The organism is Streptomyces luteireticuli, assembly GCF_041519305.1.
Classification (GTDB): Bacteria; Actinomycetota; Actinomycetes; order Streptomycetales; family Streptomycetaceae; genus Streptomyces; species Streptomyces luteireticuli.
This window is the reverse complement of sequence record NZ_CP167928.1, coordinates 564,468-608,989: the sequence shown is the minus strand read 5'-3', so window position 1 is coordinate 608,989 and position 44,522 is coordinate 564,468. Positions and strand designations below refer to the sequence as shown.

Sequence of the window (44,522 nt, the reverse complement as noted above, 5' to 3'; positions counted from 1 at the left end):
TCCCGCGGCGCGGGTCCCACAGCGCTGCGCGCTGTGCAAGCGAACACCCACGCTGCGCGTGGGTGTTGCGCTCCCGCTCCGCGGGAGCGCGTGCGAGGGGCTGCGCCCCTCGCACAACCTGCTTGCTGCGCAAGCAGGTTGATGGCCTGTTCGCTGCGCTTCCAGGCCTGCGGGGTTCTGCCCCGCTACCGGGTCTCCGCTTCGCTTCGACCCGGGCCGGCGAGTCCGCTGCGCTCCCTCGCCGCAATAGTCCTTCCGGCTGCGCCTCCAGGACTTGGGCCCGCTGACGCGGGCCTGGCTGGCTAGGAGGGGTGGGGGTGCTCGTTCGTGTCGGGTTCTAGTGTAGCGGGCGTATCAGGGTGATGCACCATGTACCGTTGGCGAAAACACGAGACACCCTCCAAGCGCACCGGAGATTTTTCAGAATCCTGAGAGGAACGGCCGCAGATGACCGGTCACCACGAATCTACCGGACCAGATCCCGCGCTCAGCAGCGATTCTGTGCGCCGGGTGACGCAGTACCAGACGGCGGACGTGAACGCCCGGTTGAAGCCGTTCGCGCTCCTGGAGGCGCAGGGCGTGCCCGCGAGCGAGGCGGACGACCTGGTGGCCGCGCTGGAGGCCGGAGCAGTCGCTGGGGCGCAGTGCGAGGTCGTGGAGCGCAATGTGTACACAGGCGCCAAGGGCGAAGAGTTCAGAGAGGGCTGGTATGCGGGGTGACGGCCGTGAGCGAGGCCCTGGAGGGCATCGCGGACCGGGGCTGGACGCGGCGCGGCGGATGGTCGGCCGAGGATGCTGAGCTGGCCGTACATGTCGCGGACGTGCGGAGGCCTGAACAGGCGGACCTGGTGCGGCTGGAGACGTTCGTCCGCAAGGCCGTGCTGCCGCGCACGCACCCGAACACCACGCAGCGGCGCCGGGTCCTGGAGGCGCTGCTGCACCCGCGAGGCCGGGCCCTGCGACCCTCACAACGAGCCGTCCTTCAAGGACGGAAAGCCCGGCGGCTGCCATCTGGCGGGCGGCTCGGCCCGGAGCGACGCCGGGTGCGGCCTGCACGCCGCACCCGGCCACCTGAGGATCCACGAGAATTAGGTGTAGGGAGGTACGGAAATGTCTTTGGTTCCGCTCAGGGAACACCAGGTCGACCAGAAATCGGCGTTCCGTAAATGGGTAGGATTCCCTGCAAGATCGTCTGTGCCCCCTCAGGGGGCGCGTGCCACGGGGGTGTCCGCGACCGGGTCCGGAAAGACCATCACGGCCGCCGCGTCCGCGCTGGAGTGCTTCCCGGGCAGCCGGATCCTCGTCATGGTGCCCACCCTGGACCTGATCGTGCAGAGCGCCCAGGCGTGGCGCCGAGTCGGGCACCGCGCGCCCATGGTCGCCGTCTGCTCAGTGGACAAGGACGAGGTCCTGGAGCAGCTCGGGGTGCGCACCACCACCAACCCGATCCGGCTCGCCCTGTGGGCCGGTAAGGGGCCCGTGGTCATGTTCGCCACGTATGCCTCCCTCGTGGACCGCGAGGACCCGGAGGACCCGTCGGGCCAGCGGAAGGTACGCGGACCGCTAGAGGCCGCCCTGGCGGGCGGGAAAGGTCTGTACGGGCAGCAGATGGACGGATTCGACCTCGCCATCCTGGACGAGGGGCACATGACCGCCGGCGACATCGGCCGGCCCTGGGCCGCGATCCACGACAACGCCCGCATCCCCATCGACTTCCGCCTCTACCTCACCGCCACCCCGCGGATCCTCGCCTCGCCCCGGCCGCAGCGGGGCCGAGACGGGCAAGAGCTGGTGGTCGCTTCGATGGAGGCCGACTCCAGCACCTACGGCACCAGGATTTTCGACCTCGGGCTGGCAGAGGCGGTGGAGCGCACGATCCTCGCGGGGTTCGAGATCGACGTGCTGGAGATCCGCGACCCCGACCCGATCCTGGGCCTGTCCGAGGACGCGCTGCGCGGCCGGCGGCTCGCACTCCTCCAGGCCGCGCTGCTGGAACACGCGGCGCAGATGAACCTGCACACCGTCATGACCTTCCACCAGCGGGTCGAGGAAGCCGAGGCGTTCGCCGAGCAGTTGCCGGCGACCGCCGCCGAGCTGTATGCCACCGAGGCGTCCGAGGCCGCTCTCGCCGACGCAGAGGAGCTGCCGGCCTCCTCCATCGACGCCGAGCTGTACGAACTGGAGGACAGCCGTCACGTACCCCCGGACCGGGTCTGGGCCAACTGGCTGTGCGGCGACCACCCCATCGCCCACCGGCGCGAGGTCATCCACCAGTTCGCCAACGGCATCAACGCCGACAACCGGCGAGTGCACCGGGCGTTCCTCGCGTCCGTGCGAGCACTCGGGGTCGGGGTCGACATCACCGGGCTGCGCGGGGTGGAAGCAGTGTGCATCGTCGGCTCCCGCAGCTCCCAGGTCGACATCGTCCAGAACATCGGACGCGCCCTGCGGCCCAACCCCGACGGCAGCGTGAAAACCGCCCGGATCATCATCCCCGTCTTCCTCGCCCCCGGCGAGGACCCCAAGGACATGCTCGCCTCCGCCAGCTACCAACCCCTCGTCGACATCCTCCAAGCCCTCCGCTCCCACTCCGAACGCCTCGTCGAACAGCTCGCCTCCCGCGCCCTGACCCGCAGGAAGGAACACCGGCGTCTCCATGTCCGCCCCGACCGCGGCGGTGCAGGGACAGGCGGCGGCGAAGGCGGGGAGCCCGATGGCCAGGCGCAGCGGGAGACAGACCGTGTCACCTCGGTCGTGGTCAACTTCGCCGCCCCCCGCAGCGCCGCCGACATCGCGGCACTGACCCGCTGCCGCGTCATCCGGCCCGAGTCCCTGGTGTGGCTGGAGGGCTACCAGGCCCTCATCCGCTGGCGAGCCGACAACGGCATCACCGGCCTACATGCCGTCCCCTACGACACCGAGACCGAAGTCGGCGTCACCAAGGACTTCCCCCTGGGACGGTGGGTGCACCAACAGCGCAAGGCACTGCGCGCCCGCGAACTCGACCCCCACCGCAAGGAACTCCTCGACGAGGCCGGGACGGTCTGGGAGCCCGGCGAGGAAGCATGGGAAAACAAGCTCGCCGCGCTCCGCTCGTACCGGCGGGCCACGGGACACCTCGCACCCCGCCAGGACGCCGTATGGACCGACCCCGCCGACGGGACGCAGGTACCGATCGGACAGCACATGGCCAACCTCCGCCGAAAAGGCCAGAAAAACGGCCTCGGCAAAGACCCGGAACGAACCGCCCTGCGCGCAGCGCAGCTCACAGAGATCGACCCCGACTGGAACTGCCCCTGGCCACTCGACTGGCAACGCCACTACCGCATCCTGGCCAACCTCACCGAAACCGAACCCAACGGCACCCTGCCGACCATCGAGCCCGGCGTCTTCTACGACGGCGACGACCTCGGACGATGGGCGCAGCAACAGAAACAACCGGGCACCTGGGCACGGCTCCTGCCCGAGCAACAGCAACGACTGACGATGCTGGGCATCAAGCCGCCCCAAGCACCGTCACCCGCCCCGGCGACCGGCCATGCGGCGAAGGGCAAGGCACAGCAGGCATTCCAACGCGGCCTCACGGCCCTCGCACAGTGGGTGAAGCGGGAAGGCGCCCACCGGCCCGTGCCGAGGAGCCACAGCGAACAGATCGCGGTCGACAGCGAGGCCGGGCCGGTGACCGTGAAACTGGGCGTCTGGGTATCGAACACCAAATCGAGACGCGACAAGCTCACGGCGGAGCAACTGGACGCGCTACGGAAGCTGGGCATCGAATGGGTGTGAAGTACGGAGCCGTGCCTGTGGCGGGGCAGGGCGGGTCTGTCCCTGCAGGGGTCTTCCATGTCATCCCCGCCAGCAGCGGGGCAAGTTGAGCGAACCGCAACGGGCCGCGCTTCGAGAGTGGGCGTAGGTTCCGGCGGAAAGGGCTGGCTGCGGAGTGCCGGGTGTCCAACCCTCTCCGATCAACCAGCGACGGGGCCTGGCAACTGACAGCGATCGGCACGCGCTAGGCATAGCGGCGCTGGGGGCGGGCAGTGGGGCCGGCAGCAGCACGACTCCCGGTCCCCCGTCTGGCATATGGGCAGGCGATGCGCTTGGAGAACGGCGTGGGCGGGGCAGACGGGCCTATGCGCCCGAGCCAAGGCGGCTGAAGGCCCAGCGCAGTACTTCTTGGTCGACGCGGGCCCGGCCGGTGCGTTCCATGGCCGTCTGGGTATGGGCGGTCAGGCGGGACCAGTTACGGAAGTTCCCATGGGCGGCGTGCCTGTCGGCGAAGGTGATGTCGTCCGGGTCTGCGTCGGCCCAGATCGGGTGGTAGAGCGGGATGGCCTCCAACACCTCGTCACCAGTGAGGCGGGTGAAGCGCTGCCAGATGAAGATCCGGGAGGACAGCATCGGTTCCTTGCGCAGCGCGGCGTGGCAGCCCTCGCCGCCGACGAAGATGACGGCGAGCTGGGTATAGGGGTCGTCCCAGAGGTATCGGACGTACTCCAGCTGGTCGCTTTGGAGCCACTGCGCTTCGTCCAGGACGAGGGTGCGCGGATGAGTGGCGAGCGCGTTCTTGAGGAGGTGGTCGAACTCGCTGGCGTAGCGCGGGGGCTGGCCCGGCAGTTCGAGGGCGGCGTGCAGTTCGTGGCGGACAGCGCGGGTGGTGGCGCGGGCGTGGAAGGTGATGCGGCGGATGTCCTCGTCCGGTTCGAGTTCGCGCAGGCAGCTGGTGACGGCCATGGTCTTGCCGAAACCGGCACCGCCGTGGACGCACATCATCGCTCGCGCCTCGATCGAGTCGGCCAGGTTCTCCCTGGCAGTGAGCAGCGCGCGAGTACTGACGAGGCGGGCTTCGGGTAGCACCACGTACTGGTCGGTGGGTGCGGGTGGCAAGTGGCTGCCGGTCATGGGGAGTCCTCGCTGGGGGCGGCTGGGTCCGCGGGTCGGGTGTGTGCCTTGAGGGCCTCGGGGATGGCCCAGTCGGCTGGTGGCGGGGCGGGTGGGATGAGGTCGGGCAGCGCCAGTGCGGCCAGGTCGAGGTGCTGGTGCTGGTCGAGTTCGCGGGCTGCTTCGGTGCTGGTCGTGGCGTCCAGGCGGCGCGGTTGGCCTGGTTCAGTGGCGGGGGCGAAGCGGGTGTGGCGCAGTTGCTCGGCGGTTTTCACCTCGTCGCGAAGGCGCCGGGCGCGCTGGGTACGGGCGCGGCGCAGCGCGGCGAGTTGCTCGTCGGTGGCCTGGTCGGCGAGGTGGGCGGTGCCCAGGTGGCGGCCCTGGGGTGTGCAGAGTTCGATCTCGTGGGTGTGGTGGGGCATGAAGCGCACCGTGACCTTCAGTCCGGCCTGTCCGGTCATCCAGTCGGCGATGTAGTCCCGGTTACGGAAGCGGACGCCGTGGCTGGTGATGGTGCGAGTGCGGCCGTCGTCCTCGAGCGTGAACGACCACACATCCTCGGCAGGAATGTCGTTGAGCGGGGTCGGATCGGCCTGCCACGCTTCGAGCGGGGTCGCGCCGTGCAGTTCGGCGGGGCGGTGCTCGGTGTTCCACCACTGCGCCCAGGTCAGCAGCTCGTTGGTGAACGCCGTAAACGACATCGGCGGGGCCGTTTGCGGGCGGCGGTCGGGACGGCGGCGCGGCTTCTTCGGGGCGTATCCGGGCATGGCCGCGAACAGCATGACGGTGGCGCAGTGGTTGAGGTTCTCGATGCTGCCCTTCAGGTGGGGGCTGTAGGGCGGCAGGACGGTGATGTCCGCGTCCAGCGCGGTGAGTGCGGTGGAGACAGTGCGGGAGAGGAAGTCGCGGCCGCGGTCGAACCTGACGTGCTCGGGCAGACCGCCGACGGGACCGTAAGGGTCGGTGCGCAGGACCGCGGAGCGCAGCGCGGCCAGGATCGAGGCACGGGTGGGTGTGCCTGGGGTGACGGCGAGGCCGGCGATGGCCTTGCTCGCGCAGTCGATGAACCACGTGACGTACGGCGGGACGAGGTCACCGTCGGCATCCACACGCAGCGGGGCCTGAACGTGATCGGCCTCCCAGACGTGATTACGCCAGGTACGGCCACGCTTGGCGAACACATCGCATGCGCGGGCGGCCTCGGGACCGTGACGGTAGCCGGCCCGCTCCCCCGGCGTGAGATCCCTGCGCACTGCGCGCAGGAACGTCGGCAGCGACGGCACGGGGTCCAGCAGCGGCACGGCCGCAGGCGGGGCGCCGCCTGGAACGGAGGCGGTGGGCTGCGGTGTGACGGAGACGATGGTCGTGGAGGTGCCGCTCTCCTCGGACAGCTCGGTATCGGCGGCGGCCTTGGCGTGGGCGAGGAGTTCGCGGTGGACCGCGGAGGCGTTGCCGTGCCAGTACGCCAACAGCACCCGAATCTCGGGTGTGATCTCGAACCGGTCGGCACGGCGCGCTCCCGGATACGCGGTGCTCTCAGGCATGGTGGTCGCGTCCGCCAACCAACGCCACACGGTGCGCTCCGAGACGTTCAGGCACTGAGCGGTGGTGTGGACATGGGCGCGGGTGAGCCGACGCTGGGTGCGCAGGGCGAGCAGGCGGCGTACGGCCGGGGCCCGAAGCGCGGTCAACGAGGCGGGGTCCAGGGCGGGTTCCGTCAGGGAAGCCGGGGCGGGAGCGGTGATGCCGGGGGTGCACAAGTCCATGAAGAGGGGCCTGCCCGTGGGAGGGGTGTGGTCAGGAGGTGGGGCCGAGGCGGGAACAGGCCCCAGACAGCAGCTCGCGATCCACCGCGGTCTCGGGGTGACGGGCCAAGGCCGCGTACGTGTGGGAAGTGATCTTCGCCCAGGTACGGAAATTCCCCTTCGCCCGGGTGGCATCGGCGTGCAGCAGGTCGGCGTTCGTCGCGGCATCCCACAACGGGTGGAACAGGCGCAGCACGGCAGGGACCTGATCCCCGTCCAGGCGAGGCACCTGCTGCCAGGTCAGCACCCGGGAGGCCAGAGCGGGAGCACGCGCGAGGGTACGCTCCGCGCCCGCACCACAGAGGATGAGGGAGGTCTGGGTGGTGGGAGCATCGGCGAGCAGGCGCAGGTAGTCCAGTTCTGGCGCGGCTATGCGCTGCACGTCGTCGATGACCAGCGCACCCGGGGTCTGGAATGCCTCAAGCAGCGCGCGGTCGGCGGCATCCGTGCGGTTCGTCAACGCCGTGGCGGGCAAACCGAACGCGGTCAGCAGCACGGCCCGCAGCTGCGGCAGCGCCGGCTTCACCGACACCACTGCATGGCGTACCGGGATACGGCGCGGCAACAGGCGCAGCGCCTGATGCACCGCAACCGTCTTGCCATGCCCGGGATCCCCGTACACGCACACGGTCCCCCGCGCAGCGATGGTGTGCGCGATCGCCTCGGTGACCTGGCCGAGCTGCCGCGTGGAAACGACGTGCGCGCCCGGCACGTACAGGCGCACGCCGCCGGTGAACGGTGACGTGCCGGCCGGATCAACGCTGTCGGCACCGTCCTTCGGGGCGGGATCGGCGGTCGCCTCGCCGGCCTCGTCGACCGTGCCCGGCAGTGCCAGTTCGGCCAATGCCCGGTCATAGGCGGCCGGATCCACCCGGGCATAGTCGGGACGAGCAAGGTCAAGGACACGCCCCGCGCGCCGTTCCCGGTTCGCTGCGTGGTGCAGCGTCGACAACGACGGCAGCCTGTCCCGGCCCAGAGCAGGAAGCACCTCATCGGCATGCCCGGCCATCCAGCGGTGCAATGCCTTCACGTTCCCGCCCAGCTCCCCCAGCCGGGCCCACAACGCATCAGTCAGCATGAACGCCCCACGCCGCGCGGCCGGTTCAATACGGCCCGACTCCCTCGCCACAGCCAGCCAACGCCATACCGTCCGCACGTTGACCCCCGCCGTCTGAGCAGCGATACGGACATGCACCGTCTGAAGCGTCCCTGCCTCATCCAGCGCGAGAAGACGACGCACCACCACCAACCGCGTCAAGACCCGCTCCCGCGCCCCCGACACGGCAGCCGGCCGATCCAACGACGGCGAAAACGACACGGGCAACGGCTCAGCACTCATACCCGCCAGCACACACCCCTGTCCTGATCACGAACACAGGAATGTTCATCCTCACGTCAGCCACGCCCCTGGTGTGCTAGGCCGAACCCTCACCCCATGACAGCGGTTTAGTCACCCCACGACAGCTGAGATCCCTACTCCAGCACGATAAACAGCCAGCTCAGCTGGCTACGCACCGAACTCAATTCGGCTGCCGCCCAACACGCTGACGCCACCCCGCACACTCATACACCCGACGCCCGCGGCCTCATACCAGGCGGTGCGCTGCTCGATGTCCGCGACCGAAGCGGCGGCCAGCTGCGCCTCCAGCGCGATGCGTCGGCCGCCGTGGCTGTTGGCCAGCACGTCCGTCCGCCACGATCCGCCAGGCGCACTGACCTCGTACTCGGCGTTCCAGCCCGGCATGGCCCGCACGTGCCCGTCTTCAGCAGGTGGTGCTGCATGCTCTCCCCGAGCCGGGCCACGCAGTCGGGGGCACCGGCAGCGTGCTGTAAGAACCACAGGTCACCACGGTTGTGAGTGCAGTGCACCATGTGCACCGTCCAGGAGCACTCCCGGCAGGTCACCCGCGACAGGGCCCCGGTCTTGTAGATCTCCTCGTGCCGGCCCGGTAGGCGTCCATGTAATCGGGGTCCTCGTACGCGACGAGTTCGGCGCTCGTGGCGGCATTGGCCACCGCAAGGTCGGCTTCACGGACGGCCTTCGGGCCGAGCTGCGCTGCTGCTATGCGGGCGAAGGCGTCGGCCACGTACCGGCCGGTAGCCGCCACCGCGACGACTATCAACGGCACGGCCGCCTCGCGTACCCGGTGGTGATGTCCGTGCGGTTGGTGAAGACGGTGGCCAGGACGCCGACGGTGGCCGCGAGGGCGACGGCAGTCAGCAGAGCCGCGGTCACCTGAGCAGTCAGGAGCCGCAACAGCACGGGCCGGTCGGTGCGCCAGCCAAGGCGGACCGCCTGCCGCAGGGCCTGCGGCAGGCGGCGTGCGATCTGCCGGGGAGTCAGAGTGGCGGCGGCGAAGTGGCGGCCGGGCTTGAGATGCATCACCGGGGCCGCGCCCGGGACCGTGGTGGGGTGTGCCACCTGCCTATGACGCTCGTAAATTCTCCGCGCCGGCGAGAGGTGATTTGTCCCCGCCCGTGACCGTCTCCGCAGGCCACCACCCCAATACGTCAACCTCAATAGAGATAACTGACTCATATAGGTGAATCAGTCTCAGATGATGGAGGCTGCCCCTGCCGCTCCACACCAAATAAATTTACACGGATGGTACGTACGAATTAACCTGAGCTGAGGTGTCCTCAATCACCTTCAACGGACATCCGCACCGCCCGCTCCAGCGGCCCGGACAGCCTCGTCCGCAAGGGCGTCCAGTGCGCGCTGAAGACGTTCGGCCACCACGGCGGCGGGGTCGTCGGCGTCCGGCAGCATCGGCTCTGCGGCCGCCTCTGCCGCCAGGGCCTCCGGGGCTACCAGGGCGCCCGCGATCGCTTCCACGGCACGCTTGCGCGCCGGGTGCCGGACGGGCACCTGGAAGGCCGCCGCGCGCACAGCCGCGGGCAGCGCGGCCCGGAAGCGGCTCCATGCCCGTTCGCCGTCCGCCTGGGGAGTCGCCTCTTCTTCCGCCCCGCCCTCGCGTGCGCGGACAGCAACCGCAGGGACGGCATCAACCATCAACGTGTCACCACGTGTAGAACGTGTCGCTTCCGCACCTGCGGAAGGCCGTGGCGTTACGTGCGGAACGCTGGAGGCGTTACGTGCGGAACGCTGGAGGCGTTACGTGCGGAACGCTGGAGGCGTTACGTGCGGAACGCTGGAGGCGTTACGTGCGGAAGGCTCGGCCCCCGCGGCCTCGCTCGGACCTTCCGCACGTGCGGAAGCCTGCGGGGCCTGCGGGCCTTCCGCACGTGCGGAAGGCCGGGCGGCCCGGCGCTCTTCGTTGGCGATCCGCCGGCGGTCGTCGCGCAGCACGTCAAGGCATGCCTGCCAGTCGGGCGCGTCCCCCAGGGGGAAGGTCAGGCGGTACCCACGCTGGAGTCCCTTGGCGGTGCGGTTGATGACGATGAGCCCGGCGGCCTCGGCGGCGGCGTAGAAGCGGATGACCGTTTCCTTCGAGGTCCGGGTGAACGTGGCGACGGTCGGGACGGACGGCGGGGTCCTGATGTTCGTGCCGTCGGCGTCGCATTTGTCGCCGAGGTAGAGCAGGAACCCGGTGAAGTCGCCGCCGAGGGATCGCCACTGGCGCTGGCCTGCGGAGGCGCGGGGTATCTGGGCCACCCACCGGTTTTCGAGCGCGAGGCGCCACGTGAGCCGTACGGTCTCGGTGGCGGGCGTGGACGGCATGGGGGTGCTCCTGATGATGCTGGGCGGCGGGAACACCGGAACACCCAAGAGCGTACGCGTAATCCGTGTAAGTTGTCATCCAGGGTTCAGAGCTCAGAACATACACGCAATCCATGCCCTATTCTGGAGAGCGGAGCCAGCCCCGAGGAGAGCCACGCCATGTCCACAACAGCCAGCCCCCCGGGCGACACCGGCAGCACCCGGCGCAACTTCTCCATCGAAGACACCGTCTGGACCGGAGCCCAGGACAAGGCCAAGAACCAGGGCCTCGTCATCACCCGCGCCCTCGAATACCTCCTGGCCGGCTACGTGGCAGGCACCATCACCATCACCCCGCCTGCCTTCGCCTACGGCCGCGACCGCGTACGCCGCAGCGCCGACATCACCGACAGCACCTGGAACGCCTCCGACGACCGCCGCAAGACCGACGGCCTGCGCTCCATGGCCGCCCTCGTCGAACTTCTCCTGCGCGGCTACGCCGAAGGCACCATCACCCTGACCTTCATCGCTGCCGGCCACGCCCGCGACACCGCCACCGCCGGCCGGCAGAGCGTCGCGTGAGCGCAACCCCCGCCCGTGACCGTCTCAGCCTGCTCCAGCCCGCGAACGGTACGCAGAACGCCGCCGACTTCCTGTACAACATGGCGGAGAAGGCCAAGAACCCTGCGGCCCCAGTGGAATATAGGCAAGACCGTCAAGCAGCCGACCGGAGACAGCCGAGGCGCCCGTACAGCAGGCCGCTCTCCTGGCCGACTCGCACACCGTCATCACCGAGGACCGGCCGCTGACCACCGCATTCCCGAACGGCGATACGCGGGTGAGCGAAGCCCTGACGCCGTCACAGCTGCTGTACGCCAGCAGCCTCGCCAGCTCCACCGGGACCATCACCTACACCAAAGTCCTGACGAAGGTACCCGAGGCAGACACCTGGAAATCCAAGACGACACTCAAGAACGAGGAGCCGCGCAGGTTCGAGGAGCAGTACGCCCAGGAGGAGCTGTTCCAAACCGTCGAGTGCGCCCAGTGCACCGCCCCGGCCGGCCGACTCTGCTCAACCCCCAGCGGTTACCCGGCACTCCACCGCGTACGGGTGAGAGCCGCACAGGCCGCCGCAACCTGACCATTCGCATCGTCTGACAGCCACGTTGTCCGTCACATCAGTCCGGTGCAGCCGACGCCCCTCACTCATGCCATGGTCCTACCGCACCGCCACACCCGAGGTACCCATGCCCACACCCCCCTCACGGCCCCGCAGACACACCAGCCACGACAAACAGCATTCGAATGGTCTCTGGAAGCGTGCCAGATAGCCAGCCCGGCGCCGAGCGTCCAGCGATCCCTTCAGCCGAACCAGTGGCTGATGCCGCCCTGACCGTCCGCGCCGTTCCACACCACGGCTCCCAGCCAGATCGGAAACCAGAACACCTCGGACTCGTGGGGTCCCGTACCTGTCCGTGCGCGGTACCCCACGAGCCCACTCTCAAGTGTCCTGCTGTCCGAGGTCGCGCGCTTCCTGCGCCTCCACCAGGCCGTGAGTCAGGAGGACAGGAGGCCATCCGACAAGGCGACGGCGGTCACGAAGGGCTGCCAGGCCAGGTCAGGGAATTCGAGCGGTGTCCTTGTGGGGTACTTCGAGTCCCGGACCGGCATGCGGCCAGGGACCTTCTCGACGGGGACCTGGAGGCACTGGCCGCCGTTCTGGCTGTGGCTGCTGGAGCGCCAAGCTGCTATGGACAGGTCGAATCGGGTGGTAGACATGGGTATAGCCCCTCAGCTGCCTTGCGGATTAGCTCTCTTGTCGCACCAGGCGCAAGAGCACGGGAACGAACGTGATCATAGAGGTTCATGAGGCCGCTGACCTCAGTGCGTCCGTTGATGAACGTTCCGAAGCTATTTCCCGTATCCCTCCAGGCTCGTAACCGATCGTTTGGCCCTTCCCACACGATCACCGTCCCCACGTCTGGCGCACCAGCGGACTCCGCGAACGGGAGGACATGAAGCTCGATGTTCGGCTCGCGTGACCGTTCGATCAAGTGGTGGAGCTGGTCGCGCATGATCGTCGTCCCACCGGCTACGACCTGCAAGGCCGACTCCCACAGAACGCACTTGAAGAGCGGCGGATCCGGCCGCTTAAGGATCTCGCGCATCTCGGATCGGTAAGCGAGCTTGTCCTCCAGGTCACCCCCGAAGTACGCGAGACCGGCTTCGAGAGCCATCCGGGTGTGCTCTTCGGTCTCCAGCATCGCAGGAACGTGGTTCCCCACGTGGTAGATCACATTGGCGCGTGATTGGTTGGTGAGGAAGCTACGCACCCTCTCGGCGTCGGGGCTGTCGTCGAGCTCATCGCGGAGCTTGAAGATGGCCCCGTGGGCTTCGAGAGTCTTGTCGATGCGGCGGAACGTATCGCGATGGGGAACGCGCGTTCCCTTCTCGATGTGCGAGACGGACGTGTGGTCCAACGCAGCTTTCTTGCCGAGCTCTGCCTGGGTCATCTTCTTCGCGAGCCGGCGCTTCTTGATGGCCGCACCGAGCTCCTCCACGCGTTGCTGGTACAGGGCAACCGACTCTGACCCAGCCATAGTTGTATCCCCCACTTGCCTCTTTAGGTTCGCAAGTCCCGATGGTGGTTGAGCATAGAGGCGAGGGCAGATACTGGTCATCGGAACCGGACGCCCGGATCCGCACAGCTGACGCTGTGTTCGATTCTGCTGTCGTGATGCCCGCCGTACGACGTCGCACACGTCGACTGGCGCAAGCTTCCGGCCAACCTGGGCACCGAGGTTTCGCCCGACAGAGAACCGGCGCCCACAAGGCACCGCTCAGTCGGGTCCCCATCCCGCTCGCTGCGCACCTGCGCGGCTCGAAGGAGCGCTCCGTCATGCCCGTCCCTGGTACAGCCATGCCTCATGGAGGTCTCCGCGTCCAGCAGAGCCCGAACGCGGAGACCGCGTACGCCCTCGGCGTGATCCGTAACGCGAAGGTGTCGCCGTCGCCCGCGGTCGTCGAGTCATTGGTGATCAGGCTCCGGCGCTGCATCGACACCTTGGCCCCGCGGGTCAAGGGAGTTGCGCGCGAGATCCTGTCCCCGGAGGAGCCGCAGCTCGCGGCTGCCGAGGAAGCGGCCGTCATAGCGCTGTACCGCGCGAAGCGCCTCGGGCCCGGCTTCGACCTCGAGAGCGGATTCAGGTACTGCCAGAGGCTCGCCGACAGCATCGAGGACCTTCTCCGGATCGAGAAGGGCTTGGTCCAGGTCGTGGCCGGCGCCAGTCCGGCGGGCGGTGATTCCACCGTGCAGACCGACGAGGTGGAGTCGGCTTCCTCCTAGAGCTGGGCTCCGCGCGCTCTGATCGGGCTCCTTTCCTCGGTCTGTGAGCGCGGCCCATGGGGGCGGTTGCGGGAAGTGCCGCCTGGAGTCGCTCCATCCCGAGGCTGGGCGCGGGGCAGAGGCCGTACAACGGGTCTCTCCCTCGCGCCCCTCCAACGGCCCACCGCGGCGAACACCTTGCCGTATCCCCGGGAAAGCTCGCACCAGTGCAGGCGCGCTGGCCCGGGTCGCCACCATGTGCCCGTCCCCGCCGTCGCGTTCACACCTCAACGGCGGGGACGGGGCCCCTCCTGACCAGCTTCTCGTGGAGAACCCATGCGATTGCTCACCATCCTGGACAACCTGCCTCAGTGGTGGATCGACCTCTTCCTCGGCGCCATCATGCTCATCGGCCTGGGGGCCATCTGCCTGTACCTGGTCTCCGGGTAGTCGGCCGAGAACCGTCGCTGTTCGAGCCGCTGACCACCTGGAAGAGGACATGAACCCCAGCCCGATCTGTCCGTACGGCACGGAGCCGAGGCCTGCCCGGCAGAGCCCGAGGTCGCCGACGCTCGACTGGCCCGAGGACCTCACGCTGCTCTTCGACGGCCGCCGCAGGGGAGCGGCCGTCGCCTGGCAGCGCGCCGCGCGGACCACGACCGCATAGACCGCCGCACCGGGGCCGGGTGGCGTCCGCCGGAGAGCAGCACCAGCTCGATTCTCCGGTCCCCCGGCCCCGCGCGGTTCGTGGCCGGCGGCCCCTCGCGCACACCCCCGTGCCGAGGGCGCCCCGCTGCTGACTTCCTGGTCCGGCAGCGGTGGGCAGCCGCACCGCGGGCGGCATACGGCTGCCCACCGGCCACCAACCCGTGTGCCCTCCTCACCCCGACCGGGAGGGCACACGGGCTCAGCCACCCACTGATCCATCACCAAAGAGTGCGGCACCCTCCCGGACGGCGGACGGTATGCGGCCCGTGCCCAGCCAGGGCAAGGGCATGGTCCGTTCCCGGGAGGAACCGCCTACAAGAGAAGAGGAGCGCACGGATGGGCATCTCGACGGCCGGCCAGCAAACGTCGGCGCGCTGGGACGATCTGTACAGGACGGGCTGGAACTTCAGGCCGCTGTCCGGTGTCGAGCCGCACCGGCTCAACCTGCATACCCATCGCGGCCAGGGGCAGCACGCCGTGGATGCCGGCTGCGGCACCGGTGCTCTCGCCCGCCAACTGCACGCCCAGGGGTACACCGTCACCGGGATCGACATCTCCACGGTCGCTCTCGACATCGCCCAGCGAGGGCGCCGACCGCCGCGCCATCTGCGGTACCTGCACCACGACCTCGACGGCGGGGACCCGCCCTGCATCCCGCTGGGCGAGATCAGCCTGGTCACCTGCCGCCTGACGCTGGCGCACCTGCGTAACGCGGCCGGCTGGGTGAAGCGGGTGCGCACGACGTGGCTGCGGCCCGGCGGCATCTTGTTCGTGCTGACGCCTATCGTCGGCGGCCTCGCGGCCGTGCAGTGGGAGTACGAGGGCCTCCAGCAGTCCCAGATCGTGGAGATCGCGGGGCAGGGCTGGGGGAAGGTCACCAGCTACTCCCACGGCTCCAACACGCTCTACCTGGTGCTGCGCAGCCGGACGGACGCCCCGGCAGTCGAGGGTGCAGGGGGGACGTGATGAGCAAGGAGATCGTTCCCTTCATCACGCTGCGCGAAGGCGAAGAGCAGGACTTGTCCAAGCTGGCGCACTGGAGCGACGGCAGCGGGCTCGGCTACACGGACGAACGGCCGCACCAGGACCGCGACCACCAGAAGGTGTTGTGGACTCGGTTCTCGCAGCCGATGCCCGTGGACGCGCCGACGGGTGACCCGCTGTGGAAGAAGATTCACCCGGCACGAACGCCCGCCGGATTCATCTTCCTGAACGGCCTGCACCCAGGCGCCAAGCCCTCCGAGGAGGGCGTCATCATCACGCAGCCGCCGGTCTGTCCCCGGGACGCCTTCGTCTCAGCAAAACGCTGCGACCACCTGTACAAGAACGAGTTCCAGGTGCTCCTTTTGGAGCGCCCCCGCCTCTATGGCGTGACCAGCCACCTCTACACGCTGGCTCCGGCTGGCGGACTGATACCGGCCCCGGGGGCAACGACGAGTCGGCGGACGCCACGGTGCCCTACGGAGACCCACGCCTGCCCTGGATGCTCGCCACCCAACTCGCCCGCAGGCTCTACGAGGTCACCACCGTGCCGCTCCGCGACCTGCGCTCCCTGCTCTAGCCGCACCCGCCACCGAGAAAGGAGAACCACCGATGGACGGCACATCCACCGCTTCGGCCCACGGCATCCTCTCTGCAGCCAACGGTCGTGGCGATGCCGCAATGCTGCACCGCCACGTGGTGAACCCCCTCGGGGCTAACGGCACGACCCATACCCCTACAGCGGGGGACGCGGTGAGAACGGTGCCGCGCTACCCCGGCATCCGGGCCCCGCCCGGATGCCGGATTCCGGCCCCTTTCCGAATGCGACACCGGCGGGCCGGGACACGGGGCGCCGATCTCACGGGGACCGGTGTCCCGAGCAAGCAACCGGGACGACTCCGGCCGAGCGCCGATGCTTGACGGCCGACCGACCAAATCCCGGGGTGCCCGGAGGATCACGGTCATACACTCCGGCCGGTACCGGCTGGCCCCCACGTTGGGGACAGGCACGCACAACACATCCAACCACTGCACAGCAGAAGGGAATTGAGATGGAAGCGAGTGCAATTCCGACCCAGGCGAGCGGCTTCGACCTGGACATCACGCTGGTGGAGGTCACCGACCCGGCCGGCCTGGTGAACGTCACCGACGACGGTTGCGGCGCCACCTGCGGGGCCTGCACCACCGGCGTCCACTAACCAGTCGCTCAACCCCCGTCACACAGTGGCTGGTGCCGCCGCGCGACACGCACGCGCGGCGGCACCAGCCGTCCCCTCATTGCGCATTCGTAGCCGTCACGCGGAGGTCCGTGTGCTCCATCCCGCTCGCGCATTCCGATCCGGCAGCACCGCCTTGGTCCGCGCCGTCGCCGACCCGGCGCCCGCGGTCCCACCGTGGCCCGACCTGACCGACGACACCCCGGCAGGGGCGGCGGCCCAGGCAGCATGGCTCCGCGGCGTGTGGGGCGCGGGGGGCGTTGCGGAGGGGATTGGGCACGCCAGCCCCGCGCTCGCGGACCGCGTCCGCGCGCTGTGCGGGGCCGAGCATCCGGACGTGCGCGACGTGCGGCGCGTAGCGCTCTCCGTCGCCCGGTACTTACTGCGGGCAGAGAACAGGGCGACGCCCTTCGGGCTGTTCGCCGGCGTCACCACGGCGTCCTTCGGCTCGGCGGCGGCCGCGGAATGGGGCACGGAGCACCTGGCGGTGGTCCGTGCCGGTGCCGAGTGGCTGTCGTCGGTGGTCACCAGGCTGGAGAGCTGCCCGGAACTGCGGGCGCACCTGCCGGTGGTCGCCAACAGCACGCTGGTAGTCCGCGGGGACCGGGTGATCGTGCCGTACCAGGCGGACGTACGGAAGCAGGGGACAGCGGCCGTCGAGGTCTCCCTGCGGCACACCGCTCCTGTCCGCGCGGCCCTGCTCGCCGCCCGTGCCCCGATCCGGTTCGCCGACCTGGAGGCACTGCTGGCCGCGGACTTCCCAGAGGCGGCCGTGGAGCAGGTCAATGGGCTGCTCACGGAACTGGTAGCCCGCCGCGCCTTGATCACCGGCCTGCACGCGCCGAGCACCGAGACCGCCCCGCTGGAACACGTGATCGCGCAGCTGGAGATCGCCGCGCACGACGGCCCGCGCCAGGACCATGTCGCCGATCTGGTGGGCGCGTTACGGGGTATCCGGGCGGACCTGTTGCAGTGCATGGCCCGCCCTGTGGGCGAGAGCAGGGCCGCCCGGGAGCGTGCGGCTGCGCGGATGCAGCGGTTCGCCCCGGTGCGCCGCCACCCCTTCGCGGTGGACCTGCGCCTGGACGCATCGCTCCGTCTGCCCCAGGCCGTCGCCGACGAGGTGGAACGCGCGGCGTTCGTCCTGGCCCGCACGAGCGCCGCCCCGTACGGGCAGGCGGTGTGGAAGGCGTATCACCAGCGGTTCTACGAGCGGTACGGCCTCGGTTCGCTGGTGCCGGTGCTGGATGTCGTCGCCGACAGCGGGATCGGGTTCCCCGACGGCTACCCCGGGTCCGTGGTCCAGGAGCGGCGTTCGCCGGTGTCCAGCCGTGACGAAGCCCTGATGGCCCTGGCGCAGCGCGCGGTGCTCGACGGCCTGGACGAGATCGTGCTCGACGAGGCGCTGCTGACCTCGATGGAGCTGGGCACGGTGCGGCTTCCGCCGCATCTGGAGGTCGGGGTCCGTGTGCACGCCGCCACTACGCAGCAGTTGGCCCGGGGGGATTTCCGGCTGGAGGTGCTGAGCGTCTCCCGGGGGATCGGTGTCGGCACGGGCCGTTTCCTGAGCGTGTTGGATCCGCGCGGTCGCGCCGCCGTGGCCGGGGAGATGACGACCTTGCCGGCCGCCGACACGGTCACCGTTCCGGCGCAGTTGTCCTTCCCGCCGTTGGAGCCGGAGACCGCGCACGTCACCCGTGCCCCGCAGGTTCTGCCGCTGGTGGTCAGCCTGGAGGAGCACCGGCTCCCGGGTGAGGGCGTGCTGACGGTCGAGGACCTGGCGGTGGGCTGTGACGGCCGCCGCCTGTACCTGGCTGCGCCCGCGCTCGGCCGCCGGGTCGAGGCCGTGGCGCTACACGCGCTGAACCTGCATCGGCACACGCCGCCGCTGGCCCGCTTCCTGATCGAGCTGAGTCGCGCCTCCTACAGCACGGTGAGCGCGTTCGACTGGGGCGCGGCGAGGACGATGCCGTATCTGCCGCGTCTGCGCTACGGGCGGACCGTCCTTTCCCCAGCTCGCTGGCGTCTGGAGTCGGCCGAACTCCCCGCCCGCTCGCGCCCCCGTCCCGAATGGGACCGGGACTTCACTACCTGGAGGTCCCGGCGCCGGGTTCCTCGGCAGGTGTATCTGACGGAGGGGGACCGGCTGTTGCCGCTGGACCTGGACGAGGCGAACCACCGGGTGCTGCTGCGGGCCCACGTGGACCGTGGGGTGCCCGTGGTGTTGACGGAGGCTCAGCGGGAGGCCGGGTGGTGCGGGGGCCGGGCGCACGAGGTCGTCGTTCCCTTGAAGGCGCTCGCGCCGCCGGCCTGGCCGCGCCTGCCTCAGCCGAGCACGGCCCGGGTCCTGGGCCGGGGGCACGGGCTGGCTCCGGCCGCATCTCGGGTGCTGCTCGCCGGCCTGTACGGGGACATCCGCCGCCAGGACACCGTGCTGGCCGAGCACGTACCCGACCTGCTGGAGCGTCTCGGGCAACCGCCGTGGTGGTACGTGCGGTTCCGCGACCCGGACCAGCACCTGCGACTGCGCATCGCGCTGAACGACCCGCAGGAGTTCGGGACGGTGGCCCGGACGGTGAGCGCGTGGGCGGCCGAGCTGCACCGTGCAGGGCTGTTGAGCGAGGTGCGGTATGCCACCTCGTACCCGGAGACGGGACGGTGGGGAGCGGGGGCGGCATGGGACACGGCCGAGGAAGTGTTCCGCGCCGACTCGCGCGCCCTGCTCGCCCATCTTCGGCAGCCGGTCCGGCCACACCGGCGGGCGCTGGTCGCCGCGCACACCGTCGCCATCGCCCGCGCCTTCCTCGGCGACACGGCCGCGGGGATGCGGTGGCTGATCGACCGCATCCCCGCACCGGCGCCGGAGCCGGTCCCCCGCGCGCAGTTCACCGAGGCCGTACGGCTCGCCGACCCGCGCGACGACTGGGCCGCCCTGCGTGCGGCCCCGGGTGGCGACGCCATCGTCGACGGGTGGGGCGAGCGCGATGCGGCGCTGGCCGCCTACCGTCGCCGCCTTCCCAGCCTGGACGCCGTGGGCATCGATCCCGATGCCGTGCTCGACTCCCTTCTCCACCTGAGCTTCGCGCGTGCGGTCGCCGTGGACTTCCCCGAGGAGGCCATCTGCCTGTACCTGGCGCGGTCCGCCGCCCTCGCCTGGCGAGCCCGAACCACCAACGGGAGGTCCGCGTGACACAGCACCCGGCCGCACTGGACCTGGCTCGCGCGCTCGCCGACCGCCTGGCTCACCCCGACAACGTCCCGCACGGGCCCGGGTGGTGGCGGCAGTCGCTCGCGCACGGCCTGCCCGGCATCGCGCTGCTGCACATAGAGCTCGCCGCCACCGGCCACAGGCCGTGGCAACGGGCCCACGACTGGCTCACCGCCGCCGCCCGGCAGCCGTTTACCAGCGGGCCCGACAGCCATCCCTTCTACGGGGCGCCTGCCTTCGCCCACGTCCTCGCCTGCGCCGCCGACCACCTGCCCGGCTCCTACCAGCGTGCCTTGGACGCCCTCGACGCGCAGATGACCATGGACGTCAACCGGCGTCTGTCAGCCGCGCGCCGTCGCATGGACGCCGAACGCCTGCCCGTTCTCGCCGAGTTCGACGTGATCCGGGGCCTGACCGGCTACGGCGCCTACCTCCTGCGCCGCACCGGCGACAGCGATGTCGTACGGGCCGTCCTGGACTACTGCGTCCAGCTCACCGAGCCCCTCACCGACGGCAGGGATGTCCTGCCCGGCTGGTGGACCGACACAAGGCCCTCGGGCCGGATGGACGACACCTTCCCCGGCGGGCACGCCAACTCCGGAATGGCGCACGGCATCGGCGGCGTCCTCGCCCTGCTGGCCCTCGCCGCCCGGCGCGGCATCCTCGTCGACGGCCACCACAGAGTCCTGTACACGATCCTGCGGTGGCTGGACCGGTGGCAGGAGGAGACCGGCTCCGGCCCGGCCTGGCCGTACTGGGTCACCCGCGACGCGCTCCACCGCGGCCGCCCCGCCGCGTTCACGCCGCGTCGCCCGTCATGGTGCTACGGCACCGCCGGCCTGGCCCGCGCCCAGCAACTCGCCGCCCTCGCCCTCGGCGACATCACCCGGCAGATCAAGGCGGAGAGAGCGCTCGTGGCCGCCCTCACCGACCCCGCCCAGCTCAAGGCCACCACGGATAACGGCCTGTGCCACGGGATGGCCAGCCTCGCCCATATCGCCGCCCGCACCGCCCAGGACGCCCACGCCTCCACCGCCGGACAGCTCCAGGCCACCATCCCACCGCTCCTGACCGCGATCTGCCCGCCCGGCACCGACACGATCACCGCCGCCGATGCGGTCGTGAGCGGCGACGCGGGGGCCGGGCTCCTCGACGGCGCCGCGGGCATTGCCCTGGCCCTGCTGACCCCTGCCACCGGCACGCCGCCCCGCACCGCGTGGGACGCCTGCCTGCTCCTCACCTGACCGACCGAAGGAAGCCCCGTCATGCGCTGGCAACAGCACAACATCGTCTTCACCGACCGCGACCGCGCCAAGCGGGCCATCGCCGAACGCCTCGGCCCGGCGCTGCTCGCCGCCGAGGACGCCGGGGAACTCACCGGCTGGTGGTACATGAACAAACAGCCCTGGCCCCTGCGCTACCGCGCCCCCGAGCCGTCCCCCCTCATCGAACACCTCCTCGGCGACCTCTTCGACGAGGGCGTCGTCCGCTCCTGGATGCCCGGCATCTACGAGCCCGAGGAGTTCACCTTCGGTGGCCCGCGGGCCACCGAGGCGGCCCACACCCTGTACCACGAGGACAGCCGCCACCTGCTCACCTACCAGCCCGGCCCCGGGCACCTCGGCCGCAGGGAGACCGCCGTGCTCCTGGCGAGCGCCCTGATGCGGGCCGCCCGCCTCGACTGGTACGAGCAGGGCGACGTCTGGGCCAAGTACGCCGCCCTGCGCCCGGCCCCGGAACAGCTGACCGCCGAGAGGACCGCCGCTCTGGCCCCGGCCATGCGCACGCTGATGACCGCCGACGGCCAGGCCCTGTGCCGGCCCGGAGGCCCGCTCGCCGGACACACCCCGTGGATGGACGCCTTCGAGAGCACCGGGGCCGCCCTCGCCGACCTCGCCACGGGCGGCCGACTCACCCGCGGGCTGCGCGCCGTCCTGGCCCATCACGTCATGTTCCACGCCAACCGTGCCGGCCTCGCCTGGGAGGACCAGCACGCCCTGTCCCACATCGCACGAGAGGTAGTCATGGGATCGAGTGACAACACCCCATCAGCAGCCGCAGGCCCGGCCGAGATCGTTAGCGTCAGCGCGGTGAACACCGACACGATCACCGCCCACGAGACCGACGCCGAACGACTCCGCAATGCCCTGGTCGATCAGATCAAGAAAGCCGGGCGCGCCCGAACCCCTGCCGTCGAAGCCGCTCTGCGCACGGTGCCCCGGCACCTTTTCGTCCCCGACGCGTCGCTCGAAGCCGCCTACGCCGACACGCCGGTGAACATCAAGTACGCCGACGACGGCACGTCGATTTCCTGCGCCTCCCAGCCGGGCATCGTCGCCCTCATGCTGGACCAGCTCGACGCCCAGCCCGGCGAGCGCATCCTCGAACTCGGCGCCGGCACCGGCTACAACGCCGCCCTTCTCGCCCACCTCGTCGGCGAGAAGGGGCACGTCACCACCATCGACATCGATGACGACCTGGTCGACGGCACCCGCGCCCATCTCGCCGCGGCCGGCGTCACCAACGTCGAGGCGCTCACGCGGGACGGCGCCCTCGGCGTGGCTGACGGCGCCCCGTTCGACCGGATCATCGCCACCGTCGGCGCGCACGGCATCCCGCACGCCTGGCTTGACCAACTCACCCCCGCAGGAAGGCTCCTGGCACCCCAGCGCCTCAAGGGCAGCGTCTCCCGCTCCATCGCCTACGAGAAGCGCGACGGCCGATGGCTGTCCACCGGCTCCGCGATGAACACGTTCATGCCCCTGCGCCGGGGCATCGCCGACGACGACCGCCGCGTCGTCCCCCTCAGCGCGGACGGCACCGTCCGCCTCCAGGCCCCTGCGGCACAGGAGATCGACGCCGCCGCCCTGGCCGACGTGCTGGAGCAGCCCCGCACCGAGGAGTGGACCGGCGTGACGGTCCGCGCCGGGGAGTCCCCGGAGTGGATGGAGCTCTGCGTCTCCTGCACGCTGCCGTCCGGCCTGATCCGCATGCTGTTCCCCCAAGAGGCCAGGGGAACGCTCCTGGTAGAGGACCCCTACCCCTCCGCGACCGCGGCCGTCGACAAGGGTGCCGTCACCTACCTCGCCCGCCGCCTCTCGGACCAGACCACCCCCGACGGCAGCAAGCTCTGGGAGTTCGGCGTCATCGGTCACGGACCCGGCAGCGACAAACTGGCCGCGACGGTCGCCGACGCCGTCCGCACCTGGGACCGCGACCACCGCACCAGCGAGGCCACCTTCGAGATCCAGCCCCTCGACGCCCCCGCCGTCGAGCCGCGGCCCGGACGGTTCGCCTTCGACACCCCGCTCAACCGCATCGTCATCGAGTGGCCGGCCGCCCCGACCGCATAGGCACTGCCCGTGGTTCCCGCTGACGGCGCGGTGCGCCGCCAGCGGGAACCGCCCCCGATCGTCCCGACAACACCGCTGCCCGGGAGGAACCCGATGGACGCCCACGGCCCGTTAGCCACACGGTTCCCGCTCATCGCCCGACCCCGCCCCGCCTGCCTCCCCCTGCCCGACCGTGTCCAGGGACTGGCCAAACTCGCCGACCAAGCCCAGCAACAGCACAATCAGGGCCTCGCCTCCACCGTCTTCAACCAGGCCGCGCTGCTCGCCAGCGACCTCGCCCTCCCCGACCTCGCCCGAGACCTGTGCCTCCAGCACGTCGACGCCTACCTCGACGCCTACCCACTCCCGGCAATGAGCGCGATCCGCTGCCTCGAACCCGTCGTCAACCTCGCCCGCCTCCACATCCGCGCCGGCCACCCCAACGACGGCCTCCAACACCTGCTCGATCTGTACGACGCCGTCGACGAGGACAAGATGGTCGTGCTCGACAACGTCACGGTCCCCATCGGGCTCATCCGGACCGCCGAGGACCGGCACGAAGTCCGCGCCTGGCTGTGGCGGGTCCTCCTGGCCGACGGCACCCGCACCCTCACAGGCGCGGGGCACTGGCGGGAGGCCCTGGCCCACATCGAGAAGCACCGCGGCGTGGGCACGAGGATGTTCGACGGCCGCCAGGTCGCCGTCATCGCCGCCCTCACCACCGGCGACACCCAGCAGGCGGCGGACCTCCTGGCCGCCACGGCTCCCGGCGACCCCTGGGAACACATCGTCACCACCAGCCTGACGGCACTGTGCCGCCGCGCCGCCGGCAAGCTGCACGATCAAGAGCTGACGGACCTGGTGAACGCTTATCTCCACCACGAGGCTGAACCCGGCGCTACAGTCTTCGACCTCCGCCTCGGCCTCACGGTCCTTGACACGATCGGCGTCGAACACCCAGCAGCCCACCGGCTCGTCGCCGCACTCGCGCGGCGCATCAGAGCGGCCCGCGACGGCTACGCGGCTCGTGAACTCCTGGCGTACTCACCCGCCGCTGAACACCTCGCCGAAGAGCAAGCCACCGACTGCCACGATCTCGTCCGCGCCTGCGCCCTCGGCTCAGGAATCCTGCCCGCCCGGCTCGATCGCATCTTGTCGGCCGCCCTCTGTACGAGCGACGCAGTGATTCGAACCGGCCATACTGCTTGACGACTTGGGAAGTCGAGTGATCCCCCTGGTACTGCGCCCCCACCCAATCCTCGGCGCACCGCTCACATCGATCCCTCCTGGCGCACCAGCAGTACACGGGCTTCCGGTCACATGTCGCACGCGCACGTCCGGGCGCGTCCGGGACGGGCGGTGTGGCTGGCGGCGGTCTACGACGACGCGCCGTGTGCAGCGCTCATGCTGCAGGTCAAGGACCCTGCCCTGCGCGATCTGCTGGCAGCCCGATCTCACCACGATGTCTGGCCAAATCCCCAGTCTGCCCGAGAACGCATGGTGGAACGGCCCGGGCAGACCGGCAGGTTCTCCTGGCCTGCGGAGGGCCAGCCGAGGTCCGGCGTCCGCGCCGCCACCATGTCCACGAGATCAGGTTCAAGGAGCTGGTGTGGGTCAGAGGTCGGAGGGGAGTTTTTCCCCGGTCTCTCCGTCGTACGCGACGCCGGTCGGTGAGAGTCTGATGGTTCGGGAGGCGGCGCGGCTTCCTTCCTTCCAGCTCTTTCCGCCTATCGCCACACGAACTGTCACATCGGCGTTGCGATCTTTGACCGGTAGCTCGATTTCCGGGCTTTTGGGGTACCAGTCTTTTTTGACGCTTTGGGCGCTCTTTCCGTCTGCGTCGAGGCGTAGGTATTTGGCGTTGGGGTTGAAGGACGATCTCAGTTCCACGATGACGGCGTCTCCGTCTCGGGTCCAGTGGGCGACTACGTCGGCGTCGACTGAGTCAACGGTCAGGCTGGCGCCGGACCTTCCTTTATAGGCGGCGGCTTTTTGCTGACGTTCATCGCGCCTGGTGTCGTTTTCCGCTTTCTGCCATACGCCGGTTGCGGTGATTGCCAGAGCTGCGATGGCGGCGACGTAGGGCCAGGTACGGCGACGGGTGCCGGACCGGGGCTGGGCGTCCCCGGCCGTGGGCGCGGGCGCGGGAGGATCGGGGAGTCGATGCCATTGGGCGGAGGAGTCGTCGGTGTGCTCGAACCAGGCTGTGCCGTCGTTGTTCCCCATTCGGGCGACGGTAGCGCGCAGTTGAGCGGCCTGGGCTCGATTCCCGGACAGTTCGGCGACCTCGGCGCGGGTGAGGAGCCAGGCCGCGACCTGGGGGGAGTTGATGCCGTGGGCGGTGATGTCCTCCCGCTCGCCCAGCGCGGCGAGTTCGGCCGCTTCGCTGAACCGTCCCTCGGCCGCGGCCTGCAGGGCGGTGTGATGCCGGTGGTCGGGCTGCGCGTTGGGCGGCAGATCGCAGTCCAGCCCGTCATCGGTGCCGGGGTCCTCGTCCTCGTAGAGCTCTTCGGGCACCGCCTCCTTCTCCAGGGTCACGGCGGGTTCCTCGTCGGCGGCCATGGCCTCTTGAGCCTCTTGGGCCTTGCGGCGGCGGGTTGAGGTGTCGGTGAGGCGGGCCTCGTCCTCGTCGAGAGTGGTCTGGACGACGTCGATGTAGTCGGGGCCGACCTTCCACACGGCCTGTCCAGGCGCCAGGGTCGGAATCTTGGCTACAGCCCACCCTGGCAGACCGAGGATGGCTCCGACGATGGCGGCCTCTTCGGGACCGAGGCGTCCGACATGGGCGATCTCGCAGAGCCGGGCCAGGTCCTGGGCGCGGCCGTCGCCAAGGTCGGACAGTGTGTGCATGACCACGTCCAGCGACAAGGCGGCCTTGCGGGAGTTCTTCAGCAGCCGTTGGATCAGCTCGCTCGTGGCCGGGGAGAGGAGGATCTGCCAGGCCTCTTCGAGCACCAGGTGCCGGTGCACGGCGGTCGACTGCCGCAGCCATACGTGCTCGACCCAGCAGGCGATCGCGGCCATGAGGGCGGGGATCGCGGGGCTGTTGCGGTCGAGACTGCTGAAATCGAAGCTGATGATGGGCAGGTCGGTCGGGGGCAGACTCGCGTCCGGACCGTCGAAGAGGCCGCGCAGCGATCCTTCGGTGTAGCGGGACAGGGCGATGGCGACGCCTTCGCCCCACGCGGCGAGCTTGTCGGCCGGCCACCGTCCGTCCTCCGGGGCCACGAGTGCATCGACCAGCCCGCCGAGCCGGTCGGCCTTGGGGCTGTTGAGGGCGTGCTGGAGAGCATGGGTGGACTGGGGGGTGAGCGCTTCGGGCTCGACCGCGGCGATCAGCGAGCGGATCAACTGCTCGCGTACATCGGCCCCGAACTCAGGGCTGCACGGGTTCAGGGTGAAGGTGCCGGCCTCGATGACCAGGCCGCCGAGGGATCGGGTGAGCTTGCCCCACTCGCCAGCGGCCGTCTCCTCCCCGAAGGAGTCGATGACGACGTACTGGTGGCCGTGGTGCAGGATCTCGCGGCGGCACCGCACCTTAGCCGTGGTGGACTTGCCCGACCCGAGTCCGCCCAGGGCCAAAGAGTTGGTGGCGGGCAGGACGGCGGCATCGACCAGGACCGGGGTCAGACGGAAGGGACGGCCGTCCGTCTCGGAGCGGCCGATCGGGACGCCGGGAAACCGGGTGCTGGCGGCGACCAGGGGCGCCGTGATGGCAGCCTGTGTTGCAGGCAGACGGATCACAGGACGGCTCCCTTCCTGGTGGGTGCGCCGTGCGGGGTGGTCATGACATGGGCGCGCTGTTGCTGGCCGGTGAGCCAGTCCAGGGAGATGCGGTGCCGGTCGGCGGTCAGGGAAGCGTTCCAGCGGGCGGCCGTGACCTCTTCGGGGCTGTCGCCCCACACGGTCAGGTAGGCGTCGACGTCGACCAGACACGAGCCTTGCACGAGGGCGTCGCGCACGGTGTCGCTGGCCGCTTCGTTCGCTTCCTTCTTGATCGTGTCGGTGGGGAAGGCCGCGCCGGCGGCGGCCTGCCATTTCGCGGAGCGGCGGGACTGCGCGGCCGGCAGCGGCCGGTAGAGCATGGCGAAGGAGCGGTCCGCGGCACGTTCTCCGGGGCGGTTGGCGTCCTGGCCGAGCAGGAGCTTGGGCATCAGGTCGCCGCCTGTCTCGGCGGGCCAGCCGGTGATCCGCGCGGTGGCCGCATACCGGCCGTCCTCCAGCGCGGCCCAGGTGCCGGAACGGTCGATCACGGCGGGAACCGGCTGGGGGGTGGCGGGGGTCAGGACGCCGAGCGCGGCGAACTCGCCCTCGATCGTGCCGAGAACGCGCTCCGGCTGCCCGATGAGCCCTTTGGGGATGTGCACGGACACCGTCTGCTCATGGTCGGTGCAGTCGCCCACCGCGGCGTGGTGGGCGACGTGCACCTGGATGCCCGCGGTCCGGGCCTGGCCGGCCACGAACGTCAACGCGCGGGCGAACATCGCGTGGAAGTTCTCCCGCAGGTAGGGGTCCTGCATGGTGCCGTGGTGCGGGTACAGCGTCCACGTCCTGGTCGTGCCCGCGCTGGTGGCCAGGGCGGGGGTGGTGCGGCGCTCGCGCCAGTGCCGCACCCCGACCGTCGCCCACCGGGCGACCGAGCGGTGCCCGGGCGCGACATTGACCAGTGAAGCGATCCCGGCGACGATGCCGAACGCCCAGACGGGCGGCGGCTGCAGCATCACCGATGCCAGGATCGCGGCCCCCGCCCCGGCGTTCACCTTGGTCAGCACGGCCTCCACGGGGCTGAGCCCACGCTGAACGGCAGGGACACGGTAGCCGGGGGTCAGGGAGTACATCGAGAGCCCTCCTTCAGGGGGTAGCCGGCCCGCCGCCCAATCCGCCCGACCGAGGCGGCGGCGAACCGGGCGCCGGCGACGTCGGCGTGCGCCCGGACGCGGACGCAGGGCTGGAGCTGGAGTTGGGGGCGGGTGTCCCGCGCGAACCTGCCGGCTGGTTGGCGCGGGCGCGGCGGCGTGCCTCCGTGAGCTGTTGGGTGCGCGCGGCGTCGTTGGTGATCTGGTCGGTGACCGAGTTGGTCGTCAGCCGTCCCGGCCGCGGGCGCGGCCTGGCCCCGTAGGCGGCGAACAGGACGTCGGCGTCCTTGCCCATCCCCCGGCCCGGGGTGGTCACCAGGCGGGGCCCGCGCGGGCTGTTCTCCTGCTCGTAGAAGTCCGGCACACCCGCCCGAACAACCTTGCGGACCAGAGGGTTGGATGTGCGGCTCTCCACCATCGACCGCGCGGCACGGGCCATCCGGGGCCCGAAGTACGGCACCCCATGGAAGATCATCCGCAGCATCAGGACATCCGCGGCGACCAGCAACACCCCGTCCACCACCAGCGACCCCTTGGCAAGGGCCACGAACGGCGCCACCAGCAGCAGCGCGAACGGCGCGAACATCAGACCCAACAGCTTCTGCGCCCACGCCTGAACGGCGCTGGTGTCGCCCCCACGTGCCAGGGACGCGAGCACCAGCGGCGACATGCACACGAAAGCCAAGATCCCGAGTTGGCGCGTCACGAAGACCAGCGCAGCGAAGCCGAGCGCCACGCAGAGGGCCGCTACCATGATCAGGATCGCCAAGGGGTTCCCCGAGTCCGCGCCGTGCTTGAGGTCCTGGGGGATGACGCCGAACAACGTCGCCTCATCCGAGTCGAACGCGACCTTGAAGCCTTCGCTGATGGCCTTGTTGAGCAGCATCACGGCACCGGGTACGGAGACCATGCCAGCCACGGCCACCAGCGTCCAGCCGGTCGAGTACCCCAACTGCCTGAGGCGCGGCGCGCCCTGCCACGCGGACAGAGCACACACGACAATCACGCACGTGAAGATCGCGACGGCCAGGTGCTGGCCGAGCCACAGGAACGGCGTGAACACCTCGTCCGTGGCCTTCTCCGGCGCCCACGCCTTGTTGGGTGCAATGAGCCCTTCGATCTTGTCGATCAGCCAGCGGGCGAGATCTTGGACGTGGTCGGAGGCTCCGTCGGTGAGCCCTTTCCCCGGGCCGGGAGGGGTGTGCCCTCCCCCGCCCCCGCCATCCTTCCTGACGCAGTACGGGTATGCCGGCGATCCCTTGAGCAGGTCGCAGGGGTCCTTTGCCATTACTGCCGCCCGGACGTGACGGTGGAGAAGAGGTCGGCGCCGTACATCGCCAGGATCACGGCGACGAACAGCGTGCCGATGCCCATGGACCCGGTCCGCAGCGCGCGCCGGGGGTCGTGGGCGGTCTGGAGGAGCATGCGGACGGCGATCACCGCGATCACGGCCGCGATGGCCTTGGTGACCAGGCCGGCGCCGGTCAGTCCGATGGAGTTGAAGAAATCGACGAACCCGACGGAGAAATCGGTCGGCTTGGCGAGCTGCACCGAGTCGGCGACAGACTTGAGCATGGGTCAGATCTCCTTTGTGCCGTGAATAGGCCGGGCGGCGCCGAACAGGTCACTCATCGAATCGAGCGGGTCGAAACGGACCTTCGTATCGGGCCGCGCGGCGTTGATCATGTAGCCGCCGCCGATGTACATGCCGACGTGATGAATACTCGATGCACTCGATCCGTAGAACACCAGATCACCGATCTGCATGTCCTTCGGATCGACAGGCTTGGATGCCGCGTACTGCGCCTCCGCCGTGCGAGGCAGGGTGATACCGACTTTCGCGTACGCGTAGAGAACCAGGCCGGAGCAGTCGAAACCGCTGATACCGGCCCCGGAACGGCCCCTGGGCGAACAGCACGTTCCCGTGCTCGGGCCGGACGGGCCGCCGCCGCCCCACGAGTACGGGGTGCCCAGCATGTCCTGAGCCGCTTTCACGGCAGTAACACCCTGCTGGGCCGTGATGGTCGTCCCGGCCTTTCCTCCCTCCTTACTGGCCTGGCTGGCCAGGGCGTTGATGGCACGGACATAGTCCCGGGTCTCCGCAATGTTCGGGACGCCCTTGGCGTCGATCACCGCCTGGGGTCCGGCATTGTAGGCGGCGAGCATGTTGGACTGCTTGTCACCCGGTACGTCCTTCACGTCCTTGGCCAGGGTGCACAGGTATCCCGCTGCTGACGGTATGGCGTCCTCGGGATCCTCTATGTCGCGCCTGCCGTCCCCGTTCCCGTCGATTCCGTATTTCTCCCACGTGGACGGCATGAACTGCGCGATCCCCCGGGCCCCGGCAGGGGACTTTATCTTGGGATCGAAACCGGATTCCTGGCTGAGGAGTGCGGCCAGGAGATTCGGCGTGATGTCCGGGCAGGTGCTGCCCGCCTTCTCGATCAGAGCCCGGTACTTGGACGGAACACTCAGGCTGAGCGCGGTGTTCAGGACCGCGTCGTCGCCGGCGGCCTGGACGAGCGCGCCCCCGATGACGAGCACGGTCGCCCCCGCGCCGACCGCCACCGCTGCGGTGCCAGATCTCAACAAACCTTCCCCCTCCCTGCTGTTTTCGGTGTTCTCCCTGTTCAGCGGTTGTTTCCGGGTCCGCTGGGAGTCCGCTGGCGGTCCGCTGGAGACCCGTCCGGGGAGCGGTTCGGGCCCGCCGCTGGACGGGTTCCAGCGGGTGCTCAGCGGGCTCCCAGCGGACTGCTGGCAGGTCAGGAACCGGCCCTGAAGGCGGTGGTGAGGTCGGACAGCCAGTAGCCGCGGACCACGCCCGACTCGTCCTTTCCCGGCGAGACGCCCAGCAGCTTCGAGAGCTGCTTTCCGCGCTCGCCGGCCCGGGGTTCCGTGATCCCGAGTGCTGGTGCCAGATCGGCCGTGGCCATGAACTCCACCCCCTTGTCCCGCAGCACGTCAATTGCCTTCTTCAGCGGGGTGTCCGGGGCCGCGCTGAGGTGCTTCTGGCGCCGGTCATGCGCTTCGTCGATGACGTCCCAAATGAAGTCGTCAGGGAAGTTGAATCCCCGGATGTGGGTGGACGCCCCGTGCACGAACAACACGGCCTGACCCTTGTGCTTCGGGTTGAGGAGCACGGGGTTGATCGGCGCCATCGTGGTGAAGTACGAATCACCGAGGGTGACCTTTGCGGCGCCTTCGGAGTCAACGTACAGGCACGCCCGGTACTGGAACTGAGCCCTGACATTGACCGGGATCGCGTCCTTGTCCGGACGCTGCGTCAAGAAGATGACGGAGACACCGGACTCAAGTGCCTTGGCGACCACGTACCGCGACTTGTCCTCAACCCGGGAAACCAACTCCCGGGATTCCTTGCTGCCGTTGGACGCATAGAAGTCTGCCGCCTCGTCCACGATGAAGAACAGCCGCCTGAACCGGGGCTTCTGCTGCCGCGCCCGGATTGCTTTCTCGATCTCCGCGTACCGATTATCCACTTCGGAGATCAGGTCATCAAGCATGTTTTCCAGGACGGCCGGTTCGGTGGACGACTCGTAGCGCAGGGCGATTTTCGCGAACCTGGCCAGGCCAATGAATTTACCGTCCAGCAAAATCATGTCGAAGTCATCGCCGTAGGCGACGCACAGGCAGGTGATGAGCCCGTTGAGCAGAGTGGTCTTGCCCATCTGGCTCATGCCCGCGATGAGCATGGAGGCTCCGTCGAACGTCTCCACGCCGGACAGCGCGCCCGTGACGTCGTGTCCGAGGGGAATCCCTTCGAAGGCGCGGATCTGCTCGCGGCTCGGCGGGGCGAACAGGCGGCTGAACGGCGGCTCTTTGAGGACCAGGAGCCGTACTTCGCGTTCGGTGTGCCGGGAGGTCTCCAGCTTCAGGTGGAGCCGGGTGACGCCGAGCATCGAGCCGATCGGGCCGAGCCGCTTGGCCACGTCCTCGTGGGTGCCGCCCTCGGGCAGGAGGAACGTGTACTGCGTCCCGACGTCCAACACCCTGGTGTCGACGTCGTGCAGGGGGATCACGTCGTCCTTCCCGATCGCCCCCGTACGGACGAGGGCGCGGGTCAGCTCCGGATGGGGCACGTCCCCGCCCGCGGGGGATTCCTGCGCCAGGACCTCGGACGACACTTCAGCGGGCTGTCTGGCCCATCTGCGGACGACTTCCGTCTTGATCCGCCAGGCCAGATACCCGAGCCCGACCAGTACGCCCACGGTGAGGAGCACCGCGGCCGGCCACGGCAGGCCCGTCCGGTCCTTGATGGCGTACAGGATGCCCAGGACGATGATCAGGCCGCCGATCGCGCCGGCACTCTGGCCGTAGACGTCCTCAACCCGGTCGTCGTCGTACCGATTTCTCCGGTCGTCGTACCGGTATCTCCTCCTGCCCATCAGCGCGCCCCGCCGGCTTCCTCCTCGGCGACGGGATCGGCGGGGGCGGGCCGGACGTGGCCGTCCGCCGCCTGCCGGGGAAGCTCCGGGACGGTGTGCTGCGGCGGGATCAGGGGCGGGTTGGTGTGTGGCGCGATTGCGGGCGCCGCCGGGGCGGCCGATTGTGCCTGCGTGCTGCGGGTCGACATGCTGGGTGGTGCCTCCTGCCGGTGACGTACTGGTCGTGGTGCTGGAGGTCCGGGCCGGCGGGCGGGACTGCATCCCACCCGCCGCACCCGTCACAGAAAGATCACTCCCCGTGAGGTTAAGCGCCTGGTCTGACAACAGGCCAGGGAATATCAGCAATCCCCGCTGCGCAGCCCCCGCCCATCCCGGTCCACCGTGCCGCCGAGCGGGACGACGCCGCGGTGGCCGCAGCCTGGCGACGGCACTGGCCAGGCGTCGCTTCCATCGGGGCCGGCCCATCCTCTGGGGCGGTCTCGGGTTCGGAGAACGCCTTCGCGGCGAGCTCGCGCATCGCCATGGTCTGCCGCTCCACCGCCTTCGCAATGGCCGGGTCCAACCGGCGCGGCGGCACGGCGCCCATACCAACGGCAACGCCGCCAACGACACCGTCCAGCAGGGCAACGCGGCCGTCGACACGGTCGCCGGCCTGGTCAAGTGCACCGTCAACCAGGGCAACAAGGGCCTCAACGGCGCCGACGACGATCTCGGCTGAGCTGATCACCGGCCCCACCGCCGCACGCACCGCCAGCCGGGCGTGCGGTGATGGGCGCGGTGAGCTCCAAGCTGTCAAGCGCCACCAGCGTCACAGCCAGGGCCAGCGGACTACCGGTAAGCCGTCTGGAGACCAACACCACCCGCGATGCCGATAGTTACCGACCATGACCGTTCTCACCGGTAACCGCTGTACCGACTTCCCAGTCCGAGGCCGGGCTTCGACCGGGTCAAGGTCATGGACCATATCGACTTGGCCGGCGCCCTGTTCGACGAGAGCGAGCCGGAGCAGGGCACCGCCGCGGCCCAACAGGCTCTCGTCGATACTGCCCGCGTCGATTCCACCCTCGTAGCCTCCTCCCGTCTGAACACCCTGCTGGCCGCCGTCCGCCCGCACCGCACCGCCGCAGTGGAGGACGTCCGCACCCGCGCGGCCGATCTCGCGGCTTCCCGCCCGCCGACCGCCGCAGCCTGAGAACATCGCCTCCATGGGCAAGCACTCCCGGCCCGGGCCGCCCAACCAGCCCTCCCGCGCCATCCCCCGCCTCGACACCGACGACCCGCTCGCGGCGTACAACAAACGGCGCCGACCGCCACTGGACATCTACCGCCGCCACCGCCCACTCCACGGCCGCGCCTGCCACCTCCACTCCGACGGGCCCAGAGCCCTGGAGGAATGGGACGGATTCGCCTTCGCCCCCGCCGGGACCGCGGCCGACCTCGCCGCAGCCCAGCAGTGGGCGAACGAACGGCTATCCAGCGAGTGAAGAGGCGGGCGGAGCAGCAAGCCCACCGAATCGATCAAGGTCCGATTCGGCACCTCCCGGGCCGGAGCCGTGGACGTCGCGCTCTGCACCAGCGCCTCCGTCGACACGGTCGTCCCCGCCCACCCCGGGGTCGGCTGGGGGCAGCTGCGCGGGGGTCGACGAGGGTGATGTGATCGGGCGCCTCACCGCTGGTGCCGATGACTTCTTCGTGGCCTTCGTGGCCGATGAGGAGGATGTCGTAGTCCTCACTCACGTAGCGGACGGCTTCCTTGTGGACCTTGGTGACCAGCGGGCCGGTCGCGTCGATGGTCGCGAGCCTGCGGCGTGCGGCTTCCTCATGGATGTGTGGTGCGACGCCGTGGGCGGACACCTGCGAGGTGTCCTCGACGAAGATCGCGCCCTTCTTCTGAAGGGTCTTGACGACGTAGGTGTTGTGGACGATCTCGTGGCGCACATACACCGGTGCCCCATACAGTTCCAGGGCTTTCTCCACGGTCTGGATGGCGCGTTCGACGCCGGCGCAGTAGCCGCGGGGGGCGGCGAGCAGGACGCGACGGCTGCCTGACCGCGTGGTTGGGGTCATGTGGTCCTCCTCGTTGCGACGTGTGCGAGGTGGCTCAGGGCGGCGGCTGTGTCGGGCGGGATCGGGGCGTGGGTGAGGGCGTGTTCGGCCTGTTCGCAGCGGTCCGTGATCATCCGTTCGACGGTGTCGCGGGCGCCGGTGGCGGTGATGATGTTCCGGGCGACGCTGGCCTGGTCGTCGGTGAGTTGGGGGCAGCCCAGGAAGCGGCGGAGCTGGTCGGCCTGGGTGGGGTTGGCGCGCTGGAGGGCGAGGGCGGTCAGGGCGGTGTGTTTGCCCTCCCGCAGGTCATCCAGGGCGGGCTTGCCGGTGAGGGCAGGGTTGCCGTAGACGCCGAGGAGGTCGTCACGGAGCTGGAAGGCTTCGCCGAGGAGGAGGGCGAAGTCACTGAGGGCTGCGCGCAGTGATTCGTCGGCTCCGGCGAGGGTGGCGCCGATGTGCAGGGGCCGCTCGATGGTGTATTTGGCGGTTTTGTAGCGGCAGATGGCCAGCGCGAGGGGGAGGTTGGTGGAGGACGTGCCGGCACTGGTGAGGTCGAGGTACTGGCCGTACATGACCTCGGTGCGCATGACGTCGACCAGCGGCAGGACGGCGGTGAGCTGGCGGCGGCTGAGGCCCGCGGTGTGCAGGAGTTCATCCGCCCACGTCAGGGCGAGGTCGCCGATGAGGATCGCGGCAGAGGCCCCCAACTGGTCTGCCGCGGCGGCTGTGCGCCTGTCGCGGTGGCGGGCGGCGAGGGCGTGGTGGATGGTGGGTTTGCCGCGGCGGGTGTCGGAATGATCCATGATGTCGTCGTGGATCAGGGCGAAGGCGTGGAACATTTCCAGCGAGGCCGCTACGCGCAGGACGGAGTCTGGGGTGCCGTGGCCGCTGGCGGCGTGCCAGCCGGCCGCACACAGCAGGGGCCGCAGTCGTTTGCCGCCCGCTGCCAGGAAGTCGCGCAGGACGGTGGTGACCTCGTCCGGCATCCGGTGGGCCGCGGCACTGGCGGCCTTGCGGGTGAGAAACTCGGCCAGGATACCCTCGGTCTGCTCGGCCACCGCGGCCAGAGTCCCGGGGCCAGCGAGGGTGGACGGGGTGCTCACCGGCCCGCTCCGTCCTGTGTTTCACCCAGCGCGGACGGTGTCTCCTCGACCAGGCGCAGGGCCTCGTCGAGGAGGGTGTCGACGATTTTGGCTTCGGGTACGGTGCGGACGACTTCGCCCTTGCGGTAGATCTGGCCTTTGCCGTTGCCGCAGGAGACACCGAGGTCGGCTTCGCGGGATTCGCCGGGGCCGTTGACGACACATCCCATGACGGCGATGCGCAGGGGGTGGGGGAAGCCGTCGAAGGCGGCTTCGACCTTGGCGGCGAGGTGGTGGATGTCGACCTGGAGGCGGCCGCAGCCAGGGCAGGAGACGATCTCCAGCCTGCGGGGCCGCAGACCGAGGGACTGCAGAATGTGAATACCGGCTTTGACCTGCTCGACCGGGGGTGCGGAAAGGGAGACACGGATGGTGTCCCCGATCCCCTCACCCAGCAGGATCCCGAACGCGACCGCCGACTTGACCGACCCCTGCAGCACAGTGCCAGCTTCGGTCACCCCCAAATGGAGCGGGTAGTCGCACCGTTCGGCGAGCTGGCGGTTGGCAGTGATAACGGTGAGCGGGTCGTGGTGCTTGACCGCGATCTTCAGATCACGGAAGCCGTGCTCCTCGAACAGGGAGCACTCCCAAAGAGCCGACTCAACCAGGGCTTCGGGGGTAGCCCGGCCATATTTCGCGAGGAGCCGGGGGTCTAGGGAGCCAGCATTGACGCCGACCCGGATCGGCACATCCGCTGCGAACGCTGCTGCGGCGATCTCGGCAATCCTGTCGTCGAATTTCTTGATGTTGCCGGGGTTGACGCGGACGGCGGCGCAGCCGGCGTCGATGGCGGCGAAGACGTAGCGGGGCTGGAAGTGGATGTCCGCGATGACCGGCAGTTTGGACTTCGCGACGATGGCGGGGAGGGCAGCCGCGTCATCGGCGGAGGGGACGGCGACGCGGACGATGTCGCAGCCTGCGGCGGTGATTTCGGCGATCTGCTGGAGGGTGGCGTCGATGTCGGTGGTGGGGGTGGTGGTCATGGTCTGGACGGAGACCGGTGCGCCGCCGCCGACGGGGACATCGCCGACATGGATTTGTCGACTGCGGCGGCGCACCGGAGTGGTGGGGGGCGGGGTGGGAAGGCCGAGGTCGATGGGAGGCATCTCAGGCTCCCCTCGCTGGGTGGGCGAGGCTCGGGTCTGGGCGCAGGATTGGGGTGAAGCGAGTGTCGAGGCGCCTGTGAGTGTGCCGTCGCGCCCAGGTATCGGCGGCTTGGACGGCGTCGAGGGTGAGGTCCCGGTCGAGTACGGGGGTGTGGTGGTTGAGCGCCTGCTCGATGGCATCGGTGATGGCGGTGAAGGGGATGGCACCGGCGAGAAAGGCAGTAACGGCTTCCTCATTGGCCGCATTGAATACAGCCGGTGCGGTGCCGCCCAGTTGGCCTGCGCGGCGGGCCAGAGCGAGGGCGGGGAACCGGTCCTCGTCCACAGGTCCAAAGGTCCAGGTATGGGATGTTGTCCAGTCGCACGGTGCGATAACTGCCGGTGGGGGGCGGTGTGGCCAGGCGAGGGCGGTGGCGATGGGCAGGCGCATGTCCGGCGGGGCTGCCTGGGCGAGGGTGGAGCCGTCGGCGTACTCGGCCATGGAGTGCACCATGGACTGCGGGTGGATCACGGTGATGATGCGGTCGTAGCCGAAGCCGAACAACGCCTGGGCCTCGATTAGTTCCAGTCCTTTGTTGACGAGGGTGGCGGAATTGATGGTGACGAGCGGGCCCGTTCGCCATGTGGGATGAGCGAGGGCCTGGGCCGGGGTGACCGTGGCCAGTTTTGCTCGGGTGTGGGTATGGAAGGGGCCGCCGCTGCAGGTCAGGACGAGACGCCGGATACCGGGTACGGGGCAGGCGTAGGCCCAGCCGGGCAGGCACTGCATGATCGCGCTGTGCTCGGAGTCCACCGGCACGATCTGCCCCGGCCCGGCGGTCCTGCGGATCAGCTCGCCGCCGGCCACGAGGGATTCCTTGTTCGCCAAGGCCACCCGGCTCCCGGCTTTCAGCGCGGTGAGCGTGGCCGGCAGACCCGCCGCTCCGGGCAGCGCATTCAGCACGACGTCGCACGACCACCCGGCTGCCACGGCCAGGCCCTCCGGCCCCGGCACCACCGTCGGAACCGGGAGACGGGGCCGGCCCTCGGCCCACGCCAGGGCGGTGAAAGCCTCCGTGAAGCCCCTGGCCGCGGACGGGTCGGTGACGGCCACCATCCGGGCACCCGTTCGCAGCGCCTGGCGGGCCAGCAGACCAGGGTTCGCTCCGCCCGCCGCCAAGGCCACAGCCCGGAACCGGTCTCGGTGGGCGGCGATGACGTCGATGGCCTGGGAGCCGACCGAGCCCGTCGATCCCAGGACTACCACCGACCGCACGACTGTGCCCTGATCACCTGCCTCGGCCGGTGCAGGGCCCGGTACTGCCCCCGTGGTACGGCCGGGTGATTCCGGCGCAGCAGACTGGGCGTGGTTGACAGCCGAGGGGCTGCCGGACGTGCAGAGGAAGGCGTGCCGGGTGGTCATGTCCGTTCTCCTCCGTCGGCGGGCCGGTCGGCGCGGGCACGCAGGATCGAGTAGGCGATGCCCTGCGGGGTGAGCCCGGAGGCGGCGAGGAGGTCGGCGCGGGTGCCGTGGGAGAGGAATCGTCCCGGCAGGCCCAGGACCCGTACCGGTATCCGGAGGCCGGTGTCGGCCAGCGCGCGGGCGACAGCCGTGCCCACTCCCCCGGCGCGGGTGTTGTCCTCTGCCGTGACCACCAGCCGGTACCGGGCGGCGAGTTGGGTGAGCTCTGGCGGGACGGGCAGGACCCAGCGCGGGTCCAGCACCGTCACCCCGATTCCCTGTCCCTCGAGGTAGACGGCCGCCTCCACCGCCGGCCACGCCAGCGGACCCACCGACACCAACAGCACGTCTCGCTTCGACCCCTGGTGGAGGACGTCGACGGGCCCGTGGCGTTCCAGGGCGGGGAGGTCGTCGGTGACGGAGGCCTTGGGAAAGCGCAGGGCGGTCGGCCCGGTGGTGCAGGTGACGGCTTCGGCGAGGAGACTGCGCAGCCGGTCCGCGTCCCGTGGCACCCCCACCCGCATTCCCGGTACCGCACCGAGCAGGGTCAGGTCCCACATGCCGTGGTGGGAGGGTCCGTCCGGGCCGGTGATCCCGGCCCGGTCCAGCACGAACGTCACCGGCAGGCGGTGCAGGGCCACGTCCATCAGGACTTGGTCGAAGGCCCGGCCCAGGAACGTGGCGTAGACGGCGACGACGGGGTGGAGGCCGCCGAGGGCCAGGCCGGCGGCGGAGGTGACGGCGTGCTGCTCGGCGATCCCGACGTCGAAGAACCGGTGCGGGAACCGTTCTCCGAAGCGGGCCAGACCGGTGGGCCCGGGCATCGCTGCCGTGATCGCGACGATGTCCTCGTGTCGCTCCCCCAGTGCGCAGAGTTCCCCGGCGAAGACGCTGGTCCAGCTGGGCAGGCCGATGGCCTTGAGGGGGGCACCGGTTGCGGGGTTGAGGGTGCCGACGGCGTGCATGCAGTCCGCCTCGTCGTCCTCGGCGGGAGCGTAGCCGCGGCCCTTGACCGTCACCGTGTGTACCACCACGGGGCGGCGCAGGTCGCGTGCCATGGCCAGGGCCTCTTCGAGGGAGGGCAGGTGATGGCCGTCGATGGGGCCGAGGTAGGCGAAGCCGAGAAGGTGGAAGAGATTGCGGGCCACCGGCAGCGGCCCCGGGAACACGGCCCCGTCCGCGCTGTCGGTCTCCTGCGCGCGCAGGGTGCGGTCGGTGGGCAGGAGCCAGTCGATGCTGTCGGACCCGTCGCTGCGCAGGTGTTGGAGGTGGTCGGCGAGGGCGCCGATGGTGGGGGCGTAGGAGCGGGTGTTGTCGTTGAGGACGATCACGACCGGCCGGTGCGGTGCGCCGCCGAGGTTGTTGAGTGCTTCCCAGCACATGCCGCCCGTGAGGGCGCCGTCGCCGATGACGGCGACCACTGCCCGGTTGCCTTCGCCGGTGAGGTGGCGGGCTTTGGCCAGGCCGTCGGCGTAGGACAGGACTGTCGAGGCGTGCGAGTTCTCGATCACGTCGTGCGGCGATTCCGCGCGGGAGAGGTAGCCGGAGGGCCCGCCGGCCTGACGCAGCCGGTCGAAGGTCTCGGCTCGCCCGGTGAGGAGTTTGTGGACGTAGCCCTGGTGACCGATGTCGAACAGTACGGTGTCGTGAGGGGAGTTGAAGACCCGGTGCAAGGCGATCGTCAGCTCCACCATGCCGAGGTTCGGACCCAGATGCCCGCCGGTGGCACACACGGTGCCGATCAGGAACGCGCGGATCTCCGCGGCCAGTGCCGTCAGGTCGTCGTGTGTGAGGTCGTGCAGGTCTTTCGGTCCGGTGAGGGAGGACAGGAGCGGAAAACGGGCCTGCAGAGGGCCGGGGCCGGTGGTCGCCGTTGTGTTCGGGGCTGTTGTACGGTTCTTGCGCCGGGTGGAAGGCCCGGGGGCGGTCCTGGTCTTGGGCGTGGGGGGTTGTTTCATCGGTTCTTCACCCCGGCCGGGAGAGCGAAGGTCGCGGTCTCGGCCGTCGTGGTGTGCTCGGTCAGGGTCACCGGGCCGAGTCCGCCGAGGGCTGCGACCACCTCGTCGACCAGGCGCTGGGGGGCCGATGCGCCGGCGGTCAGCCCGATGGTGGCGGCGTCGCTGATCCACTCCGGGCGGATCCCGCTCGCGTCATCGATCAGGTGGGCCCGGGTGCCGTTCCGCTCGGCCAGTTCCACCAGCCGCACAGAGTTCGAGGAGTTGGCCGACCCGACGACCAGCACCACATCCGCCTGCGCCGCGACCGCCTGCAGGGCGTGCTGGCGGTTGGTGGTGGCGTAGCAGATGTCGTCCGACCTGGGCCCCTGCAGACCGGGGAACCGCTCCTCCAAAGCTGTGATCACCGCACTGGTCTCGTCCAGGGCCAGGGTGGTCTGCGTCAGATAGGACACCTGCACCGACTCCGGAAGATCCAGGCGGGCCACGTCCTGCGGGGTCTCGACCAACACCGTCGCCCCGGGTGCCTCTCCGAGCGTTCCCTCGACCTCCTCGTGCCCCGCGTGCCCGACCAGGATCACGGTGTCCCCTCGGGCGGCGAACCGGCGTGCCTCGGAATGGACTTTCGTCACCAGGGGGCATGTCGCGTCCACCACTTTAAGGCCCCGGCGCCGGGCCTCCGCACGTACCTGCGGGGAGACACCGTGTGCGGAGAACACCACTACCGCCCCGTCGGGTACCTCGTCCAGTTCCCCGACGAACACCGCTCCGCGCGCCTCCAGGTCACGGACGACGTGGGCGTTGTGGACGATCTGCTTGCGCACGAACACCCGTCGGCCCGTGGAGGCATGACGCTCCAGCAGTGCCTCCACCACCCCGATCGCCCGCTCCACCCCCGCGCACAACGACCGCGGCGACGCGAGGACCACCCGGCGCGGCCGCATCACACGCGCCCACGCACCCACCACCGCCCGTGCCCCGTTCACCGCATGCAGGGAAGGCACCGCATTCGCGCCGGCGGCCAACGTCACCTCTGAACAGCGGCGAAGAGCATCTTCGTCCCGGGCACCTGTGCCGGCGAGCGCCGCGGGCGCGAGAGCGAGGTGGAAGATGCTGGGCGTGCCCGCAGGCAGCAGGCGGACCGTGCCCATGTGCACGGTGTGTCCGGCACGGGCAAGGGTTCCCGCCAGCAATGGCGCCGCCGGACACAGAGTGGAATCGTCCTCGGGGGTGCGCAGTTCGGTGGCCACCATGACCTCACCCCGGGCCAGAGCAGCAGCCGAGGGCACGGCCGGAGCCATGTACACCACAGGGTCATTCATGATCAGCCGTCCTTGCACAGGTATCGGAGGGATGGGATACACCAGGGGGCAGGAGCCGTCGTCGCTCAGTGGCCACGAAGGGAGGCCGTCCACGGCAGGGTCGAAGCAGGCGAGGTCATCGAGGACCGGTCCGCGTCAGCCACGAAAACCGAATGAACGTGCAACCATTCACACGCTTTCACCGGCCCGGCACAACCCACCCGGCACCGGCAATGCGTGCACGCGTTGAACGCTCGCGCACTCGTGAAGTGCACCGCACAGTAGTCGGTACTCACGTAGCGAAGCCGGGGATAGACCGCTGTACTGCATCAGGCACAGAAAACAGAAGAGCTCAGGGCATTGACGGCCGCACTCGCCAAAGGTACGTGTACAAGCAGATCGCTCGTGCCTCCGGGTGAGTCGGTGCATTCGCCTGCGACCGGTGACAGGTAGCGGAGTGGTCCAAGACCCTGGCCAGATATCCGCCGCCGCGGTATGAGATTCCCACCTCACCGAGCCCTCGAAGCCTCATCGCAAGTCGGCCGTACCCCGGCAGCGAGCCGGAAGTTCCGGTCGACACCAGGCTTGCCGGTGACCGCATGGTAACGAGGCTCTGATTCCGACTCTTCCCTCTCTTCCCTTCTTCCTCTTGCAGTGAATGAAGCGGCCATGGCTCGTCAGCATCCCAATACAGCCCTTGCCGGGCTTCTTGCCGAATCGCGTTGGAGCGCGGCGGAGTTGGCCCGTGCGGTCAATGCCCTGGGCGCTCTCCAGGGTCTGGTACTACGCTATGACCGGACCTCAGTGGCACATTGGCTCGCCGGTTCCCGGCCCCGGGCCCCGGTGCCCGATCTGGTCGCTGCGGCCTTCAGCCGCCGCGCCGGCCGTCTGGTCACCGCCCGGGACACCGGCCTTTCCCGGGCCCCGGCCGGCCCCGTGCCACTGCCGGACATCCCCGTGTCCAAGGAGGTGGGTGCCGTGCACCGCCTGGCCGCCCTGTGCCGAGAGGACACCGACCCCGCACGCCGGGCGCACCTCGCCCGTGCCCCGTACCGCTTCCTCCCCCTGCCCACCTGGGCACCAGAGCGCATTCCGCGGCCGGATGACGGTGCGGGTCCGCCACCGGCACGGGTCGGGCGGCGGGCCACCGCGGCCGACGTGCAGGCCGAGCAGGAGACGGCCCGGGCCTTCGCTCGGCTAGCCGGCCGTCACGGCGGAGCGCCGGTGCGGCCTGCGCTGGCCGCCCACCTCGCCGATCACGCCACCGGCCTGCTATGCGCCCCCGCAACCGAAGAGGTGCACCGGGACCTGCTCACCGCCGTCGCCCAGCTCACCCACCTCCTCGCCCGCATCACGGGCGACACCGGCCGCCCCGGCCTGGCCCAGCAGTACTACCTCACCGCCCTGCGCCTGGCCCGCCAGGCCGACGACCGCCGCCTGTACGCCATCACCCTGCGCGCCCTGAGCCTCCAGGCCCTGCACATGGGCCACCCCCAACGCGCCCTCCAACTAGCCGAAACCGCGCTCGACACCGCCGGCCCCACCACCGACCCGGCTACCCGCGCCTTCCTCCTGACCCAGCACGCCCTCACCGCCGCCCGAACCCACCAGCCCCGTCAGGCCCTACGCGCTCTCACCCTCGCCGAAACCCTCCACGACCAGGCCACCAGCCCGCCCGGCCCATTCACCTCCTACCCCCGCGCCGGACTCGACTACCAACGCGCTCAGACCCTCCTCGCCCTCGGCCACCACACCGACGCCCTCCAGGCCTTCGAGGACTCCCTCACCACCCGGCCGCCCCACCATCACCGGGCCCGCGCCCTCACCCACGCCCGCCTCGCCGAAACCCTTCTCCACACCGGCCACCTCGAAGCAGCCTGCACCCACTGGCACCACTTCCTCGACGACTACCCCCACCTCCACTCCCACCCCACCGACCAAGCCCTCACCCACCTCCACCACGCCCTCACACCCCACACCACCAACCCCCACGCCCAAACCCTCCTCCACCGCGCGCACACCCTCACCCACACCCCCCGCACCGACTGACACCTCCCCCAACCACCCACCACACCCCACACCGGCCGCCCCGCCTGCCCGACTCCCCCAGCACCGGCAGTCCCACACCCCGCCCCGCACACACGCCCCGACGACAGCCGAGCAGCCCAGAACACTCAACGCGAAAGGATCATCCACGCCCCCTATCCTCACACCCCCACCACAGCACACACCTCAAGGCAAGGCACACCTCAAGGCAGGGCGCCGACCACAGCCCGGCACATTAACCCCGGCGCAGAACCACACCGGCGGCGTTCAACACGACGAATAAGGAGCACATGGACTCGTTCCTTACCCGCACCCTGCCCCATCGCGGACACCGAAACCGCCGTGGAACACGCCTTTCCCCCTCCCCCGCACTCCCCGGGACCACGGACACAGAGATCCGAACCCACATACCCGTATCCCATCCTGGACGCGATCTTCAACCTTGACGTCCGCGAGCGGCCCGAGATCGTCATCACCGATACCGGCTCTTACAGCGACCTGGTCTTCGGGCTGTTCGCGATCTGCGGCTACCAGTTCTCCCCGCGGATCGCGGACATCTCCGACGCCCGCCTGTGGCGCTTCGACATGGGCGCCGACTACGGGCCGCTGGAGCCGGTCTCCCGGCACCGGGTGCAGATCGAGCGGCTCCGCCAACGCTGGGAGGACATGCTCCGCGTCGCCGGTTCGCTGCAGACCGGCAAGGTGCGGGCGTACGACCTGCTGCGGATGATGGCCAGCGGCGACCGCGACCGGCTTGGGCGAGGCGTTCGCCCACTACGGCAGGGTCTTCAAGACCCTCCACCTGCTCCAGTTCATCGACTCCGAGGCATACCGGCGCATGATCGGCGTCCAGCTCAACATCGGCGAAGGCCGCCACTCCCTGGGACGGCGGATCTTCTTCGGCCGCCTCGGCGAGCTTCGTCACGGCTACCGCGACGGCATGGAAGACCAGCTCGGCGCCCTCGGCCTGGCCCTCAACGCCGCCGTGTGGTGGAACACCCTCTACATGGACGCGGCGGTCAAGAAACTGGAGGCGGGCGGAGTCACGATCTCCTCCGAGATCCGCTCACGCCTGTCCCCGCTCGTCCATGAGCACATCAACTTCCACGGC

Annotated in this window: 38 protein-coding genes and 2 pseudogenes (1 of these 40 only partly in view); 16 read left to right on the top strand and 24 right to left on the bottom strand. The window is 69.8% G+C overall.

Translation table 11 applies throughout. The annotated features are described in order from the left end of the window. The first annotated feature begins 510 nt into the window (after positions 1–510). Positions 511–720 (top strand): hypothetical protein, encoded by a 210-nt coding sequence (locus tag AB8735_RS38635; RefSeq protein WP_372404111.1) that lies wholly within the window; start codon positions 511–513, stop codon positions 718–720. 390 nt (positions 721–1,110) lie between these two features. Continuing rightward, entirely contained in the window at positions 1,111–3,786 is a 2,676-nt protein-coding gene (locus tag AB8735_RS38630) for a Helicase associated domain protein (protein ID WP_372404112.1), read from the top strand. Positions 3,787–4,128: 342 nt separating this feature from the next. Here the strand turns inward: AB8735_RS38630 and AB8735_RS38625 are convergent, their stop codons facing one another. The 8 genes from AB8735_RS38625 to AB8735_RS38590 form a co-directional block, all read right to left on the bottom strand. Then, on the bottom strand, positions 4,129–4,899 hold the full coding sequence (locus tag AB8735_RS38625; RefSeq protein ID WP_372404114.1) for an AAA family ATPase: 771 nt from the start codon (positions 4,897–4,899) through the stop codon (positions 4,129–4,131). Further along, the gene (locus AB8735_RS38620) at positions 4,896–6,644 is read right to left on the bottom strand and encodes a Mu transposase C-terminal domain-containing protein (protein ID WP_372404116.1); all 1,749 of its coding nucleotides are present in this window, start codon (positions 6,642–6,644) and stop codon (positions 4,896–4,898) included. The genes AB8735_RS38625 and AB8735_RS38620 overlap by 4 nt, the downstream gene beginning before the upstream one ends. Before the next feature lie 31 nt (positions 6,645–6,675). Continuing rightward, positions 6,676–8,022, bottom strand: coding sequence for an AAA family ATPase (locus AB8735_RS38615; RefSeq protein ID WP_372404117.1), 1,347 nt, complete (start codon positions 8,020–8,022; stop codon positions 6,676–6,678). 168 nt (positions 8,023–8,190) lie between these two features. Further along, positions 8,191–8,427 carry a hypothetical protein gene (locus AB8735_RS38610; protein WP_372412443.1) on the bottom strand — a complete coding sequence of 79 codons (237 nt, stop codon included), beginning with the start codon at positions 8,425–8,427 and terminating at the stop codon, positions 8,191–8,193. A gap of 157 nt (positions 8,428–8,584) precedes the next feature. Further along, positions 8,585–8,770, bottom strand: coding sequence for a hypothetical protein (locus tag AB8735_RS38605; RefSeq protein ID WP_372412442.1), 186 nt, complete (start codon positions 8,768–8,770; stop codon positions 8,585–8,587). A 32-nt stretch (positions 8,771–8,802) separates the two neighbouring features. Then, the gene (locus AB8735_RS38600; protein WP_372412440.1) at positions 8,803–9,105 is read right to left on the bottom strand and encodes a hypothetical protein; all 303 of its coding nucleotides are present in this window, start codon (positions 9,103–9,105) and stop codon (positions 8,803–8,805) included. A gap of 228 nt (positions 9,106–9,333) precedes the next feature. Further along, complete coding sequence (locus tag AB8735_RS38595; protein ID WP_372412439.1) at positions 9,334–9,696, bottom strand: hypothetical protein; 363 nt, start codon at positions 9,694–9,696, stop codon at positions 9,334–9,336. Positions 9,697–9,798: 102 nt separating this feature from the next. Beyond that, complete coding sequence (locus tag AB8735_RS38590; RefSeq protein ID WP_372412438.1) at positions 9,799–10,365, bottom strand: hypothetical protein; 567 nt, start codon at positions 10,363–10,365, stop codon at positions 9,799–9,801. A gap of 159 nt (positions 10,366–10,524) precedes the next feature. Between AB8735_RS38590 and AB8735_RS38585 the strand changes: the two genes are divergently transcribed. Together AB8735_RS38585 and AB8735_RS38580 are read left to right on the top strand one after the other, a co-directional pair. Beyond that, positions 10,525–10,926, top strand: coding sequence for a hypothetical protein (locus AB8735_RS38585; protein ID WP_372412436.1), 402 nt, complete (start codon positions 10,525–10,527; stop codon positions 10,924–10,926). A 256-nt stretch (positions 10,927–11,182) separates the two neighbouring features. Beyond that, complete coding sequence (locus tag AB8735_RS38580) at positions 11,183–11,485, top strand: hypothetical protein (protein WP_372412434.1); 303 nt, start codon at positions 11,183–11,185, stop codon at positions 11,483–11,485. A 416-nt stretch (positions 11,486–11,901) separates the two neighbouring features. On the opposite strand, the gene AB8735_RS38575 is transcribed toward AB8735_RS38580, so the two are convergent. Next, positions 11,902–12,123, bottom strand: coding sequence for a DUF397 domain-containing protein (locus AB8735_RS38575; RefSeq protein WP_372412433.1), 222 nt, complete (start codon positions 12,121–12,123; stop codon positions 11,902–11,904). Then, positions 12,093–12,905 (bottom strand): Scr1 family TA system antitoxin-like transcriptional regulator, encoded by an 813-nt coding sequence (locus AB8735_RS38570; protein ID WP_372412431.1) that lies wholly within the window; start codon positions 12,903–12,905, stop codon positions 12,093–12,095. The genes AB8735_RS38575 and AB8735_RS38570 overlap by 31 nt, the downstream gene beginning before the upstream one ends. Before the next feature lie 359 nt (positions 12,906–13,264). On the opposite strand from AB8735_RS38570, the gene AB8735_RS38565 reads away from it, so the two are divergent. From AB8735_RS38565 to AB8735_RS38530, 8 genes are all read left to right on the top strand, one after another. Then, entirely contained in the window at positions 13,265–13,690 is a 426-nt protein-coding gene (locus AB8735_RS38565; RefSeq protein WP_372412429.1) for a DUF6415 family natural product biosynthesis protein, read from the top strand. Between the two features lie 478 nt (positions 13,691–14,168). Further along, positions 14,169–14,336, top strand: coding sequence for a hypothetical protein (locus tag AB8735_RS38560; RefSeq protein WP_372412427.1), 168 nt, complete (start codon positions 14,169–14,171; stop codon positions 14,334–14,336). A 377-nt stretch (positions 14,337–14,713) separates the two neighbouring features. Beyond that, positions 14,714–15,343, top strand: coding sequence for a class I SAM-dependent methyltransferase (locus AB8735_RS38555; RefSeq protein WP_372412425.1), 630 nt, complete (start codon positions 14,714–14,716; stop codon positions 15,341–15,343). 1,067 nt (positions 15,344–16,410) lie between these two features. Continuing rightward, complete coding sequence (locus tag AB8735_RS38550) at positions 16,411–16,557, top strand: FxLD family lanthipeptide (RefSeq protein ID WP_372412423.1); 147 nt, start codon at positions 16,411–16,413, stop codon at positions 16,555–16,557. Positions 16,558–16,669: 112 nt separating this feature from the next. After that, positions 16,670–19,765 (top strand): lantibiotic dehydratase, encoded by a 3,096-nt coding sequence (locus AB8735_RS38545; protein ID WP_372412422.1) that lies wholly within the window; start codon positions 16,670–16,672, stop codon positions 19,763–19,765. Then, positions 19,762–21,027, top strand: coding sequence for a lanthionine synthetase C family protein (locus tag AB8735_RS38540; RefSeq protein WP_372412420.1), 1,266 nt, complete (start codon positions 19,762–19,764; stop codon positions 21,025–21,027). The genes AB8735_RS38545 and AB8735_RS38540 overlap by 4 nt, the downstream gene beginning before the upstream one ends. 21 nt (positions 21,028–21,048) lie before the next feature. Continuing rightward, the gene (gene fxlM, locus AB8735_RS38535; protein ID WP_372412418.1) at positions 21,049–23,136 is read left to right on the top strand and encodes a methyltransferase, FxLD system; all 2,088 of its coding nucleotides are present in this window, start codon (positions 21,049–21,051) and stop codon (positions 23,134–23,136) included. A 93-nt stretch (positions 23,137–23,229) separates the two neighbouring features. Beyond that, positions 23,230–24,324 (top strand): hypothetical protein, encoded by a 1,095-nt coding sequence (locus AB8735_RS38530; protein WP_372412416.1) that lies wholly within the window; start codon positions 23,230–23,232, stop codon positions 24,322–24,324. Between the two features lie 405 nt (positions 24,325–24,729). Here AB8735_RS38530 and AB8735_RS38525 read toward each other — a convergent pair whose 3' ends face one another. From AB8735_RS38525 to AB8735_RS38490, 8 genes are all read right to left on the bottom strand, one after another. Continuing rightward, a complete protein-coding gene (locus AB8735_RS38525) occupies positions 24,730–26,859 on the bottom strand; it encodes a hypothetical protein (RefSeq protein ID WP_372412414.1) in 2,130 nt (709 codons plus the stop codon). Further along, positions 26,856–27,953 (bottom strand): hypothetical protein, encoded by a 1,098-nt coding sequence (locus AB8735_RS38520; RefSeq protein ID WP_372412412.1) that lies wholly within the window; start codon positions 27,951–27,953, stop codon positions 26,856–26,858. The genes AB8735_RS38525 and AB8735_RS38520 overlap by 4 nt, the downstream gene beginning before the upstream one ends. 13 nt (positions 27,954–27,966) lie before the next feature. After that, on the bottom strand, positions 27,967–29,259 hold the full coding sequence (locus AB8735_RS38515) for a hypothetical protein (RefSeq protein WP_372412410.1): 1,293 nt from the start codon (positions 29,257–29,259) through the stop codon (positions 27,967–27,969). Further along, entirely contained in the window at positions 29,259–29,546 is a 288-nt protein-coding gene (locus tag AB8735_RS38510) for a hypothetical protein (RefSeq protein WP_372412408.1), read from the bottom strand. The genes AB8735_RS38515 and AB8735_RS38510 overlap by 1 nt, the downstream gene beginning before the upstream one ends. 3 nt (positions 29,547–29,549) lie before the next feature. After that, positions 29,550–30,560 carry an NlpC/P60 family protein gene (locus AB8735_RS38505; RefSeq protein ID WP_372412407.1) on the bottom strand — a complete coding sequence of 337 codons (1,011 nt, stop codon included), beginning with the start codon at positions 30,558–30,560 and terminating at the stop codon, positions 29,550–29,552. Between the two features lie 173 nt (positions 30,561–30,733). After that, the gene (locus AB8735_RS38500) at positions 30,734–32,374 is read right to left on the bottom strand and encodes an FtsK/SpoIIIE domain-containing protein (RefSeq protein WP_372412405.1); all 1,641 of its coding nucleotides are present in this window, start codon (positions 32,372–32,374) and stop codon (positions 30,734–30,736) included. Next, positions 32,374–32,562, bottom strand: coding sequence for a hypothetical protein (locus AB8735_RS38495; protein ID WP_372412403.1), 189 nt, complete (start codon positions 32,560–32,562; stop codon positions 32,374–32,376). The genes AB8735_RS38500 and AB8735_RS38495 overlap by 1 nt, the downstream gene beginning before the upstream one ends. A gap of 116 nt (positions 32,563–32,678) precedes the next feature. After that, positions 32,679–33,101, bottom strand: a complete 423-nt coding sequence (locus AB8735_RS38490) for a hypothetical protein (protein ID WP_372412401.1) — start codon at positions 33,099–33,101, stop codon at positions 32,679–32,681. 228 nt (positions 33,102–33,329) lie between these two features. Here AB8735_RS38490 and AB8735_RS38485 point away from each other — a divergent pair, with 228 nt between their 5' ends. Together AB8735_RS38485 and AB8735_RS38480 are read left to right on the top strand one after the other, a co-directional pair. After that, positions 33,330–33,566 carry a hypothetical protein gene (locus tag AB8735_RS38485; protein WP_372412308.1) on the top strand — a complete coding sequence of 79 codons (237 nt, stop codon included), beginning with the start codon at positions 33,330–33,332 and terminating at the stop codon, positions 33,564–33,566. A 13-nt stretch (positions 33,567–33,579) separates the two neighbouring features. Continuing rightward, positions 33,580–33,858 (top strand): DUF6087 family protein, encoded by a 279-nt coding sequence (locus AB8735_RS38480; protein ID WP_372412310.1) that lies wholly within the window; start codon positions 33,580–33,582, stop codon positions 33,856–33,858. A gap of 154 nt (positions 33,859–34,012) precedes the next feature. Here AB8735_RS38480 and AB8735_RS38475 read toward each other — a convergent pair. The 6 genes and pseudogenes from AB8735_RS38475 to ispH form a co-directional block, all read right to left on the bottom strand. Beyond that, positions 34,013–34,441, bottom strand: a pseudogene (locus AB8735_RS38475) (4-hydroxy-3-methylbut-2-enyl diphosphate reductase); the annotation flags it as partial. After that, a complete protein-coding gene (locus AB8735_RS38470) occupies positions 34,438–35,523 on the bottom strand; it encodes a polyprenyl synthetase family protein (RefSeq protein ID WP_372412399.1) in 1,086 nt (361 codons plus the stop codon). The gene AB8735_RS38470 and the pseudogene AB8735_RS38475, both read right to left, overlap by 4 nt. Continuing rightward, entirely contained in the window at positions 35,520–36,668 is a 1,149-nt protein-coding gene (gene ispG, locus AB8735_RS38465; protein ID WP_372412398.1) for a flavodoxin-dependent (E)-4-hydroxy-3-methylbut-2-enyl-diphosphate synthase, read from the bottom strand. The genes AB8735_RS38470 and ispG overlap by 4 nt, the downstream gene beginning before the upstream one ends. Position 36,669: 1 nt before the next feature. After that, entirely contained in the window at positions 36,670–37,923 is a 1,254-nt protein-coding gene (gene dxr, locus AB8735_RS38460; protein WP_372412396.1) for a 1-deoxy-D-xylulose-5-phosphate reductoisomerase, read from the bottom strand. 143 nt (positions 37,924–38,066) lie between these two features. Beyond that, positions 38,067–40,067: a 1-deoxy-D-xylulose-5-phosphate synthase gene (dxs, locus tag AB8735_RS38455; protein WP_372412394.1), complete on the bottom strand. Its 2,001-nt coding sequence runs from the start codon at positions 40,065–40,067 to the stop codon at positions 38,067–38,069. Continuing rightward, positions 40,064–41,386 (bottom strand): 4-hydroxy-3-methylbut-2-enyl diphosphate reductase, encoded by a 1,323-nt coding sequence (gene ispH, locus AB8735_RS38450; RefSeq protein ID WP_372412391.1) that lies wholly within the window; start codon positions 41,384–41,386, stop codon positions 40,064–40,066. Before ispH ends, dxs begins: the two co-directional genes overlap by 4 nt. A gap of 783 nt (positions 41,387–42,169) precedes the next feature. Between ispH and AB8735_RS38445 the strand changes: the two genes are divergently transcribed. Next, the gene (locus AB8735_RS38445) at positions 42,170–43,414 is read left to right on the top strand and encodes a hypothetical protein (RefSeq protein ID WP_372412389.1); all 1,245 of its coding nucleotides are present in this window, start codon (positions 42,170–42,172) and stop codon (positions 43,412–43,414) included. Positions 43,415–43,753: 339 nt separating this feature from the next. After that, positions 43,754–44,522: pseudogene (locus AB8735_RS38440) on the top strand (Tn3 family transposase); it runs 75 nt beyond the window's last position.

What these genes read in the sequence shown, in the direction of transcription:
- AB8735_RS38595 (WP_372412439.1), bottom strand. Translation starts at nt 9,696, where the DNA reads ATGGTTGATGCCGTCCCTGCGGTTGCTGTCCGCGCACGCGAGGGCGGG.
- AB8735_RS38615 (WP_372404117.1), bottom strand. Translation starts at nt 8,022, where the DNA reads ATGAGTGCTGAGCCGTTGCCCGTGTCGTTTTCGCCGTCGTTGGATCGG.
- AB8735_RS38625 (WP_372404114.1), bottom strand. Translation starts at nt 4,899, where the DNA reads ATGACCGGCAGCCACTTGCCACCCGCACCCACCGACCAGTACGTGGTG.
- ispG (WP_372412398.1), bottom strand. Translation starts at nt 36,668, where the DNA reads ATGCCTCCCATCGACCTCGGCCTTCCCACCCCGCCCCCCACCACTCCG.
- AB8735_RS38530 (WP_372412416.1), top strand. Translation starts at nt 23,230, where the DNA reads ATGGACGCCCACGGCCCGTTAGCCACACGGTTCCCGCTCATCGCCCGA.
- AB8735_RS38480 (WP_372412310.1), top strand. Translation starts at nt 33,580, where the DNA reads ATGGGCAAGCACTCCCGGCCCGGGCCGCCCAACCAGCCCTCCCGCGCC.
- AB8735_RS38630 (WP_372404112.1), top strand. Translation starts at nt 1,111, where the DNA reads ATGTCTTTGGTTCCGCTCAGGGAACACCAGGTCGACCAGAAATCGGCG.
- AB8735_RS38620 (WP_372404116.1), bottom strand. Translation starts at nt 6,644, where the DNA reads ATGGACTTGTGCACCCCCGGCATCACCGCTCCCGCCCCGGCTTCCCTG.
- AB8735_RS38610 (WP_372412443.1), bottom strand. Translation starts at nt 8,427, where the DNA reads ATGCCGGGCTGGAACGCCGAGTACGAGGTCAGTGCGCCTGGCGGATCG.
- AB8735_RS38575 (WP_372412433.1), bottom strand. Translation starts at nt 12,123, where the DNA reads ATGTCTACCACCCGATTCGACCTGTCCATAGCAGCTTGGCGCTCCAGC.
- AB8735_RS38555 (WP_372412425.1), top strand. Translation starts at nt 14,714, where the DNA reads ATGGGCATCTCGACGGCCGGCCAGCAAACGTCGGCGCGCTGGGACGAT.
- AB8735_RS38500 (WP_372412405.1), bottom strand. Translation starts at nt 32,374, where the DNA reads ATGGGCAGGAGGAGATACCGGTACGACGACCGGAGAAATCGGTACGAC.
- AB8735_RS38510 (WP_372412408.1), bottom strand. Translation starts at nt 29,546, where the DNA reads ATGCTCAAGTCTGTCGCCGACTCGGTGCAGCTCGCCAAGCCGACCGAT.
- fxlM (WP_372412418.1), top strand. Translation starts at nt 21,049, where the DNA reads ATGCGCTGGCAACAGCACAACATCGTCTTCACCGACCGCGACCGCGCC.
- AB8735_RS38485 (WP_372412308.1), top strand. Translation starts at nt 33,330, where the DNA reads ATGGACCATATCGACTTGGCCGGCGCCCTGTTCGACGAGAGCGAGCCG.
- dxs (WP_372412394.1), bottom strand. Translation starts at nt 40,067, where the DNA reads ATGAAACAACCCCCCACGCCCAAGACCAGGACCGCCCCCGGGCCTTCC.
- AB8735_RS38585 (WP_372412436.1), top strand. Translation starts at nt 10,525, where the DNA reads ATGTCCACAACAGCCAGCCCCCCGGGCGACACCGGCAGCACCCGGCGC.
- AB8735_RS38520 (WP_372412412.1), bottom strand. Translation starts at nt 27,953, where the DNA reads ATGTACTCCCTGACCCCCGGCTACCGTGTCCCTGCCGTTCAGCGTGGG.
- ispH (WP_372412391.1), bottom strand. Translation starts at nt 41,386, where the DNA reads ATGAATGACCCTGTGGTGTACATGGCTCCGGCCGTGCCCTCGGCTGCT.
- AB8735_RS38590 (WP_372412438.1), bottom strand. Translation starts at nt 10,365, where the DNA reads ATGCCGTCCACGCCCGCCACCGAGACCGTACGGCTCACGTGGCGCCTC.
- AB8735_RS38515 (WP_372412410.1), bottom strand. Translation starts at nt 29,259, where the DNA reads ATGGCAAAGGACCCCTGCGACCTGCTCAAGGGATCGCCGGCATACCCG.
- AB8735_RS38565 (WP_372412429.1), top strand. Translation starts at nt 13,265, where the DNA reads ATGCCTCATGGAGGTCTCCGCGTCCAGCAGAGCCCGAACGCGGAGACC.
- AB8735_RS38560 (WP_372412427.1), top strand. Translation starts at nt 14,169, where the DNA reads ATGAACCCCAGCCCGATCTGTCCGTACGGCACGGAGCCGAGGCCTGCC.
- AB8735_RS38495 (WP_372412403.1), bottom strand. Translation starts at nt 32,562, where the DNA reads ATGTCGACCCGCAGCACGCAGGCACAATCGGCCGCCCCGGCGGCGCCC.
- AB8735_RS38550 (WP_372412423.1), top strand. Translation starts at nt 16,411, where the DNA reads ATGGAAGCGAGTGCAATTCCGACCCAGGCGAGCGGCTTCGACCTGGAC.